The sequence below is a fragment of the Micromonospora humi genome, assembly GCF_900090105.1.
In the GTDB taxonomy this organism is placed as follows: Bacteria; Actinomycetota; Actinomycetes; order Mycobacteriales; family Micromonosporaceae; genus Micromonospora; species Micromonospora humi.
In genome coordinates this window covers 391044-444881 of sequence record NZ_FMDM01000005.1, presented here as the reverse complement: position 1 = coordinate 444881, position 53838 = coordinate 391044, and the positions used below count along the sequence as shown (strand labels likewise).

Sequence of the window (53838 nt, the reverse complement as noted above, 5' to 3'; positions counted from 1 at the left end):
AAGACCAAGAAGGACACGGTCAACGTCGCGCTCCGCGAGGGCGCGGCACGCCTTCGCCGCGCCCGGGCGTTGGCCGAGCTGGCCGGGCGTGGGCGGGCCGGCGACTTCGACGAGCTGCTCGACAAGGGCAACTACCGCTCGTGAAGCTGGCTGACTCTCTGATCGACACCAGCGCTCTCGTCCGGCTTCTCCGCGACCCGGACGTACTGGGCCGTTGGGAGCAGACGGTGACCGCCGGCCTGGTTGCCGTGTGTCCGATCGTCGAACTGGAGTTTCTCTACACCGCCCGGTCCATCGCCGATCGGGCGCAACTTGAGGAACAGCTCCGGACTGTCTTCGGGTGGGTGGCGATGCCCGACCGGATCTACGAGCGTGCCGCCGAGACGCAGCTCGAACTGACCGCGCGTGGCACCCACCGGTCGGCCGGTGCCGTCGACCTGCTCGTCGCCGCCACCGCCGAATACCACGGGCTCTCGTTGCTGCACTACGACCGGGACTTCGATCAGGTCGGCGCGGTCACCGGTCAGCCGATGCGCTGGCTGGCGCCACCCGGCGCGACCAAGTAGGAGGGCGGCGCCCGCTGGCGCGTCGGGCGCCGTCGCGGGCATGCTGGGCCCATGGGGGTACGCGTCGAGCACGCCGGTGCCGTGACCACGGTGATCCTGGACCGACCGGAGGCCCGCAACGCGGTGGACGGGCCGACCGCCCGGGCGCTCGCCGACGCGTTCCGCGCGTTCGACGCCGACCCGGACGCGGCGGTGGCGGTGCTCTGGGGCGCGGGCGGCACGTTCTGCTCCGGCGCCGACCTGAAGGCGATCGGCACGCCACGCGGCAACCGGGTCGAGGCGGAGGGTGACGGCCCGATGGGGCCCACCCGGATGGCGCTGTCCAAGCCGGTGGTCGCCGCGATCTCCGGGTACGCGGTGGCCGGCGGCCTGGAGCTGGCGCTCTGGTGCGACCTGCGGGTCGCCGAGTCGGACGCGACGCTCGGAGTGTTCTGCCGGCGGTGGGGGGTGCCGCTGATCGACGGCGGGACCGTGCGCCTGCCCCGGCTGGTCGGGGAGAGCCGGGCGATGGACCTGATCCTCACCGGGCGGGCGGTGCCGGCCGACGAGGCGTACCGGATGGGGTTGGTGAACCGGCTGGTCGCGCCCGGCGCGGCCCGGGCGGAGGCCGAGCGGCTGGCCGCCGAGATCGCCCGGCACCCGCAGACCTGCCTGCGCAACGACCGGGCGGCGCTGCTGGCCGGCGCCGGCCGCCCGGAGCCGGAGGCGCTCGCGGTGGAGCTGGCCTACGGCCTGGAGTCGCTGACGGCGGACGGGGTGCGCGGCGCCGGCCGGTTCGCCGCCGGTGCCGGCCGGCACGGCGCGCCGGCCGGCTGAGGCGTCACTTCAGGCTGCGCAGCGCGTCGGAGATGGCCCGGTGGAACGTCGGGTACGTGTAGATCATGTGCCGGAGCTGGCTGATCGGCACCGCCGCGTGCACGGCCACCAGCAGCGCGGAGAGCACCTCGCCGCCGGCCGGTCCGGCCGAGGTGGCGCCCACCAGCACGCCCTGGTCGGCGTCGGCGATCAGCTTGATGAAGCCGGCGTTGCCGGTCTTGTGGATCCAACCCCGGGTCGACGAGGTCAGGTCGGTGTGGCCGACCTGGACGTTGATGCCCCGGTCCCGGGCCTGCTGCTCGGTCAGGCCGACCGCGCCCACCTCGGGGTCGGTGAACGTGACCCGGGGGAGCGCCCGGTAGTCGGCGACCGGGACGCTGCCCGGCGCGACCGTCGAGCCGCCCGCGCTCATCGCGCCGCCGACGGCGCTGACCACCCCGGCCGCGCCGCCGACCACGCTCGCGGTGCCGCTGGCGTCCGGGCCGCCCTTGGCGCGTCGCATGTGGTCGAGCACGTCGGCCACCACGATGCCGGCCTGGTACATGGCGATGTGGGTGAACGCGCCCTCGCCGGTGAGGTCACCGACCGCCCAGATGCCGTCGGTGACGTGCATCCGGTCGTTCACCGCCAGGTAGCGCTGGCCGGCGTCCACGCCGACCGTGTCCAGCCCCAGCTCCTCCAGGTGCGCCCGGCGGCCGGTCACCACCAGCAGCTTCTCGCCGGTGAACGCGGCACCGTCGGCGTGGACGGTGAACCCGGTGCCGTCGTGGCTGACCCGGCCGACCCTGACCCCGGTGCGGATCTCCACCCCGTCGGCGCGCAGCGCTTCCGCGGCGAGCGCCGAGGCCTCCGGCTCCTCGACCGCGAGCACCCGGTCGGCCGCCTCGACGACGGTGACCCGGACGCCGAAGCGGGCGAACACCTGGGCCAGTTCCAGCCCGATCGCGCCGCCACCGAGCACCAGCAGCGTGTCGGGCAGCTCCTCGACCTCGATGGCCTGGTGGTTGGTCCAGTAGGGCGTGTCGGCCAGCCCGTCGATGGGCGGGATCGAGGGTCGGGTGCCGGTGCCGAGGACCACCCCGAAGCGGGCCTCGAAGACCTGGTCGCCGACGCGTACCCGGTTGGGGCCGTCGAGCCGGCCGCTGCCGCGGACGAACCGGCCGCCCTTGCCGGTGAACCGGTCCACCGCGACCTTGTCGTCCCAGGTGTCGGTGGCCTCCTCGCGGATCCGCTTCGCCACCGGCGCCCAGTCGGGCCGCACCTGCGCGGAGCCGGCCAGCTCGTTGACCCGGTGCGCCTCGGCGAGCGCGTTCGCCGCCCGGATCATCATCTTGCTCGGCACGCACCCCCAGTAGGGGCACTCGCCGCCGACCAGGTCCCGTTCGATGCCGACCACGACGAGGCCGGCTTCGGCGAGCCGCTCGGCCACCTCCTCGCCGCCGACGCCGAGCCCGACCACCACCACGTCCACCACTTCCGGCTCTGCCATCCCGCCAGCATTCCGCACCGCCGGGGCGTCCGACCACCGGACCCGGCCGGAATTCCCCCGCCGGTAATGCGTACGACGGCCTACCGTGACCCGATGCACGCGCGCTTCGCCCCGGTCCGGGACGCCTTCCACGACCTGTTCGCCACCGGCCGGGAGACCGGCGCGGCGCTGTCCGTCCGGCTCGACGGCGTCCCGGTGGTGGAGCTGGTGGGCGGCACCCGGACGGCGGTCCCACCCGGCGCGGTGGTGCCTGTCGCCGGAGCGGACCGGCCATGGCGGCCGGACACGCTCGTCGACGTCTACTCGGTGGGCAAGCCGGTGGTGGCGCTCTGCCTGCTGCTCCTCGTCGACCGGGGTCGGGTGGAGCTGGACGCGCCGGTGGCCGGGTACTGGCCGGGGTTCCGCGCCCCGGCCACCGTGCGGCAGGTGCTCGCCCACACCGCCGGGCTGCCCGCGTTCCCGGTTCCCCGACCGGTCGAGGCGATCACCGACTGGGGGTTGCTCTGCGCCGACCTGGCCGCGGCCGAGCCGGAGTGGGCGCCGGGCACCGTCGCGGGCGAGCACGCCTGGACGTACGGGCACCTGGTGGGCGAGCTGGTCCGTCGGGTGGACGGGCGGTCGGTGGGGCGTTTCCTGGCCGAGGAGATCGCCGGTCCGTGGCGCCTGGACCTGGCGTTCGGGCTCGGGTCGGCGGACCGGCGGCGGTGCGCCGACCTGTCGTACGCCGATCCGGTCTGGCCGGACCGCACGCGCGGGGAGCCCGGCTCGCTGCGGGCGCGGGCGCTGGACAACCCGCCGGGTGGGCGGGACGTGGCGGTGGTGAACGGCGACGCCTGGCGGGCCGCCGAGATCCCGGCGGTGAACCTGCACGCCACCGCGTCGGCGCTGGCCCGGCTCTACGCGGGTCTGCTCGCCGGCGGCACGCTGGACGGCGTACGTCTGTTCGGCCCGGAGCTGGTCGCCGAGGCGACCCGGGTGCAGTACGCCGGTGAGGACCTGGTGCTGGGCCGGACGGCGCACTGGACGCTCGGCATGCAGTGGGAGCCGGACGGGACCTGGGGCATGGGCGGGATCGGCGGCAGCAGCGCCTGGGCCGACCCGGAGCGCGGCTACACCCTGGCGTACGTGACGGCCCGGCTGGCCGAGCACGACCGGGTGGACGAGCTGGCCGAGGCGCTGCACTCCTGCCTGTGACCGGGTGCGGTCAGCGCATCCAGACCGGGTCGGCGCCGGGCACGTCCAGCGGCGGCGGGTAGTCGAGGGTGCGACGCGTCTCGTCGGGCAGCCGCCACGGCTGGTGCACCGCCTTGCCCGCGACCGACTCCAGCTCGGGCACCCACCGTCGCACGTACGCGCCGTCCGGGTCGTAGCGTTCGGCCTGCCGCACCGGGTTGAAGCCCCGGTAGGGGCGGCTGTCGTTGCCGGTGCCGGCCACCCACTGCCAGTTGCCCGAGTTGTTGACCCGGTCGCCGTCGAGCAGCCACCGGAAGAAGACCTCCAGCCCGGGCCGCCAGTCCAGCCCGAGGTGCTTGGTGAGGTAGCCGGCGGTGATCAGCCGGGCCCGGTTGTGCATCCAGCCCTCGGCGCGCAGCTGTCGCATGCCGGCGTCCACGATCGGCATGCCGGTGCGCCCCTCGGTCCAGGCCGCCAGCGCGTGCGGATCGTCCCGCCAGTCCTCCCGGGCGCCTCGGCGGTAGGCGGTCGTGGTCAGGTCGGGGAAGCCGGCGACGACCTGGTGGTAGAAGTCGCGCCAGCAGAGCTGCCGGACGAACGGCCCGTCCCGGTCGCCGGCCCGGTTCGCCACCGCGAGCGGGGAGACGCAACCCCACCTGAGGTACGGGCTGAGCCGGGAGGTGTCGTCGCCGGCCATGTCGTCGTGGATGTCGTCGTAGCGGTCGAGCGTGGGCAGCCACGCCTTGAGGCGGCGCTGGGCGGCGCTCTCCCCGCCCTCGGCGGCGTCCGGGCTGTCGCCCTTCGGCGGTTCCGGCAGTCGGCCCGGGTCGACGCCGTCGGGCAGCCGGATCCGTTTCGGCGCGGCCAGCTCCGCCCGCAGCTCGACGCCCTGCCAGGCGCGGAAGTAGGGGCTGAACACCCGGTAGTGGTCGCCACCGGCCGGCCGCAGCGCGCCCGGCTCGACGATGGTCAGCCCGGGGAAGAGCCGCAGGAACATCCGGTGCCGCTCGCACTCGGCGCGCAGGCGGCGTTCCCGCCGGTGGGCGTAGCGGGTCACGTCGGCGGAGAGCCCGACGCCCTCGGCGCCCACCTTGCGGGCCAGCTTGACCGTCTCGGTCACCGGGTCGCCGCGCCGGACCACCAGGTCACCGCCGCGCCGGCGGAGCGCCTCGCGCAGCTCGGCCAGGCTCTGGTGCAGGAAGCGGGTGCGGTTCGGGGAGAGCTTCTGCAACGTCGGGTCGAGCACGTAGAGCGGCACCACCCGGTCGAACGCCGAGGCGGCGGCGGCCAGCGCCGGGTGGTCGTGCACCCGCAGGTCGCGGGTGAACAGCACGACCGCCGTACGCTCGGTCATCCGGCCAGGGCCGGGGTGAGCGCCGGGCCGGGCACCTGGACCGGCGTGCCGGTCGGGGTGAGCAGCGCCCGCGCGGCCACCGCCATCCGCCGCCGCTGCGGCACCAGGGCCCGGCGGACGAAGACGTCGAAGCCCTGCCCGGCCACCTCGTCGAGGATGCCGCCGTAGAGCGCGTACGCGGTGCGCATGCAGGCCTGCGAGGCGGGGTTGAGCAGCGGGATGCCGGGCGCGGCGGCGAGGTAGTGGGCCTGGGCGCGGGTCACCTCGTACTCGATCAGCTCGCGGATCGCCGGCGTGGTGCGCCCGGCGGCCTGGGCGGCGAGCAGGTCGTCGCGGGTGACGCCGAACTTGGCCAGGTCCTCGTCGGGCAGGTAGGTGCGGCCCCGGTCGAGGTCCTCGGCGACGTCCCGGATGAAGTTGGTGAGCTGGAACGCGAACCCGAGCTGGCGGGCGGGCTCGCGGGCGGCGGCCGGATCGGAGCTGCCCAGGATCGGCAGCATCATGGTGCCGATGACGGCGGCCGAGCCCTCCATGTAGTCGAGCAGGTCGTCGTAGGTCGGGTACGACATGACCGTGAGGTCCATCGCCATGCTGCGCAGGAACGACGCGAAGTCGTCGCGGTCCAGGTCGAACACGGCGATGGTGTGCAGCACGGCGGGGAGCAGCGGGTCGTCGACCGACGCACCGTGCAGGCCGGCGACGAAGCGGTCGGACCACTCGCGCAGCCGGGCGGCGCGCTCGGCGGGCGGCAGGTCCTCGGTGCGGTCGACGATCTCGTCCGCGTACCGGGTGAACCCGTAGAGGGCGTGCACATGCCGCCGTTTCCAAGCGGGGAGCAGCCGGGTGGCGAGATAGTAGGTACGGCCGTGACGCCGGTGCAGCTCGCGGCAACGGTCATAGGCAGCGGTGAGATCCGTGTCCACCGGCCCTCCTCGGTTTTCGACGCAGCAATCGACGCAACTCGTAACCCTAGGGTACGCTCCCCCTCATGGCCAACGACGCAGTTGCGGGTAATGCGCTCCGCGTCGCGCCGGCGCAGCCGGAAGCGACGGACGATCCGGTCAACGGCGTGCTGGCCGCGTTCACGAAGGACCTGATCACCGGCGTCGACGACACGCTCGCCGCGTTCCTGGCCGCCGAAGTCGACTCACTCACCGAGATCGACGCAGCGATGGGTGGTTTCGCCGCGACAGCGCGCGACGCCGTGCTGGCCGGCGGCAAGCGGGTGCGCCCCACCTTCGCCTACTGGGGCTGGCGCGGCGTGGTCGGCGGCGACGGCCCGCTGCCCTCGGTGCTGCCCGCCCTCGCCGCGCTGGAGCTGCTGCACACGTTCGCGCTGGTGCACGACGACGTCATGGACGCCTCCGACACCCGGCGCGGCCGGCCCACCGCACACCGCGCCGCCGCCGCGCGACACCGGTCGGCCGGGCACACCGGTGACCCCGACCGCTACGGCGAGGCGATCGCCGTGCTCATCGGCGACCTCTGCATGGTCTGGGCCGACCGGCTGATGGCACACGCCGCCGTGCCGGCCGACCGGCTGCTCGACGTGCGCCGCTGCTACGACCAGATGCGGGTGGAGACGGTCGCCGGGCAGTTCCTGGACGTACTCGGCGAGAACGACGCGGCGAACTGGTCGGTCGACCGGGCGCTGCGGGTGGCCCGCTACAAGACCGCCAGCTACACCGTCCAGCGACCGCTGCTCTTCGGCGCCTGCCTGGCCGGCGTCGACGCGGACGGCCCGCTGATCGCCGCGTACACCCGCTACGGGCTGGCCGTCGGCGAGGCGTTCCAGCTCCGCGACGACCTGCTCGGCGTCTACGGCGACCCGGCTACCACCGGCAAGCCGGCCGGCGACGACCTGCGCACCGGCAAGCCGACCGCGCTGCTGATGCTGGCCCGGCAGCTCGCCGACCCGGCCCAGCGCCACGCGTTGGACCGGGCCGGCTCGGTCACCGGCGCGGGCGAGGTGGCCCGGCTGGCCGACCTGGTCCGGGAGACCGGGGCCACCGCCCAGGTCGAGCGGATGATCTCCGAACGGGTGACCGACGCGCTGGCCGCGCTCGACACCGCACCGATCGACGAGACGGCGCGCACCGCGCTGACCGGCCTCGCCACCGCCGCCACCGCGCGGCGGTCCTGATGAGCAATCTGAACAAGGGAGCCGGAATGCGCACCGTCAACGGACGGACCGACCGGGTGGTCGTGGTCGGCGCCGGGCTGGGTGGGCTGGCCTGCGCGCTGCACCTGGCGGGCAGCGGCCGGCAGGTGACAGTGCTGGAGCGCGAGCCGGTGCCGGGCGGGCGCGCCGGCCGACTCAGCGTCGACGGGTACGAGTTCGACACCGGTCCGACCGTCCTCACCATGCCCGACCTGATCGCCGAGGCGCTCGGCGCGGTCGGCGAGGAGCTGACCGACTGGCTCGACCTGACCCCGCTCGACCCGGCCTACCGGGCCTACTACCCGGACGGGTCGACGCTGGACGTCATCACCGACACCACCCGGATGGCCGCCGAGATCGCCCGCGTCTGCGGCCCCCGCGAGGCGGACGGCTACCTGCGCTTCGTCGACTACGCCCGAAACCTGTGGAAGTGGGAGCGGGCCGACTTCATCGACCGCAACCTGGACGCGCCGACCGACCTGCTCACCGGCAACCTGCTGAAGCTGTTCGCCAACGGTGCCTTCCGGCGACTCCAGACGAAGATCAACCAGTTCTTCCGCGACCCGCGTACCCAGCGGATCTTCTCCTTCCAGGCGATGTACGCGGGCCTGTCGCCGCACGACGCGCTGGCCATCTACACCGTCATCGCGTACCTCGACTCGGTGGCCGGGGTGAGCTTCCCGCGCGGCGGCATCCACGCGGTCTCCCGCGGCATGGCCGGCGCGGCCGAGAAGCACGGCGTGCAGATCCGCTACGGCACCACGGTGAGCCGGGTGGAGACCGCGCACGGGCGCGCCACCGGTGTGGTCACCGCCGACGGCGAGTTCGTCCCGGCCGACGTGGTGGTGCTCAACCCGGATCTGCCGGTCGCCTACCAGGAGCTGCTGCCGGAGAGCCGGCAGCGCAAGCTCACCTACTCGCCGTCCTGCGTGGTGCTGCACGTCGGCTCGAAGCAGGGCTATGGCAAGATCGCCCACCACAACATCCACTTCGGACGGGCCTGGAAGGGCACGTTCGACGAGGTGATCCGGCGAGGCGAGCTGATGACCGACCCGTCGCTGCTGGTGACGAACCCGAGCCGCACCGACCCGTCGGTGGCCCCGGCCGGGAAGCACACCTACTACGTGCTGGCTCCGGTGCCGAACCTGGACCGGGCGCCGTTCGACTGGTCCGGCGACCTCACCGAGCGCTATACCCAGCAACTCGTCGGCACCCTGGAGGAGCGCGGCTACGTCGGCTTCGGCGAGGGCATCGAGGTGCTGCGCACGGTCACCCCGGCCGACTGGGCGGCGCAGGGCATGGCCGCCGGCACCCCGTTCGCCGCCGCGCACAGCCTCTTCCAGACCGGCCCGTTCCGCCCGTCGAACCTGCACCGGACGCTGGGCAACGTGGTCTTCGTCGGCTCCGGCACCCAGCCCGGCGTGGGCGTACCGATGGTGCTGATCAGCGGCAAGCTGGCCGCCTCCCGGATCACCGGGCACATCTCGTGACGGCACGGGAGGACCACCTGGTCGAGCTGGTGGACGACGGCGGCCGGGTGGTCGGCGAGACCACCGTGGCCACCGCGCACCAGCCGCCCGGCCGGCTGCACCGGGCCTTCTCGGTGCTCCTGGTCGACCCCGCCGGTCGGGTCCTGCTCCAGCAGCGGGCCGCGGTCAAGACCCGATTCCCGCTGCGTTGGGCCAACTCCTGCTGCGGGCACCCGCTGCCCGGCCAGTCGCTGACCGAGGCGGCCAACCGTCGGCTCGCCGAGGAGCTCGGCCTCGACCCGGTCGACCTGGCCGAGGTGGGGGTCTACCTCTACTACGCCGAGGACCCGGCCACCGGCCGGGTCGAGTTCGAGTACGACCACGTGCTGCGTGCCGACGTCCCCGCCGACGTGGCCCTCCGGCCCGACCCGGACGAGGTGGCCGAGCTGCGCTGGGTCGACCCGGGCGCGGTGTCGGCCGACCTCGACGCCGACCCCCGCGCATACGCACCCTGGCTGGGGGGCGTGGTGAACCGGCTGCTGCATCCGGCCCAGCCGTCCCGGTCGGGCACGCCGGCCGGGCCGACCCGGTCCGGCGCGCCGGCCACCGAGGCACCGGAGCGGTCGGGTGGCCGATGAGGCGCTGAGCGCGGGGGCCGTCGCGCGCCGACTGGGTGTGGCGGTCACCACGCTGCGAACCTGGCACCAGCGCTACGGCCTCGGTCCCAGCGAACACGTGCCGGGTCACCACCGGCGCTACACGCCGGCCGACCTCGCCCGCCTGGAGATCATGCGACGGCTCACCGCCGAGGGGATCGCGCCCGCCGAGGCGGCGCGCTGGGCCCGGCAGGCGCCGGCCGTGCTGCCGCCCGAGCGGCTCGGGCTGAAGGCCGGTGTGCCCACGGTCCGGGACGGCGGCGGCACCACCATTCCGGTCGGCCGGGCCGGGCCGGTCGCCCGCGGCCTGGCCCGGGCCGCCATGCGACTGGACTCGGTGACGATCGGTCGCACCATCGCCGACGCGCTGGCCACGGACGGCGTGGTGGCGACCTGGGAGGGGCTGCTCCGGCCGGTGCTCGCCGGCATCGGGGAACGGCACGCCGCCACCGCCGGGCTGATCGAGGTGGAACACCTCATGTCGCGGTGCGTGTCCGAGGCGTTCGCCTCGGTGGCCCGGGCGCATCCCAGCGTCGGACCGCCCCGGATCCTGCTCTCCTGCGCCGACGAGGAGCAGCACTCGCTGCCGCTCGAGGCGCTGGCCGCCGCGCTGGCCGAGGCCGGGGTGAGCTACCGGATGCTCGGTGCCCGGGTGCCGGTGGCCGCCCTCGTCGAGGCGGTCAACCGGACCGGGCCGGCGGCCGTGGTGCTCTGGTCCCACACCCGCGCCACGGCCGACCCGCACCAGCTCGCCGCGCTGCTGGCCGTTCCACGCCGGCCACTGCTGGCGCTCGCCGCCGGGCCGGGCTGGCGGGCCGACTCCCTGCCGGCCGGAGTGGTCCGACCGGTCGACCTGGCCGAGGCGCTCTCGCTGGCCGTCGCGGTCCGGGATTCGCTGGATCAGTCGACGGCGGGCTGAGGGGGGCCTCCCGCTCGGAGGGTGTCGTCCACTACGGTCGGAAAGTCCGTCTGACCCGACCCCTCCGGGAGCGACAGATGCGTCCACGCACCGTTGTGGTGTTCGCGCTCGGCCTGGTGCTCCTCGTCACCGGCTGCGGCGGCCCGGGCAAGACCCCGCAGAAGGTCGCCGCCCCGCCGTCGGCCTCGGCCGTGCCGAAACCGACCCCCAGCCCGAAACCGAAGCCCACCCGCACCACCCCGCCGGCCAAGCCGAAGCTGCGGCCGCTGCCCAAGAAGCTCCCGGCCGGGCTGCACCGGCGCAGCGGGAGCCCCGGGGTAGCGCTCACCTTCGACGACGGGCCGGACCCGCGCTACACGCCGCAGATTCTGGCCCAGCTCCGGGCGGCCCACGTCACCGCGACGTTCTGTGTGGTCGGCCGGCAGGCCAAGCGCCACCCGGAGCTGGTGGCCCAGATCGTCCGCGAGGGTCACCAGCTCTGCAACCACAGCTGGCGGCACGACGTGGACCTCGGCCGGCGCCCGCTCGCCGAGATCCGGGCCGACCTGGAACGCACGAACCGGGCCATCCACGCCGCCGCGCCGAACGCGCCGATCACCTGGTTCCGGCAGCCCGGCGGCCGGTGGACGGCCGAGGAACTCACCGTCGCCCGGCAGCTGGGGCTGCGTCCGCTGCACTGGAGCGTGGACCCGCAGGACTGGGACCACCCGCCGGCCAAGAAGATCATCAAGCGGGTGGAGTCGGCCAGCCACCACGGATCGGTCGTGCTGATGCACGACGCAGGCGGCGACCGGACCCAGACGATGGCCGCCTGCCGGCACCTGATCCCGGATCTCAAGCGGCGGTACGGCATCGTCCGGCTGCGGTGAAACCGCCACTGAGCTGGAGCTTCTCCCGACGATGCGCCTGCTGCCATACCGGTTTGGTCGTCCGAGGAGGCATGGCATATGCTTCTCATGCCTCCGGCGGGGCCGGATGGGAGCAAGTCCGCTTGAAGTTGCGAGTGTGCAATGATGGCGGGGCCGCCCTCATCGTCTAGCGGCCCAGGACGCCGCCCTTTCAAGGCGGTAGCACGGGTTCGAATCCCGTTGGGGGCACGATCCGGCTCACGCCGGTTGCAACACCAGCCAGGTCCTGTGGAGCAGTTGGAGTGCTCGCCGCCCTGTCAAGGCGGAGGTCGCGGGTTCAAGTCCCGTCAGGACCGCAAGCGCAGAACGCCGCGCACATCATGCGCGGCGTTCTGCGTATCGGCCCGTGCGGTAGCATGTGCCGAGCACCACGGCCAGGTAGCTCAGTTGGTACGAGCGTCCGACTGAAAATCGGAAGGTCGGCGGTTCGACCCCGCCCCTGGCCACATAGCCTTTCGCCGGGCTACAGAGATCCCCACCAGCCGAAACGCCGGTGGGGATCTTGCTGTATCCGCTCAGGAGCAGCAGGCGCCTTCCGCCGCCTTCTCCCGCTGCGGCGAGTCGGCCTTCACCGTGTAGACCTCCCACGGCTCGTCGCCCGGCCCGCGCACCCAGACCTTGTCCTGGAGCGCGTAGCAGCACTCGGTGTCGTTCTCCTCGAGCGTGATCAGACCGGCGCCGGTGAGGCGGCCGGTGGCGGCGGTCACCTCGTCGGTGCTGGCGACCTCGACGCCGAGGTGGTCCATGACGGTGGGCCGGCCGGCCTCGCCTTCGAGGAGCACGAGCTTCAGCGGCGGGTTCTCGACGGCGAAGTTGGCGTAGCCGGGGCGGCGCTTCGCCGGCTCGACGCCGAACAGCTTGCTGTAGAAGGCCACGGAGCCCTCGAGGTCGGACACGCGCAGGGCGAGCTGGACGCGGGACATGACGTCTCCTTGTCTAGATGGTTTTCGAAGCAGCCCCCACGTTGCACCCTGTTTTGAAATCTGTCAACCTAGAGGCATGTCGAAACAAGCGCTGCCGGTCGTGGATCTCCACGCGGTCGCCTGCTGCCCGCCGATCGCCGCCCGGCCGCTGGACGCCGACCAGGCCGCAGTGGTGGCGCCGATGTTCAAGGCCCTCGGCGACCCGGTCCGGTTGCGGTTGATGTCGATGATCGCCTCGGTGCCGGAGATCTGCGTGTGCGACCTGACCCCGGCGTTCGACCTGTCCGGGCCGACCGTCTCGCACCATCTCAAGGTGCTGCGGGACGCCGGCCTGGTCGACTCGGAGCGGCGCGGAACCTGGGTCTGGTACCGGGTACGGCCCGAGGCGTTCCGCCGGCTCGGTGCGCTGTTGGAGATCGGCCACTCGTGACCCTCACCCTGCCTCGGCGGGCCACCGCGGAGTTCACCGGCACCGCGCTGCTCGTCGCCGCCGTCGTCGGTTCCGGCATCGCCGCCACCACGCTCTCCCCGACCGACGTGGGGCTCCAACTCCTGGAGAACGCGATCGCCACCGCGCTGGCGCTGGGCGCGCTGATCCTGACCTTCGGCCCGGTGTCCGGCGCGCACTTCAACCCGGTCGTCTCCGCGGTCGACTGGTGGCTCGGCCGCCGGGCCGGCACGGGACTCGACACGCGGGAGCTGGCCGCGTACGTCGTCGCCCAGCTCGCCGGCGCGATCACCGGCACGGTCCTGGCCCACCTGATGTTCGGCCTGCCCGCCGCGGCGTGGTCCCGCACCGGGCGCGGCGGCGGCCACCTGTGGTTGGCCGAGGTGGTTGCCACCGCCGGCCTGGTCCTGCTGGTCTTCGCCCTCGCCCGCTCCGGCCGGGCCTCCGCCGCGCCGGCCGCGGTGGGCGCCTGGATCGGGGCCGCCTACTGGTTCACCTCGTCGACCTCGTTCGCCAACCCCGCGGTCACGGTCGGCCGGGCGTTCACCGACACGTTCGCGGGCATCGCCCCGGCCTCGGTGCCCGGCTTCGTCGCCGCTCAACTCGCCGGCGGCCTGGTCGCCGTCGCCGCCCTCGCCGCCTGGTACCCACGCGCCGCCGACACCGCCGACGACGTGGTGATGCCGCACCTCACCCGGGAGACCGAACTCCGATGAAGAAGCCCAGCGTGCTGTTCGTCTGCGTCCACAACGCCGGCCGCTCCCAGATGGCCGCCGCGTGGCTCCGCCACCTCGCCGGCGACCGCGTCGAGGTCCGCTCGGCCGGCAGCGAGCCGGCCGAGGGCATCAACCCGGTCGCGGTCGAGGCCATGCGTGAGGTCGGCATCGACATCACCGGCCAGACGCCCGCGCGTCTCACCTGGGACGCGGCCGAGGCCAGCGACGTGATCGTCACCATGGGCTGCGGCGACGCCTGCCCGGTCTTCCCGGGAAAACGGTACGAGGACTGGCAGCTCACCGATCCTGCCGGCCAGCCCCTGGACGTGGTCCGGCAGGTGCGCGACGAGATCCGGCAGCGCGTCGTCGAGCTGCTCGCCGGGCAGCGGGACGGCTGACGCGGAACGCTCAGCTGTACGGCGAGTTCTGGCCGTTCCGCCACACCTCGCCCTGGGCGCCGTGTCGCTCCGCCGCGTGCCGCCCCTGGTCGGCTCGCGCCGCCTGGGCCGCGGCCGCGTCCTCCGGGGAGGACAGCCGTCGCCGATCCCGCCGGCCCACGACGACGAACGGGCCGATCATCGTCCGCGATTCTCTCGCCCTGCACCTCTTGCGATCCTTAGCTTTGCAATGCAAACCTGTTTGCATACAGTAGCCAGCTTCCAGGAGGAGCCATGTCGTCCGAATCCCTGTCACCCGGCGAGGACAGCCCGCAGGAACTGCTCGCCTCGGTGACCGCCCTCCGACGACGGGCGCGCGCCGCGCGCCAGGCCTACTGGTTCCCGCTCCTGCTGTTCGGCCTGCTGACCGTCACGGCCGGACCGCTCTACGTCGAGTCGACGGAGCCCGCCGCGCTGCGCGCCGGCCCGGGCACTCCCGCCCTGACCGGCCTCGGCGGCCACTTCCTGGAGCAGTCCGCCGCGTTGGGCTGGTACTGGCTGGCCGCGCTCGTCGGCGGCTACCTGCTCAGCCTCGCCTGGTACCGGCGACACGGCCGGCGGGCCGGCGTGCAGACCCCGACCCGGGCGTACGTCATCGCCGGCATCGCCGGCACCCTGGTCGGCGTCGCGCTCCCCGTCGTACTGGAATTTCTGCTCTTCAACACGGCTGTGGGAAGCTCGGGCGCCACCCGATGGCTGGTCGGACCGCTGCTCGGCACCGCGAATCGCGGGATGTTGCCGCACCTCGTGATCGCCCTCGGCCTGGCGGTCCTCGCCCACCTGGAACGCAGCGGGCGTCTGTGGATCGTGGTCGGTCTCTACACCGCTGCGCTGGTCGCGGTGAACGCCTGGTTCCAGGTCGCCGACCTGCAACCGGGAGACCTTCACCGGTTCAGCTTCATGCTGGCGGCCCTGCTCCCGGCACCCGTCCTGCTGATCGGCGGGGGTGTCGCGCTCGCCACCACGAAGCAGCAGCACAATGGGTACGCGTGAGCACCGAGGACGGCCCCCGCACCGCGCCGGCGTACCCGACGAACGGACTCGACGACACCGTCCACCAGCGGCACCGGCTCGGGATCCTCACCATCGCCGCGGAGAGCGAACGCGTGGAGGTCGCCTATCTCCGGGGGGCTCTCGAACTCACCGCGGGCAACCTGTCCCGGCACCTCACCGTGCTGGAGGAGGCGAACCTGATCCAGGTGGAGAAGGGCTACCACGGTCGCCGCCCGAGAACCTGGATCCGGATCACCCAGGAGGGACGCCGAGCCCTACTCGCCGAGATCACCGCTCTCCAGGAACTGCTTCGTCGCCATGGGCGGACGGCTCCCGACGCGGAGACGGGTTGACAGACCCAAGGGGTCGGGTGGAACGGCAGGAGCCGGGGTCAGCGCCCCGGGCGCTGTTGGCGGTGCTGACTCATGCCACCCTGAATCGCCTCCCACACGCTCCGGCCCGCCTGCCGCAGGGTCTGCCCTGCCTGCCCGGCCAGCTGCGCCGCCCCGGCACCGGACTCGACCTCATCCGCGGACCGAGCACCTCCACCGGACTCGGCGGCGCCGCCCGATGCCTCACCGTCAGGCGCACCACCGCCACCCGTTCCGGAACCGACGCCGTCGGCGGACCCGGGACCACGCTCCCCCTCGGCCGCCCGCACCGTCCCGGGAGGCTCTCCCGCGGAGGTTGCGCCCGGATCCGCCCCGGCGGGTGCGCGCCGCTCGACCTCACCGCCGGCCACCTCCGGCACGACCCGGTCGACCACCTCACCGGCGTCGGCGGTGCGGTGGACGGCCGGCCCGGCGACCTGCCCGGCCACCCGGTGCACGTCGTCGACCGTGGCCCCGACCGACCGGGCCAGCGCGTCGATCAGCTCGGGATTGCGGTCGATGGTGGTCAACGCCCGATCCAGGATCTGCACCAGCTTCTCCAGGCGTACCTTCAGCAGGGCCTCGGCCCGGACGCCGGTGATGTCCAGCTCGACGCCCTCCAGGTGCACCCGGACGCCGGCGTCGAGCTGGAGCAGGTTGGCCAGCCGGGCGCGCAGCGAGAGGTCCGCGTCCAACCCGTCGACCGCCAGCCGGATCTCGTCGACCGACAGTTCCGGCACGTCGAGCAGGACGTCCGGCTCCGTCTCGGCCGCGCCTGCGGCGGCGAGTCGCCGCTCCTCGGTCGGCTCCCGCGCCCGTTCGGTGGCTCCGTTGTCGCTCATGCTCCCGCTCCCCCGTCGGCCGGTCCGGATCAGCGGCGGTTACCCGCTTTCCGGTGGGGCATCCGCCGGCCCTCGGCACCCGCCGGTGAGGGCAGGTGGGACTGTCGGGAACCGGGGTTCCCGGTGTCCGGAAGCGGGCGAAACCAAAGCTGCACAGCGAGACATCAGCCGGTATGGTCCGGGCTTATGGGACAGGAGATGGCCGATCAGGAAGAGGTCCGGCAGGAGTTCGACCGATTCTCCCTCCGCAGCAGCCTCCTCGTCCCGGCGTCCGGCGAGCGGGCGTACGCGGTCTTCACCGGCGCGCTCGCCGACTGGTGGGTCCGCGAATACACCTGGTCCGGGCCGGAGGCGCTGGCCGGGCTCGGCATGGAACCGCGGGCCGGCGGCATGCTCTACGAGATCGGCCCGTACGGCTTCCGCAACGACTGGGGTCGCGTGCTGACCTGGGATCCGCCCCGGCGGCTGGTCTTCACCTGGCAGATCGGGCCGGACCGGGTCCCGGTGCCGGATCCGGCGCGGGCCAGCGAGGTGGAGGTGCTCTTCCACCCCGAGGGCGCCGAGGCGACCCGGGTGGACGTCGAACACCGCTACTTCGACCGGCACGGCACGGCCGCCGAGGGCTACCGCGAGGCGCTCACCGCCGGCTGGCACGAACTGCTCTGCCGTTATCTGGCGACGGTCACCCGCACCACCGACTGACCCCGCCACCGGAGCGGGCACGGGCGCGCCGGCTCAGCCGGAGATGCCCCGGCTCGACGCCGTACCGGTCAGACCGGGGTCGCCCAGGTCGGCGCGCCGGCCGGCGGCGGCGCCCGGGCCGAATCCTCCGCCGGCGAGCCGGCGACGCGGGGCGGTACGCAGTCGCGGGTACACCTCGGCGAGCCGGCGCTGGACGCGGTCGGAGCGGTCGGCCAGCACCAGCGCCACCGAGGGCGCGCCGGCTTCGGCGACCGCGCCGGCCTCGGCCGCGCGCAGCCGCTCGGCGACCACCTGGGCGAAGCCGGCCAGCCAGGTGCGCCGGAACGCGGCCGGGTGCTCGCCGACCGGCACGGCCGCCCCGGCCAGCCCGTGCGCGGCCTGCACCAGCAGCGAGGTGAACAGCACCTCGACGCGTTCCAGGTCGCTGGCGAAGCCGAACAGGTGCATCGCGAAACCGGTGCCCTCCCGGCGGCGTACGCAGCGGCAGCGCAGCGGGTCGGCGACGGCGGCGAGCAGGCCGGCCTTGTCCCGGGCGTACGGGGCGATCACCTCGACCACCCGGTCGCCGACCGGGTCGGCGGTCGGTTCGCGGGCGGCGAGCAGCGCCCGGTCGACGCCGTAGCGGGCGATCAGCTCGGTGGCCTTGGCCATGAAGGTCGCCGACTCGGCGGGGGTGCAGGCCGGGTCCTCGGCCTGGGCGAGCAGCTTGCGTACCTTGCTGAGCATCGCCTCGGACATCCGTCAGGGGTATCACAACGCGGCGCGCGGGCTGTCAGCCCTCCCGGCTGCGCAGCGTGGCGATGGTCGAGCCGGCGAGCGTGAGCAGGCAGTCGGGCAACAGCCCGTCGGCGGCCGCCGCGCCGAACAGCGCCTCGCCGGTGTCGGCGTCGTCGTTGGCGTACGCGCTGACGAAGCGGGCCACCCAGCGGGTGTCGTAGTCGGCCTGGTCGATGCCGGGGAAGTCGAGCGCGGCGGCGCCCGCGGGGGCGTCGTCGCCGAGCATGGTGGCGGCCAGACACCAGGCCACCCCGTACGCCCCGGCCAGCCCGGACCGGTCGACGACCGCGTCGAAGGCGCCGACGACGCCGGCACCGTCGCCGGCCAACGCCGAACGGAGCACGGCGGTCGCGTCGTCGAGCGTCTGCTCTGCGTCGTCGGTCACCTGCGGAACAGTAGCGGCGAGGGTCAAGCGGTGACCCGTAACCGGGCCGACGATCACCCAGGGTGATACCCGCAGTCGGCGTCCCGACGGAGCCAGGTCCACAGTCCCACGTGCCGCGCGGGCACGCTAATGTGCGCAGCGGACCTTCGCCGGAGGAAGGACGACCATGCTTGGAAATCGCACGTCGCGCGCGGCCCTGTCCACGGCCTGCGCGGTGCTCCTGCTCGCTACCAGCGCCTGCGGGAGCGACGAGCCGAAGGACGCGGGCACCACCCAGGTCCGCCTCTACGGCACCGACGGCAACATGCAGAACTCCTTCGCCGCGGAACTCAAGGACCGGGCGAGTCTCGTCAACGGCATGAAGGGCACCACCCCGCTCACGCCGCTGCCGGAGAGCTTCAAGGAACGGCTACGCAACGTAGATCCGAAGCTGAACGACTTCCTCTACGCCGCCGAGTCGTACGACGCCGTGGTGATCAGCGCACTGGCGACCCAGCTCGCCGGCACCACCGCGCCGCGCGAGATCGCCCAGCAGATCGTCGGGGTGACCGCCGGCGGCCAGCGCTGCGACGAGGTGGCGGCCTGCCTCCAGCTCGCCCGCGCCGGTCAGGACCTGGAATACCGGGGCGTGTCGCTGACCCGGGCCGGTTTCACCGACACCGGCGAGCCGGCCACCGCGAGCTACGGCACGTTGCACTTCGACAACCAGCAGCTCGACGACGGGAAGACCGAGTTCGTCGGCGCCGGCGAGGAGTCGGGCGCGAGCAGCAAGGCCCCGCCGCGCGGCCGCAAGGCCCGCGGGAAGGCGAAGGACGCGCCGCTGGTGATGGGCGGCCTGCTGCCGAAGACCGGTGACCTGGCGTTGGCGTACCCGCCGATGGCCGCCGCGGTCACGCTCGCGCTCAACGAGATCAACGCCGCCGGTGGGGTGCTCGGCGAGCCGGTGAAGTTCATCGAGGGCGACGACGGCACCAACCCGGCGGTGGCCAAGGCGACGGTGGCCGCGCACGTCGGCCAGGGTGTCTCGATCATCATCGGTGCCGGCGCGTCCGGCATCTCCCGGGCCGTGCTGCCGGACGTGGTGGCCGCCGGACGGATTCTCTTCTCGCCGTCGAACACCGACGCCGGGCTGAGCGCCGTCGACGACAAGGGCCTCTACTTCCGCACCGCGCCGCCGGACAGCCTCCAGGGCCGCGCGCTGGCGGACGTGATGCTGCGGGACGGGCCGCGCAAGATCGTGCTGCTGGCGCGCAAGGACTCCTACGGCGAGGGCCTCCAGGAGAACGTCCGCGCCGAGCTGGAGAAGGCGGGGGTCGGTGCGGACCGGCTCAAGCTGCTCACCTACACGCCGCCGGCCGACCCGAAGACGCCCGTCGACTTCACCGGCATCGCCCAGGAGATCAAGAGCTTCGGCCCGGAGGCGGTGCTGGTGATCGGCTTCGGTGAGTCGGCGCGGGCGATCACCGCGCTGGCCGACGCCGGGGTGCAGATCCGGAGCTGAGCCGCCAGGCATCGAGGGCCGCACCGGGGGATCCGGTGCGGCCCTCGCCGTGGTGGTTCAGCGCGGCCGGCGGCGCTCCAGGAACTCGGTCATCCGCCGGTGCTTCTCCTCGTCCTCGAAGAGCACCGCCTGGCTCAGCAGGTCGAGCTGCGGGTGCGCGGCCGGTGGCGCGTCCACCGCCAGCTTGGTCAGGCGCAGCGCCAGCGACGAGCCCTTGGCCATCTCGTCGAGCAGGCCGTGGGCGGTGGGCAGCAGCTCCGCCGGCTCGGCCACCACCCGGTTCACCAGGCCGATCCGCAGCGCCTCCTCCGCGTCCACCCGCCGGCCGGTGAAGAGCAGCTCCTTGGCCCGGGCCTCGCCGATCAACGCCGGCAGCCGGTAGGTCGCGCCGGCGCCGGCCAGGATGCCCAACCGCACCTCGGGCTGACCGAAGACCGCCCGGTCCGTGCACACCCGAAGATCGCAGGCGTACGCCAGCTCGGCGCCGCCGCCCAGCGCCGGGCCGTCGACGGCCGCCACGGTGGGCAACGGGAGCGCCCGGATCCGGGCGAACACGCCCTGGTTGATGGCGGCCAGCGCGTCCAGCCGGCCGCGCTCGCGCAGTTGGGCGATGTCCGCGCCGCCGGCGAAGATGCCCGCGGTCCCGCCGGTGAGCAGCATCAGCCGGGGCCGCGCCTCCAGCTCGGCGCAGACGGCGTGCAGCTCGCCGACCAGGTCGGCGTCGATCGCGTTGCGCTTCTCCGGCCGGTCCAGCGTGACCACGAGCCGGTCCGGCAACTCCTCGATCCGCAGCCCGCTCACTTCTTCGTGCCGCCTTCCCAGGTGTAGAAGCCCTGCCCGGACTTCTTGCCGAGCTGTCCGGCGGCGACCATCTCCACCAGCAGCGGCGGCGGCGCGAACCGGTCCCCGTACGCGGCTTGGAGGGTGCGCGCGATGTCGAGCCGGACGTCCAGTCCGACCAGGTCGGTCAGCTCCAGCGGGCCGACCGGGTGCCGGTAGCCGAGCACCATCGCCTTGTCGATGTCGGCCGGCGCGGCCACCCCGTCGGCCACCATCCGGATCGCCTCCAGGCCGAGCGTGACGCCGAGCCGGGAGGTGGCGAAGCCGGGCATGTCGCGTACCACGACGGGGTCCTTGCCCAGCCGCGCGGCGAGCGCGACGGCCGCCTCGGTGGTGGCCGGCGCGGTGGCCGGGCCGACCACGACCTCGAGCAGCGTCATCGCCCAGACCGGGTTGAAGAAGTGCAGCCCGAGGAAGTCCGCCGGGCGCGCCAGCCCGTCGGCCAGCTCGGCGATCGGGATGCTCGACGTGTTGCTGCCCAGCAGCGCCGGCCGCCGGCCCTCGGCCTGCCGCAGCACGGCCCGCTTGAGGTCGAGGCGCTCGGGCACCGCCTCCACGAGCACGTCCGGCCCCTCGGCCACCTCGGCCAGGCCGGTCCGCAGGGTCACCCGGACCCGGTTGGCGGTGGCCGCCTCCGCGGTCAGCTTGCCCCGCCCCACGGCGCGGTCCCACAGCTCGCCGAGGCGCCGGACGGCGTCGGCGCCCCGGTCGGGGTCGACCTCGACCAGCTCGACCGCGTACCCGGCGCCGGCCGCCACGTACGCGATGCCGAGGCCCATGGTGCCGGCCCCGACGACCACAAAACGACCACTCATCGCTGCCCTCTCGTCGCTACCGGTGGCGCGCGGGGTCTCCGCCGTGCCGGGCCGGCCGCTCGCTCGATCCTGGATGCGACCCTATGCAGGGCGGGACCGCCGGGCATGCGTGGGGGCCGGCCGGACGGGGTAAAGACCGCCGTCAACGCCGAAGGAAGGAACGAGATGAGCCAGGCACCGGAGAGCGCGCAGGGCACCGAGACGGTCGAGACGCGCGGTGACGAGCGGGTGGACCTGCTTCGGGCGGACACCAACAACGACGGCAAGACCGACGTGTGGGTGGTGGACACCGACGGCGACGGCAAGGCCGACCTGTTCCAGTTCGACACCGACGGCGACGGCAAGGTGGACATCACCATGGTCGACATCGACGAGGACGGCACGCCGGACGAGGTGGTCGACGGCGACGGCGGCCTCCCGCCCGAGGAGACCGCGCCCACCGTCCAGGTCTGAGATGTAAGGCGGGGGCCCTTCTTATCGCCTACGCGATAGGAGGGGCCCCTTCCTAACGCCTGAGCGCGAGCGTGGCGAGATAGTAGGGGTGGTCGGTGGTGTCCACGTCGGTGAGTCGCCACGGCGAGCCGTGGACCAGCTCGGCGAACTCGTCGGGCGAGCACACCAGGTAGTCGAACCACTCGGTGCCGAGCAGCCGGTAGCGCAGCCGCAGCCGCAACTGCCCGCCCAGCCGGCCCCGCCGCCGGTTCGCCTCGTGATAGGCGGTGTGCACCGGGTCGGTGGTGCCGTACGGGTCGGTGCCGTGCGCGATCACCCGCGCGCCGGGCCGGGCCAGCGCGGCGAGCGCGGCCAGCAGCGCGGGGGCGCGCTCGCGTCCCTCGAACAGGCCCAGGTTGTTGCCGAGCAGCAGGAACGTGTCGTAGCGCCGGCCGTCGGCGACGTGCTCGTCGACCGTCGCGTGCACCAGTTCGCGTACGCCCCGGTGACGGCTGACCCGCAGCGCGCCGAGCGAGGTGTCCAGGCCGGTGACCGGCACGCCGCGCTCCTGCAGGCGCAACGCGATCCGGCCGGCGCCGACCCCGACGTCGAGCACGTGCCCGTGCACCCGGTCCACCGCCCGGTGGTCGTGCGGCTGCCACCGCTCGGGCGGATCCAGGTAGTGACCGGCCGGCGCGCCGTTGACCAGCCCGTCGTCCCGTTCGATGATCTCGATGACCGGGCGCGGCAGCCGCCCGCCGGCCATCGGTCGGGGTCCGACGCCGGTGGCCACCGCGTACGCGTCGCGGATCATCTCGCCGAAGACGTCGCCGATCGTGGGCTCGGAGGTCATGGGAGCACGCTATCCGGGCTCGCGGGCGCGGTCGCGGCCGTATCCTGGGCGGCGTGACCGACCTGGATCGCCTCGCGGCGGAGAAGTACGTCCTGCTCACCACGTTCCGCAAGGACGGTCGGGCGGTGCCGACGCCGGTGTGGGCGGTGCGCGACGGCGACGCGCTGGCGGTGTGGACGGTGTCCGACTCCGGCAAGGTGAAGCGGATCCGGCGCGACGGCCGGGTCACGGTGGCCCCGTGCGACGTGCGCGGCCGGCCGCACGGGGAGGCGGTGCCCGGACACGCCACCATCGACGATCCGGAGAGCACCCGCCGGGTGCGGGGGTTGCTGAAGCACAAGTACCGGCTGATCGGCCGGTTGAGCCTGCTGGGCAGTCGACTGCGTCGGGGGGAGAGCGGCACGGTGGGGCTGCGGATCGTGTTGGACGGAGCAACCCCCGGGCATGATTAAGGGCGGTGGCCCGTCGGCCGACCGCCCCTGATCGAAAAGCTGGAAAACTCCGGTCCGTCAGTCTCCCTGACGCTGCTGGGGGATCTGCCCCTGCAGCAGGGCCCGTACCTCCGACTCGCGGTAACGGCGGTGGCCGCCCAGGGTCCGGATGGCGCTGAGCTTGCCAGCCTTGGCCCACCGGGTCACCGTCTTCGGGTCGACTCGGAACATCGACGCCACCTCGGCCGGTGTGAGTAGCGGCTCTGGTTCGTGCGTTCGCGATGCCATCGGGGTCACTCCTCCACATGTATAGACATCGGCCGGGGTCCCGCCGGCCGACGCGTCTCCCATGGTCCGGCTAGTCCCCGATGTCCGACATGGGCCGAACGGCTGAAGGTCCCTAGACGGACGGATGAACCATGCCCGATTTTTACGACTTTTATGCCGCAGAATCTACCTTATTCGGACTCATGATCACGGTTCGTGATGCGTCAACTACAAGACAGTCTCGTATCCCCTGCCCCGAACAGGAACAAAACGGGCGTCAGTTGCAGCGTTCCAGAAGTTGCACCGCGCGCCAGCGGGCCACCAGCTTGTCGTACGCCGCGGAGGCCTCCTCCGCCTCGCCCCGGGCCAGACCGGCCAGACCGGTCGCGACCAACTCGGTCGAGTCGTCCTCGGTGAGCGTCTCGTCCGGCAGCAGCCGCACCAGGCCGCCGTAGTCCAGCTCCACCACCGAGCGCGGGTGGAACTCCTCCAGCCAGCGGGCGGCCTCCTCGACCGCCTCGGTGATCGGCGCCTCGCCGACCGACTTGCGCAGCACCGACAGTGCCCGGGAGGAGCGTCGACGCGCCTTCGAGATCTCGGTGCGGTAGCGCAGCGCCCGCCGCTCCGGGTCGGTGACCAGGTGCCGCTCCCCGGCCTCGAAGAGCACGAACCAGCGCAGCGGCACCCCCCAGGTGGCGACCTGCTCGTGCACCCGCGGCACCCCGTGCTCCAGCACCCGCGCCCCGCTGCGCCAGTCCTCCACGACGGCCTTCGCCTGCCCGGCCAGGACCGGCGGCACGAACGCGTCGGCCAGCACCGGGGGCACGCCGTCGCGGGCGCTCAGCGCCGCCTCGGCGACCCGGATCCGCAGGTTCCACGGGCAGACCAGCAGCGTGTCGTCGGCCTCCAGGACGTACGCCTCGTCGGGCAGGTCGGGCAGCCGGGTCCACCCCGCGCCCAGCGCCTCGATCACCGAGGTCCGTTGCCGGCCCGGCCCCTCCAGCGGGGCGATCGCCCGGCCCTCGCTGACGTACCGGCGCCAGTACGACTGCCGGTCCCGGTCGAAGGCGGTCAGCGGCTCGTACACGCGCAGGTATGAAGCGAAGAGCGACGGCACGGCGCGATCCTCCCACGAGACGGGACCGTCCGTCGCCGCCGTCACACCGGCGGCGTGACGGGGGCGACAGTACGGTTCCGGCCGATATTAGGCTCAACGACACCGGCAGCATCCCGCCGGCGTGCCACCGAGGGTTCCGCGCCCCACAAGGGCGCACACCGACACAGGAGTCAGCCATGGGCGTATTCGCCAGCACCGACGACCCGGGATCCACGGGTCACGAACAGGTCGTGTTCTGCCAGGACAAGCAGTCCGGCCTGAAGGCGATCATCGGGATCTACTCCACCGCGCTGGGCCCCGCGCTCGGCGGCACCCGGTTCTACCCGTACGCCAGCGAGGCCGACGCCCTCGCCGACGTGCTCGACCTCTCCCGCGGCATGGCATACAAGAACGCCCTGGCCAACCTCGACCTCGGTGGCGGCAAGGCGGTCATCTGGGGCGACCCCGAGCAGCTCAAGAGCGAGGCCCTGCTGCGCGCGTACGGCCGCTTCGTGGAGTCGCTCAACGGCCGCTACTACACGGCCTGCGACGTCGGCACCTACGTCGCCGACATGGACGTGATCGCCCGCGAGACCCGCTACGTGACCGGCCGCAGCGTGGAGCACGGCGGCGCCGGCGACTCGTCGATCCTCACCGCCTGGGGCGTGTTCCAGGGCATGCGGGCCGCCGCCGAGCACGTGTGGGGCAGCCCGACGCTGTCCGGCCGGCGGGTCGGCGTGGCCGGCCTGGGCAAGGTCGGCAAGTACCTGACCACGCATCTGGTCGAGGATGGGGCCGAGGTGGTGGCGACCGACGTCAACCCGCGCGCCCAGGAGTGGGTGCGCGCCACCCACCCGCAGGTCACCCTGGTCGACGACACCGCGGCGCTCGTCGCGTCCGACATCGACGTGTACGCCCCGTGCGCGCTGGGCGGCGCGCTGAACGACGACACCGTGCCGGTGCTGCGGGCCAAGGTGGTCACCGGTGCGGCGAACAACCAGCTCGCCCACGCGGGCATCGAGAAGGTCCTCGCCGACCGGGGCATCCTCTACACCCCGGACTACGTGGTGAACGCCGGCGGCGTGATCCAGGTGGCCGACGAGATCGAGGGCTTCAACTTCGACCGGGCCAAGCTGCGCGCGACTCGGATCTTCGACACCACCCGGGAGATCCTGCGGCTCGCCGACGACGAGGGCGTCCCGCCGGCGGTCGCGGCGGACCGGCTCGCCGAGCGACGGATGGCCGAGGTCGGCCGGCTGCGCGCCATCCACCTGCGCTGACGGCTCCCGGGGGCGGGCCGCCGGCTCCGCCCCCGGGCCGCGCGACTCTCGCTGGGGCGTTAAGCTGGACATCGGTTGCTTCGTGCCGGTTTGCCGGCTGTCACGGCCGGTCTCGGTCAACACCCCTTACCGGGTACACTGGGTGACAGCCGGAACACTGCGACGCGCAAGGCCGGTCGACGGTGACCCGAGGTGCCGAACGGCGGCATCCCCATGTACCGTAAGAGCCACGAGAGATGCCTGACGTCATCGGGGCCCGCCTTCGGGCTGCCCCGCATTCTGTGCGAGGGGGTCGAGCCATGGGGCGCGGCCGTGCTAAGGCCAAGCAGACGAAGGTGGCCCGGGAGTTGAAGTACCACTCCCCGAACACCGACCTAACCGCCTTGCAGCGTGAACTGGCGGGTAGTGGAAAGTCTGAGCACAACTTCGACGACGACAAGAACTTTGTCGACGACGATGACGAGGACCACGCGGACGACGACCCGGACCCCTGGGCCCGTCCGACCCGCTGACCTCCGGTCACATCTGAGCACGCGGGAACACCCGCGTGCTCACGCATGTGCTCACCCCGGAGCCGGCGCACATCCGACGATCAGGGACCTGCCGCACCGGGTGCCTCCCCGGCCGCGCCGGCAGGTCCCTGATCCCGGGACCGTCGCCTCAGCGTGGCCGGTTGTTCCAGTTGTAGAACGTCGGGATGTTCTCGAAGTGGTTCCACGCGCACACCGCGTGGGCACCGTCGGAACCCGACACCTCCGCCCGTAGCAGGCGGGCCGCCTCGGCCTCGTGGAGCAGCGCGGACAGCCCCGCGGCGGCCTCCCGCACCCGGTCGGCGACCACGTCCCGGTCGGTGTCACTGGTGATCTCGGGCATGCTCCAACACTCCCTCCAATAGGCGGATCTTGCTGTTGCGACAGTGCTCGGTCTCCGTACCGTCGAACCGCCCCTGCTCGAAGTAGCGGTTCGCGGCATGCCCGCCGCCGCAGAAGCCGAAGTAGGCGCAGGACGCCCGGCACGCCTCCACGCCGGCGAGGAACTCACCCACCCAGGGCGTGCGCCCGGCGCCGACGAGGATCTCCCGCAGCGGGGTGGTGAGCACGTTCCCGCTGCCGAAGTCGCCGTAGTGAGGGTCGGTGAAGCCGGCCAGCTCGGGCGAGAGCACCACCACCGAGCCGTCGTGGCCGACCGTCGGGATCGGGTCGAGCCGGCGGGGCAGCAGGTCGTCGGCGGCGCCCGCCAGCACCGCGCCGGCGTACCGCAACGACCACTCCACCTCGCGGAGGTGGATCCGGGGATCCCGACGCCACGCCGCGACCAGTTCGGACCAGAACCCGGTCACCGCGGCCTCGTCCCGCGCGTTCGTCCGGGTGTTGACCCCCTCGGTCTCCTCGATGTTGACGCCCAGCACCTCGCAACCCAGGTCGAGGAAGTAGCCGTACAACTCGGCCGCCAATCCCGGCTCCGGCCGGGAGACGACCGCGAGGGCCGAGAAGGGCAGCCCGTGGCGGCGCAGCGCCGCCACCCCGGCCACGATCCGGTCGTACGCGGGACGGCCGCCCCGGGTGACCCGCTCGGCGTTGCGCGCCCGCGGGCCGTCCACGCTCACGCTGACCCGCACCCGGTGCTCCGCGAAGAACGCGCACCAGGCGTCGTCGATCAGCGTGGCGTTGGTCTGCACGTGGTGCTCGACCTCCGGCCCGAACGGGGCCAGCAGGGCGGCCAGGTGCTCCCGGCCGGCCGCCAGCGGCTCACCACCGTGCCAGACCACCGAGCACCGGCCCTGGGCCGCCCAGGGGTTCACCGACGCCGCGACCGCCTCGGCCACCGCCACCGGCATCCGCCGATCCGCCGCGCGCAGCGGCAGGTAGCAGTAGGCGCAGTCGAGGTTGCACAGCGTGGTCGGCTGCATCACCACGTAGGAGGGAACGGAGGCGATGCCTCGCATTCCCCCGGGCGCGCGCGCAGCCATCGACCCTCCCCCGCCTGAAAAAACCGAACCTTCAGGCTAGGCGGAGGCGACCACTCGGGTGAACCCCCGATCAGGTGCCCGGATGATCAACGCAGGGTGATCATCAGCCCCGGGTGTGCTGCCCGACCATCTGCACGTTGCCGGAACCCTCGATGATCTCGCCGGCCTGCCAGGCGTCGACGCCCCGGCCGGTCAGCGTGGCCAGCGCGCGGTCGGCGTCCTCCGCGGAGACGATGGCGAACATGCCGACGCCCATGTTGAACGTCGCCTCCATCTCCGGGTCCTCGATCCGGCCCTTGGACTGGATCAGGTCGAAGATCGGCTGCGGCTTCCAGGTGGACCGGTTGACCACCGCGTCGACGTTCTCGGGCAGGACCCGGACCAGGTTGCCCGGGATGCCGCCGCCGGTCACGTGGGCCAGCGCCCGGACCTCGGCCTCGGCGATCAGCTTGAGACAGTCCTGCGCGTAGATCTTGGTCGGGGTGAGCAGCTCCTCGCCCAGCGTGCGCTGGCGACCGAAGTCCTCGATCACGACGTCCAGCCGCATCCGGCCGGCGCCCAGCAGCACGTGCCGGACCAGGGAGTAGCCGTTGGAGTGCAGACCGGAGGAGCGCATCGCGATCACCACGTCGCCCACCTCCACCCGCTCCGGGCGGAGGATGTCGCTCTCCTCCACCACGCCGACGCCGGTCGCGGAGATGTCGTACTCGTCCGGGCGCAGCACGCCGGGGTGCTCGGCGGTCTCGCCGCCCAGCAGCGCGCAACCGGCATAGCGGCAGCCGTCGGCGATGCCCGCGCCGATCTCGGCGACCTTGTCCGGCACGACCTCGCCGGTGGCGATGTAGTCGAGCAGGAACAGCGGCTCGGCACCGCAGGCGACCAGATCGTCGACGACCATGGCGACCAGGTCGATGCCGACCGTGTCGTGGATGTCGAGCTGCTGGGCGATCACCAGCTTGGTGCCCACGCCGTCGGTGGAGGAGGCCAGGATCGGGCTCTTGTACTTCTTGGTGTCCAGCCGGAACAGGCCGGCGAAGCCGCCCAGGTCACCCATGACCTCCGGGCGCCGGGTCTCCCTGACCTTGGACTTGAGCAGCTCGACCGCGCGGTCGCCCGCCTCGATCGACACCCCGGCGTCGGCGTACGAGACCGAGCGTTTGCGCTGCGTCCGGCCGGACCCCGCCGACCAGGGCTGGCGGTCGCCGCCGGCGCCCGTCGGGCTGGATCCTGCGCCGCTGCGCTCGGACACGTGCGTCACGGTTCTCCCCTTTGTGGTCCCGCGGGGCCGGAGCGGCCGGACCCGCGTCGGTGGTGCTACGGGTGGTGGGTCGGTGTGGCGACGAGCGGGCTGGTGGGCTCGGCCGCCTCGGCGACGACCCGGCGACCCACGCCCTCGAGCACGTGCTTGCCGATCAGGTTCCCGGCCGGCAGTTCGATCGGGTACTCCCCATCGAAACACGCCCGGCAGAGCCGGGTCTTCGGCTGCTCGGTCGCCGCGATGAGACCGGGCAGGGATACGTAGCCCAGCGTGTCGGCGCCGATCGACCGCCGGATGCCTTCGTTGTCCAGCCCGTTGGCCAGCAGTTCGGCCCGGGTGGCGAAGTCGATGCCGTAGAAACAGGGCCAGCTGACCGGCGGCGAGGAGATCCGGACGTGGACCTCCAGCGCGCCCGCCTCCCGCAGCAGCCGGACGATGGCCCGCTGGGTGGTGCCCCGGACGATCGAGTCGTCCACCACCACCAGCCGCTTGCCGCGGACGTTCTGCCGCAGCGGGTTCAGCTTGAGCCGCACCCCGAGCGCGCGCAGCGTCTGCGAGGGCTGGATGAACGTGCGCCCGACGTACGGGTTCTTCATCAGGCCCTGGCCGTAGGTGATGCCGGACTCCTCGGCGTAGCCGATGGCCGCCGGTGTGCCCGACTCCGGCACCGGGATCACCAGGTCGGCCTCGACCGGGTGCTCCTTGGCGAGCTGGCGACCGATCTGCACCCGCGCGGCGTGCACGTTCCGGCCGGCGATCGTGGCGTCCGGCCGGGCGATGTAGACGTACTCGAAGAGGCAGCCCTTGGGCTCGGGGGCGGCGAACCGGCTGGACCGCAACCCACCCTCGTCGATCGCGATCAGCTCGCCCGGCTCGACCTCGCGGACCACGCTCGCGCCGACGATGTCCAGCGCGGCGGTCTCGCTCGCCACCACCCAGCCGCGCTCCAGCCGGCCGAGGACCAGCGGCCGCACGCCGTGCGGGTCGCGCGCCGCGTAGAGCGTCGACTCGTCCATGAAGACGAAGCTGAACGCGCCGCGCAGCTGCGGCAGCACCTCCAGCGCGGCGGCCTCGACCGAGAGGTCGGGCCGGCTCGCCAGCAGCATGGTGACGAGCGACGTGTCGTTGCTCGACCCGTCGGAGTCCATGCCCCGGGCGGACACCTCGCGCTGGAGGTCGGCGGTGTTGACCAGGTTGCCGTTGTGGGCCAGCGCGATCGTCGTACCGGCGCTGGTGGCCCGGATCGTCGGCTGGGCGTTCTCCCAGGTCGAGCCCCCGGTGGTGGAGTAGCGCGCGTGCCCGATCGCGACGTGCCCGCGCAGGCTGGCCAGTGTCGGCTCGTCGAACACCTGGGCGACCAGGCCGAGATCCTTGTAGACCACCACCCCGGAGCCGTCGCTGACCGCGATGCCCGCGGCCTCCTGGCCGCGGTGCTGCAGGGCGTAGAGCCCGAAGTAGGTCAGATTGGCGACTTCTTCCCCGGGCGCCCAGACACCGAAGACGCCGCACGCGTCCTGGGGGCCGGGTCGTTGGGGGTCAAGGTCGTGGCTCAGCCGGCCATCGCCTCGGGGCACCTGCCGCTCCCTCGTGCTGGGGGGTCTGGACTGGCCTGGCGGAGTCGGGGGGCAGCTCCGCACCGTGGGCCGGGACCGTCGTCGGGGACCAGTGTACGCGAACAGGCGTCGCCACCGACAGTCACGACATGTCCGCCGAGGGTGATGCTCCGGCCGGCTAAATCGGGAGGTACGCGGAGAGGTCGGCCCGGTTCCCGGAGACCCGTACGCGACCCTCGGTGACCGCCTCCATCCACCCGAGACGCCCGGTGGCAACCGCCAGCCAGGTGGCCGGATCCATCTCCACCACGTTCGGCGGGGTGCCGCGGGTGTGTCGCGGGCCCGGCACGCACTGCACCGCGCCGTATGGTGGGACGCGCACCTCCACCGATCGGCCGGGGGCGCGCTCCGTGAGGGCGGCCAAGAGCGTCCGGACCGCCTCCCGAAGCACCGGCCGTTCGGGCGTACGCCCCTCGTCGAGCGCGGTGAGCGCGGCGAGCACCGAGTCGGAATAAGCGTGCGGAGAGGACACGACGGGACGATACGACCCGGCAGAAGGCCGCCCGACGCCGGCCCTGGGTAGAGATGATCCGGTCAGACAAGGCATAGTTGCCGACGGCGTAATTCGTACCGTGAGTGATCAACCCGGCCGGACCGGCCGGCGGGGAGATCAGACCCGGAAGGCGGTGGACGTGTCAACACACCGACGTGCCTGGAAGCATCGGGCCGGTGTGGTCGTGGCGCTGGTGTTCGGCGCGCTGCTCACCGTCCCCGCCACACCCGCCCTCGCGGCCAGCATCGTCACCGCAACCAACTCCGTGACGATCGATGCGGGCAAGAGCAGCACCGTCGTGGCCAAGGTCCGCCTGGGCAACGGTGAGACGTCTGCCGACATCGACGTGACCGACCTGCCCGACGGCGTCAACTGCGGCGGCTGCGGTCCGGTGGACTTCGGCGGGGCGCAGGAGAAGGACGTCACGCTGACGCTCTCGGCCGCCGGTGACGCGCCGTCCGGTAACGCGCTCGCGAAGATCACGGTGAGCGGTGGGGGCGTACGCCCGCTCCGCGTCACCGTCAAGGCGGCTGCTCCGCCGCCGCCGCAGCAGCCGCAGACCGTCAAGACGGTCTCCGGCAAGGTGGTCAACTCCGACGGCGAGCCGATCTCCGGCGCGATCGTCATGCTGCGCGACAGCGCCGGCAAGGAGCGCCGCACGAACGCGAACGGTAGCGGCAACTTCAGCTTCAGCGGCTCCGCCGACAACCCCATCGCGCCGGGCCGGCTCGATCTCGGCGCCACCACCCAGGGCGCCGAGCCCGGCACCAAGTCGATCAACGCCAACGCCGGCCAGTCCGTCACCGGGCTGCGGATCAGCGTGGCGGTCAAGGCGTCGGAGAGCCCGAGCGCGACCCCGTCGGCCAGCGAGTCCGCCCCGCCGTCCGAGGAAGTGACCGAGGACGAGGCGACCGACGCGGCCACCTCCGACGCGCCGGCCGCCCAGCAGCCGGCTGCTGCCGGCGAGGACTCCGGCGGCTTCGGCTCCTGGCTGCTCATCCTGCTCGGCGGCCTCTTCGTCGCCGTGGGCGTGGGCACCATCGTGCTGCTCTACATGCGCCGCAAGAACGAGGACGGCGACGCCGACGGCGACGGCCCGGGTGGGCCGGTCGGTCCGGGTGGCCCGGGCGGGGCCGCCGCGGCCGGCGCGATCCCCGCGGCGCGCGGCGCCTACCGGGGCGCGGACGACCAGACCCGGGTGGTCAACGGCATGGGTGCCGGACCGGCGCCGACCATGGTCGGCGGCGCCGCGCTCAGCGAGGCACCGACCATGCTCCAACGCCCGGTCGTGGACGACGTCCCGCCGGACCCGTACGGCGCGCCGCCCGGCACCGGGTACGGCGTCGGGGCGGGCCAGGCCGGTTACGGCTACGGCGAGGACGCGCCCGGTCAGGGCGGCTACGGCGGCAACAACGGCTACGGCAACGCGCCCTCCTCGGGCGGCGGCTACGGCAACGGCCCGTCCTCCGGCGCCGGCTACGGCAGCCCCGACTACCCGGCCGGGGCGGCGGGAGCGGCCGGTTATCCGCCGGCCCAGGGCGGTGGCTACGGCAACGAGCGCTTCGACGAGCCCACCGGCCGCTACACCGGTGACAGCACCCAGTACGCGCCCGCGGCCGACCCGTACCCGACCAGCACCTACCAGCCCGAGCAGGGCCAGGGCTACGACCAGGCCGCCCCGGGGCAGTACGGCCGTGGCGCGGAGCAGGGCGACGGTTACGGTGCCGGCGGTGGCTACGGCACCGCGCCGGCCGGCTACGGCACCGCGCCGGCCGGCTACGACAACGCCCCCGCCGGCTACGACGGCGGCCGGCAGTCCGGCGGCTACGGCGACGCGCCGACCGGCGGCTACGACGCCAACCCGGCCGGCGGCTACGACGCCGCCCGAGGCGCCGGTTACGGCGACGCCCCGGCCGGCGGTTACGGCGACGCCCCGGCCGGCGGTTACGGCGATGCCCCGGGCTACGGCGGCACCCGGCCCGGCGGCGGGTACGACAACGCCCCGGCGGGGGGCTACGACAACGCCGCTGCCGGCTACGACAGCGCCCGGCAGTCCGGCGGCTACGGCGACGCGCCGACCGGCGGCTACGACGCCAACCCGACCGGCGGCTACGACGCCAACCCGGCCGGCGGCTACGACGGGCGGCAGCAGGGCGGATACGACGGGTCCTACGGCAACGCGCCCGCCGGCGGCTACGACGGTGGCCAGCAGGGCGGATACGACCAGCGCGGCGGCTACGGCCAGTCACCGCAGGGTGGCTACGGCCAGGGCGGCTACGGCGAGCAGGGCGGATACGGCCAGGAGCCGCCGCAGCAGCGCAGTGGCGGCTACGACAACCAGGGCGGATACCACAACGACGATCCGGCCCAGGCCGGTCGCGCCCGCCCGGACGGCCAGCCCGACCGGGGCGGACGGCGTCTGGACTGGTTGGACGACTGACCCACTCCTGCACCGCGATGGCCGCCCGCGATCCGCGGGCGGCCATCGTCGTCAGGTAACTGGTTTCGCGGAAGAAGGCCGCCTGACCAGGACCATGAGAATCATCGTGCGTGCGTCATCCCTGGTTGACGTGCCGCCGTCCCAGGAGTCGTAGGCGCGCCGCGCATACCGCGACGCCCCGCTGCCATCGATCTTGGAGTTGTGGCGCGGGCGAATGTCGGTCTCGTGCTGTTATCGGAGGCGCCACAAGTCCACGATCGACGCTGAGGGGGACGGGCGGGCGCTCAGGCGGCGGTGAAGTAGCCCTGGCGGAGCACCGGCACCACGCCGGAGACACCGACCTCGGTGGCGATCGCGACGTCCTCGGCGAAGCCGCCCTCGGCCAGTTCCCGGCCGGACACACAGCCCCGGACCGCCGCCGGCACGTCCGGTGTGCTGGCGAGCGCGGCCAGCGCCATGGCCGCCTCCACCGAGAGACCGCCGGGCACCCCGGCCAGCGCGTCCAGCACGCATGCCGCCCCGAGCTGGTCCTCCACGCAGGGGCGCAGCGACCCGTCGGGCCAGCGCTCCCCGGCGGCCACCACGCCCACCGGGGCGTCGTTCGTGCCGTACCCCTGGTTGCGGAGCCAGCGCCCGACGGCGCGCGCGTTGCGCAGGCAGGCGGCGACCACCGGCATCCCGGTGGCGCTCGCCGCAGCGCTGATCGCCGAGCCGTTGGGAGACGGCAGCACCAGGTCGGCGAGCACCGGCGCGGTCCGCAGCGCCGCCGGGGAGAGCGACCACGGGTGCTCCGGGGTGGTCTGCCGGCGGCCCACGGCGGCGACGGCGCCCATCCGGCGGGCGTATTCGGCGGCCTGTTCGTCCCACGGGAACGGGTGCACCCGGGAACCCCGGCTGACCGCGACCTCCACGGCGGTGGTGAACGACAGCACGTCCACCACCACCAGGGCGGCGCAGACCCGGCCGAGTTCCGCCGCCCCGGTCAGCCCCCAGTCGAACCGGACACCCGCTCCGGGCTGCGCGAAGACCGCCAAGGTCAGGGCCTCAGCGCTGGTCCGACGCCGGGCGCTGGTCGGGCTCACCGGAAGCCGGGTGGGCGCCGGTCGAGCCGGTCGTCGCATCGGTCGTCCCGCTCGGGCTGTCGGTGGGTGTCGCCGCCTCGGCCGGAGTGCCCGGGGCCTCGGCCGGGGCCTCGGCCGGGGTGCCCGCAGCCGGGGCCGGGGCGCCCGGGGCCGCCTCGGCCCGCGCCGAGGTGTGCCGGCCCGGCGTGCCTGCCGGCGCGGACCCGGAGGGCGTCGCCTCGGGCGCGACGGGAGCCGGACCGGCGGACTCGGCCTCGGGGTCGGTCTCGGCCCGGCCCCGAGCCACGTCCGTGGTCTCGGCCCCGGGCGCTGCCGGCGCCGGCTCGGCGGACGTGTCGTCGGTCGCCGGGACGGACCGGGCCGGAGCGGTAGCGGCGTCCGGTCGGGTCCGGTCGCCCGGAGCCTCGGCCTCCGCGGCCCGGCCGGTCCTGGCGATCGGCTCCGCGTCGACCTGTGCCGGCTCCACGCCGACCGGCTGCTCCGCGGTGGCCGGAAGCACCGTGGTGGTGCCGGTGCGGGTCGCCGCCACCTCGACCTGCGGCGCCTCGGCCGGGCCGAAGAGACGCGGCAGGGTCGCGCCGTGCGCCTCACGAAGCTCGTCCAGGCCGATCCGGAACTGGCCGCGCACCTCCAGCGCGCCGCCGGCCGGGTCGGTGACGCCGATGAACTCCCACGGCACGCCGTGCTCGCCGCAGAGGGCGGTGAACGCCTTCTCGTGCCCGCGCGGCACCGACACCAGCACCCGGCCGGCGGATTCGCTGAACAGGAAGACGAACGGCATCGAGCCCTCGGCGAAGTGCTCCGGCAGCGCGATCTGCACGCCGACGCCACGACGCAGGCTGGACTCGATCAGGCTCTGCGCCAGGCCACCGTCGGAGAGGTCGTGCGCCGAGCTGACGTGCCCGACCCGGGCCGCCTCGGCCAGCAGCTCGCCCAGCTGCCGCTCGCGGGCCAGGTCGACCTGCGGCGGGATGCCGCCGAGGTGCTCGTGGGTCACCCAGGCCCACTCGGAGCCGGAAAGCTCGACGTGCGTCTCGCCCAGCAGGAAGAGCTGGTCGTGGTCGCCGCCCGGCCGCGGCTCGAAGCCCATCGGCACCCGCTGGGCGACGTCGTCGAGCACGCCCAGCACGCCGACCACCGGGGTCGGGTGGATGGCCGCGGCACCGGTCTGGTTGTAGAAGCTGACGTTCCCGCCGGTGACCGGAATGCCCAGCTCCAGGCAGCCGTCGGCCAGGCCGCGCACGGCCTCGGCGAACTGCCACATCACGCCCGGGTCCTCCGGCGAGCCGAAGTTGAGGCAGTTGGTCACCGCGATCGGCTTCGCGCCGGTCACGGCCACGTTCCGGTACGCCTCGGCGAGCGCCAGCTTCGTCCCCTGGTAGGGGTCGAGGCGGGCGTACCGGCCGTTGCCGTCGACGGAGAGGGCGACGCCGAGGCCGCTCCGCTCGTCGATCCGGATCACGCCGGAGTCCTCCGGCTGGGCGAGCACGGTGTTGCCCAGCACGTACCTGTCGTACTGCTCGGTCACCCAGGTCTTGTCGGCCAGGTTCGGCGACGCGATCATCCGGAGCACGGTCTCCCGGAGCGTCTCCGGGGTGCTCGGCCGGGGCAGCGTCTCGGCCCGGTCGGCCTGGAGCAGGATCAGGTCGGCCGGCTCCCGCATCGGGCGGGCGTAGACCGGACCGTCGTCGACCAGCGAGCCCGGCGGCACGTCGACCACGAGCTGGTCGCGCCAGGTGATGACCAGCCGGCCCGGCCGGCCGTCCGGCGCCGGCGCGGTGACCTCACCGATGGCGGTCGCCCACACGCCCCACTTCTCGGCGGTCTTGAGCACCGCCTCCAGCTTCTCCGGTGTGACGACCAGCAGCATCCGCTCCTGGGACTCGCTGGCGAGGATCTCGTGCGGCTCCATCGAGGGCTCGCGCAGCGGCACCCGCTCCAGCCAGACCCGCATCCCGGTGCCGGCGGAGGCGGCGGTCTCGGTCAGCGCGCAGGTGAGCCCGGCGCCGCCGAGGTCCTGGATGCCGACGACCAGCTCGGCGTCGTACAGCTCCAGGCACGCCTCGATGAGCAGCTTCTCCATGAACGGGTCGCCCACCTGCACGGACGGGCGACGCTGCTCGCTGCCCTCGTCGAAGGTGGCGCTGGCCAGCACCGACACGCCGCCGATGCCGTCGCGACCGGTCCGGGCGCCCATCAGCACCACGACGTTGCCGGGGCCGGCGGCGTCCTTCTTCTGCAGCCGGTCGACCGGCAGCACGCCGAGGCAGAGCGCGTTGACCAGCGGGTTGCCCTGGTAGCAGGGGTCGAAGACGACCTCGCCGCCGATGTTCGGCAGGCCCAGGCAGTTGCCGTAGCCGCCGACGCCGGCAACCACGCCGGGCAGCACGCGCGCGGTGTCCGGGTGGTCGGCCGCGCCGAAGCGCAGCGGGTCCATCACGGCCACCGGGCGGGCGCCCATGGCGAGGATGTCGCGGACGATGCCGCCGACACCGGTCGCCGCGCCCTGGTACGGCTCGACGAAGCTGGGGTGGTTGTGCGACTCGACCTTGAAGGTCACCGCCAGCTCGTCGGAGACCCGGACCACGCCGGCGTTCTCCCCGATGCCGGCGAGCAGCCGGTCGCTCGGCGGAGCCTTCTCACCGAACTGGCGCAGGTGCACCTTGCTCGACTTGTAGGAGCAGTGCTCGCTCCACATGATCGAATACATGGCCAGCTCGGCCTGGGTGGGCCGGCGGCCGAGGATGTGCCGGATCCGGTCGTACTCGTCGTCGCGGAGCCCCAGCTCGGCGTACGGCTGAAGCTCTTCCGGCGTGCCACCGGCGCGCTGCACGGTGTCCACGCCCGGCGCCCAGTCGTCTGTCGGGCCGGTCTGCGGCCCCACGCCCTGCGCCTGGCGCAGGCTCTGCTCCGGATGGGTGGTCATGACGTCTCCTTGCTGCGCTCGCCGCCGGCGCGGCGGGTGAGCCGACCGATGGTCCCGGCCATGATCACGCCGGCGCTCCCACCAGGTGCTTGAGCACCGAGGTGAAGAAGCCGAGGCCGTCCAGGGAGGGGCCGGTGAGCGCCTCCACCGCGTGCTCGGGGTGCGGCATGATGCCGACGACGTTGCCGGCCTCATTGGTGATCGCGGCGATGTCACGCTGCGACCCGTTGGGGTTGCCGCCCAGGTAGCGGGCGACGACGCGCCCCTCGGCCTCCAGCCGGTCGAGCGTGGCCGGGTCGGCGACGTAGCAGCCCTCGCCGTTCTTCACCGGGACCAGCACCTCCTGGCCGGGCTGGAACGCGTTGGTCCACGCGGTGCCGGCGGCCTCGATGCGCAGGACCTGGTCACGGTTGCGGAAGTGCAGGTGCTGGTTACGGGTGAGCGCCCCAGGCAACAGGTGCGCCTCGCAGAGGATCTGGAAGCCGTTGCAGATGCCCAGCACGGGCAGGCCACCGCGGGCGGCCTGCACGACCGTCTCCATCACCGGGGCGAAGCGGGCGATGGCGCCGCAACGCAGGTAGTCGCCGTAGGAGAAACCGCCGGGCAGGACGACGGCGTCCACCCCGTGCAGGTCCGGGTCGCCGTGCCAGAGCCGAACCGGCTCGGCGCCCGCGATCCGGACGGCCCGGGCCGCGTCCCCGTCGTCGAGCGAGCCGGGGAAGGTCACCACACCGACCCGGGCGGTCACGAGTGCGCGCCCGCGTTCTCGTCGGCGGTGACGACGTGGACGGTGAAGTCCTCGATCACCGGGTTGGCGAGCAGCTTGTCGGCGATCTCGCGGGCCCGGTCAAGGTCCGGTTCGCCGGTGAACTCGATCTCGATCCGCCTGCCGATCCGGACCGAGGCGACGTCGCTGACGCCGAGCCGGGGCAGCGCGTTTGCGACGGCCTGGCCCTGCGGATCGAGGATCTCGGGCTTGAGCATGACGTCGACGACGACGCGAGGCACTGGGCACTCCTGACTGTGTACGCAGTTGGGTGCCGGCCCACAAACGGCCGAGCGCAGCCAGCCTACCTGGCAGATACCGTCCTGCCCGCACCGGCCGGGCCAGTTCCGGCGACGATCGGCGGGAGCTGCGACACGGGTCGGAGACCGTTGCGCGTTCGTTGCGGCGTCGATACGTAAACGTTGCGCAGCACGCCGCGCACCGACCGGGCGCAACCGCTCTCACCAGGCATTTTGCCCTTCACCGGCGGCGGGTGGGACCGGTTTCCGACATCACCCGGCCACCCCGCGCGGCGCACCTCACATGATCGATCTTCTTCGATTCACATCTTGTGACGCGGCCCGGGCCACCCGTAGCATGCATCGTCAGATATCGATGCCATTGATCGATGCCCCCCGTCGGTCCACCCCGCCCGACGGTCCCGATCCGCACCCGGTGACCCCGGGTGTCCCGCAGAAGGAGCCCGACCATGCGCCTCCGTCCCCTGCTCGCCGTGCTGACCACCGCCCTGGCCGGCGTGCTGGCCACCGCGTCCGGCGCCGGCGCCGCACCGGCCGGCCCGCAGCCGATCATCGGCGGCGGCACCGTCTCGTCCGCCCCGTGGGCCGCGGCCGTCTTCAGCAACGGCTCGTTCACCTGCTCCGGCAGCGTGATCGCCTCCCAGCGGGTGCTCACCGCCCGACACTGCGTCAGCGGCACGATGTCGGTCCGGGTCGGCAGCGTCTACTACGCCTCCGGCGGCGTCACCCGCACCGTGAGCGCCTCCTACACCCGCAACGACCTGGCCCTGCTCCGCCTCTCCAGCACGGTCAGCACCTCGACCGTGTCGCTGGCCAGCAGCAACCCGCCGGTCGGCTCCACCAACTCGATCTACGGCTGGGGCATGACCTGCTACAGCGGCTGCGGCGCGTCGCCCCAGCTCAAGACCGCCAGCGTCCGGGTGACCAGCACCAGCGCCACCGACGCGTACGGCGGCCAGGCGATCCGGAGCACCCGGGTCAACGGCAACGCCTGGCGCGGCGACTCGGGCGGCCCGGAGTTCTACAACGGCCAGCAGGTGGGTGTGGCCTCCACCGCCGACGGCTCCAGCATCCAGAACTACGGCAGCGTCGCGTACAACCGGGCCTGGATCACCTCGGTGGCCGGTGTCTGACGCTTTCCACCCCATGCGGCGCGGATGGGTCGGGAGCCGCCCGGCCGTCCGCGCCGCGCCGTTTCGCAGCATCCGATCAGCTGCACACGGCACCCGAACCACCTCCGCCGAGGCTGACAGCATCGGAACCGTGCTGGTCGTGACGACGGATCAACTGCCCGGCTACGAGATCCGCCAGATCCTCGGCGAAGTGGTCTCCTCGATGGCGAGGACCCGCAACCCGTACCGCGAGGGGGTCAAGAACCTGCGCGGTGGCGCGTACGACCCGATGGCGCCGGACAACCTCACCCGGTGGCGGACCGACTCGGTGGCCCGCCTGGGCGAGGAGGCGCAGCGGCTCGGCGCGAACGCGGTGATCGGCATGCGCTTCGACAGCCGCGACTGCGGCGAGATGTGGATGGAGATCTGCGCGTACGGCACCGCCGTGATCGTCGCGCCGAAGACCCCCGACGTCATGCCGCCCGACCAGCCGATGATCGCGGCCGAGACGGCCCACGAGCCGGAGATCGCCACCGCCCCCGGCGGCATCGCCGAACCCGCCAGCGCCCCCAACCTGAGTTCGGCCGCCGAAACCCCCACCGGCCCCTGACCCGCCCTCCCCCCGCACACCGTTGATCATGAAGTTAGCGGTGCGAATAGAGATCCACATCGCCGCTAACTTCATGATCGACTGGGAGGGGGCCGGAGGCCGGGGTGCGGGGGGTGCGGGGGTGGGGCTAGAGGATGGGGGGTGGGGAGTAGGCGGCGGCCTCGGGGTGGGCCTGGACGATCCTGGTGATTCTCACGTTGACCCGGGTCACCTGGTCGTCGGCGGCGCCGGTGAAGGTGCTGCGGTCGGCCACCAGGGTGTCGATCTCGGAGCGGGTCAGGTTCAGGCGGCCGTCGGCCGCGAGGCGGTCGAACAGGTCGTTCTCGGCCGCGCCCTTCTCCCGCATGGCCAGCGCCACGGCGACCGCGTGCTCCTTGATCACCTCGTGCGCGACCTCCCGGCCCACGCCCCGGCGTACGGCGGCGACCAGGATCTTCGTGGTGGCCAGGAACGGCAGGAAGCGCTCCAGCTCCCGGTTGATCACCGCCGGGTACGGGCCGAACTCGTCCAGCACGGTGAGGAACGTCTGGAACAGGCCGTCGGCGGCGAAGAACGCGTCCGGCAGCGCCACCCGGCGCACCACCGAGCAGGAGACGTCACCCTCGTTCCACTGGTCGCCGGCCAGCTCGCCGACCATCGACAGGTAACCCCGGATGATCACGGCGAAGCCGTTCACCCGCTCCGACGAGCGGGTGTTCATCTTGTGCGGCATCGCGCTGGACCCGACCTGCCCCGGCTTGAAGCCCTCGGTGACCAGCTCCTGACCCACCATCAACCGGATCGTGGTGGCCAGCGACGACGGCGCGGCGGCCACCTGGGCCAGCGCGGCGAGCACGTCGAAGTCGAGCGAGCGCGGGTAGACCTGGCCGACGCTGTCCAGCACCCGGCCGAACCCGAGGTGCCCGGCCACCCGGCGCTCCAGCTCGGCGACCTTGCCGGGATCGCCGTCGAAGAGGTCGAGCTGGTCGGCTGCGGTGCCCACCGGGCCCTTGATCCCGCGCAGCGGGTAGCGGCCGATCAGGTCCTCCAACCGCTCGTACGCGATCAGCAGCTCCTCGGCGGCCGACGCGAAGCGCTTGCCCAGCGTGGTGGCCTGCGCCGCCACGTTGTGCGACCGGCCGGTCATCACCAGCGGCGAGTATTCGCCCGCGTGCCAGGCCAGCCGGGCCAGCGTGGCGACCACCCGGTCCCGGATCAGCTCCAGCGACGCCCGGATCTGGAGCTGCTCCACGTTCTCGGTCAGGTCCCGCGAGGTCATGCCCTTGTGTACGTGCTCGTGCCCGGCGAGCGCGCTGAACTCCTCGATCCGGGCCTTCACGTCGTGCCGGGTGACCCGCTCGCGCGCGGCGATCGAGGCCAGGTCGACGTCGTCGACCACCCGCTCGTACGCCTCGACCACCCCGTCCGGCACCGGCACGCCGAGGTCACGCTGGGCCCGGAGCACCGCCAGCCAGAGCCGGCGCTCCATCCGGACCTTCTCCTCCGGCGACCAGAGGGCGGCCAGTTCGGGTGAGGCGTAACGGTTGGCGAGCACGTTCGGGATCGTCGTCACGGGGCCCATTCTCCCGTACCTGTCGGGGCGCTCAGGGCGCCGGGTGCTCGGCGAGGATGTGGAACAGCGCGGCGGTCGCCTCCGCCTCGGTGGCGTACCACCGCCACCGCCGGTACCGGCCGCGTTCGTAGGGGCCGATCTCCCAACCGCCGTCACCGGGCCTCAGGAACCAGAAGTCGGGCGGGACCGGCTGGTACTCGTGCGCGTCCGCCAGCTGGAAGGCGTCGGGTGACACCCCCGCCGCCAGCAGCGCGGCACGCAACTCGTACCGGTCCACGCCCGACCTCCGATCGGATCAGCAGATCTGCGACGACTGCGCCCAGCCGGTCGGGTCGGTGCAGAGGCCGTCCAGGTATTCCTCGACCAGGAAACCGTGGTCGAGCAGCCACTGCACGTTCACCGGATCCGAGGCCTGCGGGAAGTAGGCCTGGTTCAGCTCGAACTGGGTGCCCAGGCCGGGCTGGGCGAACCACGGCGCGATCGGCCCGGAGTCCACCGGGAACGGCTTGACCACGCAGTACGTGTGGTAGTTGGCCAGCGGGGCGGGTGGCGTGGTGGCCGGCGGCGTGGGCGGGGTGTTCAAGCTCTGCGGCGCCAGGGAGCGCGCGCTGAACGGGGTGCCGAGCGGCGCCAGGAAGGCACCGGTCGGGTTGCCGAAGCGGTCCAACCGGTAGCCGGGCAGCATGACCTGCCGGCTCTTGATCGGCGCGCCGTGCGGGTCCAGGACGAAGCCGTCCTCCGGCGGGAAGAGCAGGGTGGTCGGTCCACTGGTCCAGTTCTTCAGCCACTCGGTCTCGGTCTGCGCGCCGAGCCGCTGGTAGCCGGCGAGCAGCGGCCCGACCGGCGAGGCGGTGGGCAGGGCGAGCGGGCCCAGCAGCCGGTTGTTGTCGTAGAACTGGGTGGTCTGCGGCGCGTTCGGTGGCAGCCCGGGCGCGCAGAGGCTCGGGCTGACCGGGCCGGGCTGCGGACCGGCCGGCGTGAGACCGGCCGCCCGCTCGTCGACCACCGTGGCGCCCTGGGCGAGCGCGGCCGAGGGCCCGAGGGCCGACAGCGCCGGCCCGGGCGCCAGCGTCAGGGCCGCGCCGGAGAGGGCGGCCAGTAACCAACGACGAGTTTTCACCGTGAACCTCCTGAAATGGGATGAGCGGTAACCTCATCCTCGGAGGCTTTCCGACAAACATGAGCCTTTGTCTGATTAGCTACCTGATCGGGCTATCCTGCCGGCTCGTGCCGTTGACCCCGTCGACGCGGCGACGCCCGGCACCCATCGGGCCGGGCGCCGCCGTGCCGAGGACCTATCCGCCGGGCAGCGTGACCGTCGGGTCCAGGGCGATGCCCAGTTGCCGCGCAGGGCTCATCGGGAACGCACCCTTGACGTTCGAGGCGAGCGTCACCCGGAGCCAGATGCCGTCGCTCCGGCGTACCTCGATCTGCCGCTCCACGGTGGCGCCGTCCCGACGGATCGTGGTGGTGCGGTACCGCTCACCGCGCGGCCCGGCACCCGCCTCGCAGGTCCGGGTCGGATCGGGCTCGCCGCAGCCGAGTTCACCGGCCGGAACCGCGTCACCCCGCCGGATGTCCACCGACATGAGTCCGGCCACCCGCTCGACCATGACCCGGCCGTAGCCCCAGTAGGTGTCCGTGGTGTTCCGGTTCTCCGCGCCCCGGTCGCTCCAGCCCGCGCCCAGGTCGTTCGCGCCGAACACCGGCCCCTTGCCCTCCGCGCCGGTGACACCCGGGGCCTGCCGCTGGATCGCGGCGAGCACCCAACTGTCGATCAACTGCCGGCGGGCGCGCTCGTCACCACGGAGCGGGTCGGCGGCCACCGCGGCGACCGCCGGGTCGAGCGCCAGCGCGACCAACTGCTCCTCGGTGAGCGGCGGTTTCTCGTCCTCGCCCATGAGCCGCACCTCGATCGTCACCCCGTCTCGCCGAGTCACCCGGGCCGAGCGGTCCACGGTGAAACCGGTGGGACTCCGCTTGACCATGAAATCAGGGTTACGCGCTGAACCGGTCCGGATTGTCTCGCCGGCCGGCCCGGTCCGGATGGCGCAAGCGGCCTTCGATGCCTGCTCGGACAGGCACGGGTAGTCCGGCTGCGAATCGAGCGGGATGTCCACCGAGAGGCGGCCGATCAGGTCCCCGACACGCACCCGCCCGTGACCCATGTAGGCGATGGGGGTGTAGCCGCGGGTGCCCGTTCCCGAACTCCACACTGCCTCGCCCTCCCAGCCGCCGCTGCCCTGCCGGATCCACTCCAGGTCCGGTGCCACCCGGCTCATCGCCTCGAAGATCGCGTGGTCGGTGGGGGTGAACGTCTGGCCCTGGCCGGGCGGTGGGACACGGACCGTCGGGCTCGGCGCCACCGGCGGCGCCGTCCGCTGGTGGCCGCCGGTCACCGCCGCCCCGATGGCGATGGCCCCGACCGCGACGGCCGCCGCGCCGGCCACGGTGAGCCGGCGGAGCCGGAGGCGACGGCGCTGCCGGGCGATCACCCGGTCCAGGTCGATCGCGCTGGGCGGGACCTCGCCGACGGCCTCGTCGAAGATCACTCGGTAGCTCATGCGCCCTCCCCGCTCACGTCGATCGAGGCCAGTGCGCGCAGGCTCGCCAGCCCTCGGGCCGCCTGGCTCTTCACGGTGCCCGTGCTGACGCCCAGCGCCCGGGCGGTCTCCTCCACGGACAGGTCGCAGTAGAAGCGCAGCACCACCACCGCCCGCCGGCGCGGCGGCAGTTGCGCCAACAACTCCAGGAGCTGGTCGCGATCCGCCAGGGCCGCCTCCGGCAGGTACGCCTCGGCGTGGTCGGGCAGCTCGTCGGTGGACCTTTCGCGGCGCCACGGGCGGCGCCGCTCGTCCAGCCAGGCGTTGGTGAGCATGCCGCGCACGTACGCGTCGACGTGCTCCACCCGGCGCACCCGACGCCAGTGCCGGTAGAGCTTGCCGACGGTGATGGCGACCAGGTCGTCGGCCGTGTGCCAGTCCCGGCACAGCAGGAAGGCGGTGACCCGCAGCGGCTCCAGCCGGGCGCTCACGAACTGCCGGTACTCGTCCTCGTCGGCCTGGTTCACCGCAGCGGACCTTGCGTGCGTCTCATGTCTGGGGAACGGGGCGACCCGCCACGCGGGTTGCCCCGGCCCGCGAAATCTCCGGGTCAGCGCTCCAGGATCGCGGTCACGCCCTGCCCGCCGGCCGCGCAGATGGAGATCAGGCCGCGCCCGCCGCCCTTGGCGTCGAGCAGCTTGGCGAGCGTGGCGACGATCCGGCCCCCGGTGGCCGCGAACGGGTGCCCGGCGGCCAGCGACGAGCCGTTGACGTTGAGCTTCTCCCGGTCGATCGACCCGAGTGGCGCATCCAGGCCCAGCCGCTCCTTGCAGAATTCCGGCGACTCCCAGGCCGCCAGCGTCGCCAGCACCTGCGAGGCGAACGCCTCGTGGATCTCGTAGAAGTCGAAGTCCTGGAGCGTGAGCCCGGCCCGGGCCAGCATCCGCGGCACCGCGTAGGCGGGTGCCATCAGCAGCCCCTCGTCGCCGTGCACGAAATCGACGGCCGCCGTCTCGGACCAGGAGAACCAGGCCAGCACCGGCAGGCTGTGCGCTCGGGCCCACTCCTCGGAGGCGAGCAGCACCGTCGACGCGCCGTCGGTGAGCGGCGAGGAGTTGCCGGCGGTCATGGTGGCCCGCTCGGCGTCCGGGCCCCTGGTGCCGAAGACCGGCTTGAGCGAGCCGAGCTTCTCCGGCGAGGTGTCCGGCCGGAGGTTCTGGTCGCGGGTCAGCCCCAGGTAGGGGGTCATCAGGTCGTCGAAGAACCCCTTCTCGTACGCGGCGGCGAGCCGCTGGTGCGAGCGGAGCGCCAGGTCGTCCTGGGCGGCCCGGTCGACGTTCCAGCGCAGCGCGGTGACCGCCGCGTGGTCGCCCATCGACAGGCCGGTGCGCGGCTCGGCGTTGCGCGGGATCTCCGGCTTGAACGGCTGGAGCGGACGCAGCTTCGCCGCCACCTTGAGCCGCGCGCCGAGGGTCCGGGCGGAGTTGAGCTGGATCAGCGTGCGGCGCATGTCCTCGTTGACGGCCAGCGGCGCGTCGGAGGTGGTGTCCACGCCGCCGGCGATGCCTACCTCGATCTGCCCGAGGGCGATCTTGTTGGCGACCAGGATGGCGGCCTCCAGCCCGGTGCCGCAGGCCTGCTGGACGTCGTAGGCCGGGGTGTGCGGGTCGAGCCGGGAGCCGAGCACCACCTCGCGGGTGAGGTTGAAGTCGCGCGAGTGCTTGAGCACCGCGCCGGCCACCACCTCGCCGACCCGCTCGCCGGCCAGCCCGAAGCGGGCGACCAGCCCGTCGAGCGCCGCGCCGAGCATGTCCGCGTTGGACGCGTGCGCGTAGCGCGAGTTGGACCGGGCGAAGGGGATGCGGTTGCCGCCGATGACCGCGACCCGCCGGACACTCTGCACGATCAGCCTCCTGGTAGCTGTTGCCCGAACCCTACTCGCCAGTAGGCTACGCCTATGACCGACAGGTACGCGAGCTTCGTCCAGACGGGGGCCGGTCGCGCGCTGGTCAAGCGCCTCGGCCTGCCCGACCCGCCCCGACTGCGCCGGCACACGCCGGGCGACCCGCTCGTCCCCGGGCCGGTCCTGCTCGGCGCCGCGACCGGCGGCCGGCTCGCCGAGCCGGCCGGCAAGATCCTGACCGCCGCCGGGGTCGAGCTGGTCGACCCGGCCACCGCGACCGGCGACAACCGCTTCGCGGCCCTGGTGTACGACGCCAGCGGCGTCACCGACTCCAGCGGGCTGCGCCAGCTCTACGACTTCTTCCACCCGCAGGCCCGCTCGCTGCTGCCCAGCGGCCGGGTGATCGTGCTGGGCACGCCGCCGGCCGAGTGCGGCTCGCCCCGCGAGGCGACCGCCCAGCGCGCCCTGGAGGGGCTGACCCGCAGCATCGGCAAGGAGTTCGGCCGGGGCGTCACCGCCCAACTGGTGTACGTCACCCGCGACGGGGACGCCGGCACCCCGGTGAGCCTGGAGTCCACGGTGCGCTTCCTGCTCTCCGGCCGCTCCGCGTACGTCTCGGGCCAGGTCGTCCGGGTCGGCGCCGGCACCGCCGTCGCGCCGGCCGACTGGGACCGCCCGTTGGACGGCCAGGTGGTGCTGGTGACCGGCGCGGCCCGGGGCATCGGCGCGGCGCTGGCCAAGGTGCTGGCCCGCGACGGCGCGCAGGTGGTGGCGCTGGACATCCCGGCGGCCGGGGACGAGCTGGCCGCGGTGGCCAACGAGATCGGCGGCAGCGCGGTGCAGCTCGACCTGACCGCGCCGGACGCGCCGACCCGGCTGGCCGAGCACCTGGCGTCCCGGCACGGCCGGGTCGACGTGGTGGTGCACAACGCCGGCATCACCCGGGACAAGACGCTCGGCCGGATGGACGCCGACCGGTGGGACTCGGTGATCGACGTCAACCTGTCCAGCCAGGAGCGGATCAACGACGTGCTGCTGGAACGCGATCTGATCCCGGCCGGCGGGCGGATCGTCTCGGTCTCCTCGATCGCCGGGATCGCCGGCAACCGGGGGCAGACCAACTACGCGACCAGCAAGGCCGGCGTGATCGGCCTGGTCGACTCGCTGTCGCCGGTGCTGCGCGAGCGCGGGATCAGCCTGAACGCGGTCGCGCCCGGCTTCATCGAGACCCGGCTGACCGCGCGTATCCCGCTGACGCTGCGCGAGGCGGGTCGGCGGATGAACAGCATGGCCCAGGGCGGCCTGCCGGTCGACGTGGCCGAGACGATCGGCTGGCTGTCCTGGCCGGCGTCCGGCGCGGTCAGCGGCAACGTGGTCCGGGTCTGCGGCCAGAGCCTGCTGGGGGCGTGATGGCGCGGCGCAAGCAGCGGCCGGAGGAGCCGGCCGAGGAGCTGTCGTTGCACGACCTGATCGAGGGCCGCACCCAGGACCTCACCTCGGCCCGCGCCGCCGCCCTGACCACCCCGACCCAGGACCTGTCCGCGCTCGCCCCGACCAGCCCCGTCGATCATGAAGTTGACGGCACTTCTGGAGATCGACAAGACCGCCAACTTCATGATCGACGCGGTGAGACGCCGGGGCGGCGGGAGCGTGTGGAGTTGGAGCGGATGCCGGCGGCGGGGGGGCTCTATCGGCGGGCGCTGCTGGGGGCGCTGCCCGGCGGCGGGCGGCGGCGGGGGCGGGAGTTGCCGGCCGTCGAGCTGGGCGTTGCCGGGGTGACTGTCGACCCGGCGCACCTGGCCGACTACGACCGGGTCTGCGGGTTCCGGCTGGCCGACCGGCTGCCGGCGACCTACCTGCACGTGCTCGGGTTCCCGCTGTCGCTGCGGCTGATGACCGCCGCCGACTTCCCCATCCCGCTGACCGGCGTGGTGCACGTGGCCAACCGGATCACCGTGCACCGACCGGTCCGGGTCGGTGAGAGCGTCGACTTCCGCACGTACGCGGAGAACCTGCGCCCGCACGAGCGGGGCCGGCAGCTCGACGTGGTGCTGGTCGGCTCGGTCGGCGGCGAGGAGGTCTGGCGCGGCGTGTCGACGTATCTCGGGAAGGAGCGTGTGGCGGGCGGCGGCCCGCGGCGGGACCGCTCGGAGCGACCCGCGCCGCCGGCCGCGTCGGCCCGGTGGCGGGTGACGCCGCGCGTCGGTACGGACTACGCGCGGGTCTCCGGCGACCACAACCCGATCCACACCTCGAAGCTGGGCGCGCGGCTGTTCGGCTTCCCCCGCCCGATCGCACACGGAATGTGGAGCAAGGCCCGGTGCCTGGCCGCGCTGGATGCCCGGCTGCCGGACGCGTACACCGTGGACGTGGCGTTCAAGCTGCCGGTGCCGTTGCCGTCCACGGTGGCCTTCAGCGCCGTGACCTCGGGCGACGGCTGGGACTTCGCGCTGCACGGCGACCGGGACGGCCGGCCGCATCTGGTGGGCACCGTCCGCTGAGGAAAGAGGGGGCTTGGCGTCCCCTCTTTCGTGCGCTAAGTTGTTCTCAGATTGAGTTGTTCTCAAGCTGAGAGAGTGAGCGCCGTGAACGAGCAGGACTTCCTCGCCGGATACGACCCCCGGGACTACCCGGCGGTCGCGGTCACCGTCGACGTGGTGGCGCTGACCATCCGCGAGGGCGCGCTGCACCTGCTGCTGATCCGGCGCGCCGCGCCGCCCTACGCGGGGCACTGGGCGCTGCCCGGCGGTTTCGTCCGCCCGGACGAGGACCTGCTCGCCGGCGCCCGGCGCGAACTGGCCGAGGAGACCGGGCTCGGCGGCGAGCGGCTGGGCCGGGTGCACCTGGAACAGCTCGGCACCTACGGCGACCCCGACCGGGACCCGCGCATGCGGGTGGTGTCGATCGCGCACCTGGCGTTCGCCCCCGACCTGCCCGACCCGGTCGCCGACACCGACGCCGCCGACGCGATCTGGCTGCCGGTCACCGCGCTGCCCAACCGGCAACTCGCGTTCGACCACGCGCGGATCATCGACGACGGCCTGGAGCGGGCCCGCGCCAAACTGGAGTACACGCCGCTGGCCACCCGGTTCCTCGCCCCCGAGTTCACCGTCACCGAGCTGCGGGCGGTCTACGAGACGGTCTGGGGCGAGCCGCTGCACGCCGGCAACTTCCACCGCAAGGTGCTCTCCGTGCCGGGCTTCGTGGAGAGCACCGGCGCCAGCACCGAACGCGGTGGCGCCCGGGGCGGCCCACGCGCCAAGCTCTACCGCCCCGGCACCGCCCGCCTCCTGCACCCCGCCCTGCTCCGGACCCTCCGATGAGGTGCAAGGAAGGGCCCCCTGTTAACGCCTCCGGTAGAGAAGGTGCCCCTTCTCACCGGCAGATGAAGGCGCCGCGGCACCCGAGCGACAACGACCTGATGAGCCGGGAGGCGCGGGCGCTGCGGCGGATCGCCTTGCACGGAGATCCGCGCCACCTCGCGTACGTGCCGCGGTTGGTCGACTCCCATCCGGTGCGCGACCCGGCGACCGGCGCGCAACTGCTGGTCAACGTGCTGGAGACCGTACCCGGGCTGCACAGCCTGGACGACGTGCGCCGGGCGTACCCGGATGGGGTCGACCCGCGCGACGCGGCCTGGATGTGGCGGCGGCTGCTGGTGGCGCTCGGCCTGGCCCACCGCGCCGGCGTGGTGCACGGCGCGGTCCTGCCCCGCAACGTGCTGATCGAACCGGACGCGCACGGCCTGGTGCTCGTCGACTGGTGCTTCTCCGCCGAACCCGGCGGGCTGGTGCCGGCGCTGGTCACCGACCTGGCCGACTGGTATCCGCCGGAGGTCACCGCGAAGCGGCCCTGCGGCCCGGGCACCGACATCGCGCTGGCGGCCCGCTGCATGACCTGGCTGATGGCCGACCGCGCGCCGCGCGAGCTGCGCGCCTTCGCCGACGGCTGTCGGCAACCCGCGCTGTCCGCCCGGCCCGACGACGCCTGGCGACTGCTCCGCGAACTCGACGAGGTGCTGGAGCGGCTCTACGGGCCGCGCACCTTCCGACCCTTCACCCTCAACCCCTAGGGAGGCTGCCATGGGCAGCGGAATCTGGTCCACCGACGTGTACGACGCCGCCGACCGCTACCGGCGGAAGACCGGCCGGAGCGCGTTCTCCTACAGCGACAGCGGGGCACGCACGGTGCACCCGGCGCTCGACCCGCGCGGCGCGACCCGGGAGAGCCGCGACTCCGCCGAACACCCGCAGTCCACGCCGATCGCGGTGCTCTTCGACGTGACCGGCTCGATGGGCCACGTGCCCCGGGTGTTGCAGAGCAAGCTGCCGCAACTGCTCGGCCTGCTTCAGCGCCAGGGGTACGCCCGCGACCCGCAGGTCATGTTCGGCGCGATCGGCGACGCCACCTGCGACCGGGTGCCGTTGCAGATCGGGCAGTTCGAATCCGACAACCGGATGGACGACGACCTCGGCCGAATCGTGCTGGAAGGCGGCGGGGGCGGGCAGATGATGGAGTCGTACGAGCTGGCGCTGCACTTCATGGCCCGGCACACGGTCACCGACAGCTGGGCGAAGCGGGGTCGGCGCGGCTACCTGTTCGTCATCGGCGACGAGCTGGCGTACCCCCGGTTGAAGGCCCGCGAGGTGACCCGGTGGATCGGCGACGGCCCGGCCGAGGACCTGCCGATCCGGCAGGTCGTGGACGAGGTGACCGCCCGCTGGGACACCTACTACCTGCTCCCCGCCGGCAGCCACTACGCCGGCAACCGCAAGGTGCTCGACTTCTGGCGCGGCCTGCTCGGCCAGAACGCGGTCGAGCTGGACGACCTGGACGCGGTCTGCGAGACCATCGCGCTCACCGTCGGCCTCGGCGAACAGGCCATCGACCTGGACGCCGGCCTGGACGACCTGGCCCGGGCCGGCTCGACCGCCACCCGTACCGTCTCCCGGGCGCTCGCCCGGCTCGGCGGCGACCGGCGGGCGGTGGCGGCGCTGCCGTTCACCCCCACCGACGGTGGGAGCGGGGTCACCCGGCTGTGAACCACGTGATGGTGGTCGACCTCGGCTACGGCGACGCCGGCAAGGGCACCGTCGTCGATGCGCTCTGCGCCACCCGCCCGGTGCACACCGTCGTCCGGTTCAACGGGGGCGCGCAGGCGGCGCACAACGTCGTGCTGCGCGACGGACGACAGCACACGTTCGCGCAGTTCGGCGCCGGGACGTTCCGCCCCGGCGTCCGGACCCACCTGGCGCGGCACGTGGTGGTGGACCCGCTGGCGCTGGCCGCCGAAGCCGACCACCTCACGGCGGTCGGGGTGCCCGACGCGCTCGACCGGCTGACCGTGGACTCCGAGGCGCTGCTGGCCACCCCGTACCACCGGGCCGCCAACCGGGCCCGGGAGACCGCCCGGGGAGCCGACCGGCACGGCTCCTGCGGGCTGGGGGTGGGCGAGGCCGTCGCGTACGGCCTCGCCCACCCCGACGAGGCGCCCCGGGTGGCCGACTGCCGCGAGCCGGCGGTGCTGCGCCGCCGGCTGGCCGCGCTGCGCGACCGGCTCACCGCCGAACTCGGGCCGCTGGACGCGCCGCCGGTCGACGACAGCCTGCCGGCGTACGCCGCCTTCGCCGACCGGGTGGCGATCGTCGACCGGAGCTGGCTGGCCGGGGCGCTGCGCGCCGGCACCTGCGTCTTCGAGGGCGCGCAGGGGGTGCTGCTGGACGAGTGGCACGGCTTCCACCCGTACACCACGTGGAGCACCACGACGTTCGCCAACGCGGAGACGCTGCTCGCCGAGGCGGGGATGGCCGGCACCGCGCAGCGGCTCGGGGTGCTGCGGGTGACCACCACCCGGCACGGCCCCGGGCCGCTGGTCACCGAGGACCCGGCGCTGCCGTTCACCGACCCGCGCAACCCCACCAATCCGTGGCAGGGCCGGTTCCGGTTCGGGCACTTCGACGCGGTGGCCCACCGGTACGCGCTCGCGGTGGCCGGCGGGGTGGACGGGTTGGCGCTCACCCACCTCGACCTGGCCGGTCCTCGACTGCGCATGTGTCGTCGTTACGTCGGCGTCGACCGGCTCGATTCCGGGCCGCCCGGTGACCTGGAGCGGCAGGCGGCGTTGACCGGGCGGCTGATGCGGGCGCGGCCGGTGCTGGAGTCGGCGCCGGGGGACTGGGTGGCGGCGGTCGAGGAAGCGCTGGGCGTGCCCGTGCTGCTCACCTCGCGCGGCCCCACCGCGGAGGAGAAGGAGGGGCCCCTTGTTAACGCCTTTTGTCGAGGAAGGGCCCCCGCTTAACACCCCAGCGTCGAGCATGGGGGCATGGGGGACGTGCTCGACCTGCTGCACCAGACGGTGACCTCACCGTGGGTGTACCTGGTGATCATCGCGGTCACCGCCGTCGACGCGTTCTTCCCGGCCGTGCCCGGCGAGACCGTGGTGATCACCGCCGGGGTCTTCGCGGCCAGCGGGGAGCCGAACCTGGTGGCGGTGATCGTGACCGCCGCGCTCGGCGCGCTGATCGGCGACCACGTCTCGTACGCCATCGGGCGCGGCGGCGGCGCGCACCGGCTGGCCCGGCTGCCCGCCGACAGCCGGCGGCGGGCGAGCTCCGACTGGGCCCGCCGGGCGGTCGACCGGCGGGGCGGGATGATCCTGACCACCGCCCGCTACGTCCCCGGCGGCCGCACCGCGGTCACGCTCACCATGGGCGCGGTCCGCTACCCGCTGCGCTCGTTCCTGGTGTACGACGCGCTGGCCTGCGGCACCTGGGGGATCTACTGCGGGTTGCTCGGCTACTTCGGCGGCCTGGCCTTCGAGCACAATCCGGTCACCGGCCTGCTCGCCGGCGTCGGCATCTCGCTGGCGGTCACCGGGCTGTTCGAGGCCGCCCGCTGGGCCCGGCGCCGGGCGCGATCACGGGCCGCCGCGCGACGGGGGTGTTAAAAGGGGCCCCCGCCTATGCAGAATGCGTTAAGAAGGGGCCCCTCCTTACACCCCCGGGCGCCAGGTGACGCCGCGTAGGAGCTGGTCGGCGCCGAGCCAGGCGACGTTCATCATCCGGGTGGCGGTCTTCTCCGCGTCGGCCTCGGGGTGGTCGGCCAGCCAGTCGGCGAGCGACTCGGTGGCGCCGACCAGCGCGTACGACACCACCTCCAGGTCGGTGGCGCCGACCTCACGCCCGGAGGCGCGGAGCGCATGGTCGAGCATCCCGGCGACCACCTCGACCAGGCGGCCGCGCATGGCGGCCAGTTCGGCGGCGAACGGCTGGGAGCCGCGCGCCTGCCGGTAGAGCACCGCCCAGCCGTCCCGGTGGGCGCCGACGAAGCCGAAGAACGCGCGCAGCCCGCGCCAGAGCCGCTCGTCGGCGGGCAGTTCGGGGGCGGCGGCCCCGGCGATCGCCTCCATCATCCGGGTGCCCTCGCGGTGCAGGCAGGCGACGAAGAGTTCTTCCTTGGTGCCGAGGTAGGCGTAGACCATCGGCTTGGAGATGCCGGCGTCGTCGGCGATCTCGTCCATGCTGGCCGCGTGGAAGCCGCGCCGGGAGAAGACCTTGACCGCCGCGTCGAGCATCTGCTGCTCGCGTACGGCCCGGGGCAGGCGCTTGAAGGTCGGTGTGCTGGACACTCTTGCGAGCATACCTACTCGTGCGTAGGGTTACGCCAGAGTAACCAAGTCGAGAGGTGCATCC

58 protein-coding genes, 3 tRNA genes and 1 pseudogene (1 of these 62 cut by a window edge) are annotated in these 53838 nt (G+C 73.3%); 33 read left to right on the top strand and 29 right to left on the bottom strand.

The window, feature by feature from the left end:
- The 3 genes in view from GA0070213_RS12875 to GA0070213_RS12865 are tightly spaced (at most 51 nt apart) and all read left to right on the top strand, a layout consistent with a single transcriptional unit that may run on beyond the window.
- Window positions 1–144 carry the 3' portion of a type II toxin-antitoxin system VapB family antitoxin gene (locus GA0070213_RS12875; RefSeq protein WP_091062277.1) on the top strand. Its footprint begins 66 nt before the window's first position, so 144 of the gene's 210 nt are visible here — the last part of the coding sequence; its start codon lies beyond the left edge, outside the window; it ends in the stop codon at window positions 142–144.
- Entirely contained in the window at window positions 141–566 is a 426-nt protein-coding gene (locus GA0070213_RS12870; protein ID WP_091062275.1) for a PIN domain nuclease, read from the top strand. Before GA0070213_RS12875 ends, GA0070213_RS12870 begins: the two co-directional genes overlap by 4 nt.
- Window positions 567–617: 51 nt before the next feature.
- Window positions 618–1382 (top strand): crotonase/enoyl-CoA hydratase family protein, encoded by a 765-nt coding sequence (locus GA0070213_RS12865; protein WP_091062274.1) that lies wholly within the window; start codon window positions 618–620, stop codon window positions 1380–1382.
- 4 nt (window positions 1383–1386) lie between these two features.
- Here GA0070213_RS12865 and GA0070213_RS12860 read toward each other — a convergent pair whose 3' ends face one another.
- Complete coding sequence (locus GA0070213_RS12860; RefSeq protein WP_091062271.1) at window positions 1387–2871, bottom strand: dihydrolipoyl dehydrogenase family protein; 1485 nt, start codon at window positions 2869–2871, stop codon at window positions 1387–1389.
- Window positions 2872–2964: 93 nt separating this feature from the next.
- Here GA0070213_RS12860 and GA0070213_RS12855 point away from each other — a divergent pair, with 93 nt between their 5' ends.
- The gene (locus GA0070213_RS12855) at window positions 2965–4065 is read left to right on the top strand and encodes a serine hydrolase domain-containing protein (RefSeq protein WP_091062446.1); all 1101 of its coding nucleotides are present in this window, start codon (window positions 2965–2967) and stop codon (window positions 4063–4065) included.
- Between the two features lie 10 nt (window positions 4066–4075).
- Here the strand turns inward: GA0070213_RS12855 and GA0070213_RS12850 are convergent, their stop codons facing one another.
- Window positions 4076–5398: a cryptochrome/photolyase family protein gene (locus tag GA0070213_RS12850; RefSeq protein ID WP_091062269.1), complete on the bottom strand. Its 1323-nt coding sequence runs from the start codon at window positions 5396–5398 to the stop codon at window positions 4076–4078.
- Entirely contained in the window at window positions 5395–6321 is a 927-nt protein-coding gene (locus GA0070213_RS12845) for a phytoene/squalene synthase family protein (protein WP_091062268.1), read from the bottom strand. The genes GA0070213_RS12850 and GA0070213_RS12845 overlap by 4 nt, the downstream gene beginning before the upstream one ends.
- 65 nt (window positions 6322–6386) lie before the next feature.
- Here GA0070213_RS12845 and GA0070213_RS12840 point away from each other — a divergent pair, with 65 nt between their 5' ends.
- The 8 genes from GA0070213_RS12840 to GA0070213_RS12805 all read left to right on the top strand — a co-directional run bounded on the left by GA0070213_RS12840 (window position 6387) and on the right by GA0070213_RS12805 (window position 11957).
- On the top strand, window positions 6387–7541 hold the full coding sequence (locus GA0070213_RS12840) for a polyprenyl synthetase family protein (protein ID WP_091062265.1): 1155 nt from the start codon (window positions 6387–6389) through the stop codon (window positions 7539–7541).
- A 26-nt stretch (window positions 7542–7567) separates the two neighbouring features.
- The gene (gene crtI / locus GA0070213_RS12835) at window positions 7568–9049 is read left to right on the top strand and encodes a phytoene desaturase family protein (protein ID WP_091062263.1); all 1482 of its coding nucleotides are present in this window, start codon (window positions 7568–7570) and stop codon (window positions 9047–9049) included.
- Window positions 9046–9666, top strand: coding sequence for an isopentenyl-diphosphate Delta-isomerase (gene idi, locus GA0070213_RS12830; protein ID WP_091062261.1), 621 nt, complete (start codon window positions 9046–9048; stop codon window positions 9664–9666). The genes crtI and idi overlap by 4 nt, the downstream gene beginning before the upstream one ends.
- Window positions 9656–10603 carry a MerR family transcriptional regulator gene (locus GA0070213_RS12825; protein WP_091062259.1) on the top strand — a complete coding sequence of 316 codons (948 nt, stop codon included), beginning with the start codon at window positions 9656–9658 and terminating at the stop codon, window positions 10601–10603. Before idi ends, GA0070213_RS12825 begins: the two co-directional genes overlap by 11 nt.
- A 77-nt stretch (window positions 10604–10680) precedes the next feature.
- Window positions 10681–11472, top strand: coding sequence for a polysaccharide deacetylase family protein (locus GA0070213_RS12820; protein ID WP_091062257.1), 792 nt, complete (start codon window positions 10681–10683; stop codon window positions 11470–11472).
- 155 nt (window positions 11473–11627) lie between these two features.
- Window positions 11628–11700, top strand: a tRNA-Glu gene (locus GA0070213_RS12815).
- 33 nt (window positions 11701–11733) lie between these two features.
- Window positions 11734–11807, top strand: a tRNA-Asp gene (locus tag GA0070213_RS12810).
- A 76-nt stretch (window positions 11808–11883) separates the two neighbouring features.
- Window positions 11884–11957, top strand: a tRNA-Phe gene (locus GA0070213_RS12805).
- Window positions 11958–12026: 69 nt separating this feature from the next.
- On the opposite strand, the gene GA0070213_RS12800 is transcribed toward GA0070213_RS12805, so the two are convergent.
- Entirely contained in the window at window positions 12027–12434 is a 408-nt protein-coding gene (locus tag GA0070213_RS12800) for an ArsI/CadI family heavy metal resistance metalloenzyme (protein ID WP_091062255.1), read from the bottom strand.
- Between the two features lie 76 nt (window positions 12435–12510).
- On the opposite strand from GA0070213_RS12800, the gene GA0070213_RS12795 reads away from it, so the two are divergent.
- From GA0070213_RS12795 to GA0070213_RS12785, 3 genes are read left to right on the top strand one after another with little or no spacing between them, the layout of a single operon-like run.
- Entirely contained in the window at window positions 12511–12864 is a 354-nt protein-coding gene (locus GA0070213_RS12795; RefSeq protein ID WP_091062253.1) for an ArsR/SmtB family transcription factor, read from the top strand.
- The gene (locus tag GA0070213_RS12790; RefSeq protein ID WP_091062250.1) at window positions 12861–13598 is read left to right on the top strand and encodes an aquaporin; all 738 of its coding nucleotides are present in this window, start codon (window positions 12861–12863) and stop codon (window positions 13596–13598) included. Before GA0070213_RS12795 ends, GA0070213_RS12790 begins: the two co-directional genes overlap by 4 nt.
- Window positions 13595–13996 carry an arsenate reductase ArsC gene (locus GA0070213_RS12785; protein WP_091062248.1) on the top strand — a complete coding sequence of 134 codons (402 nt, stop codon included), beginning with the start codon at window positions 13595–13597 and terminating at the stop codon, window positions 13994–13996. The genes GA0070213_RS12790 and GA0070213_RS12785 overlap by 4 nt, the downstream gene beginning before the upstream one ends.
- A gap of 10 nt (window positions 13997–14006) precedes the next feature.
- On the opposite strand, the gene GA0070213_RS31505 is transcribed toward GA0070213_RS12785, so the two are convergent.
- Window positions 14007–14177, bottom strand: coding sequence for a hypothetical protein (locus tag GA0070213_RS31505; RefSeq protein ID WP_175441313.1), 171 nt, complete (start codon window positions 14175–14177; stop codon window positions 14007–14009).
- A 92-nt stretch (window positions 14178–14269) separates the two neighbouring features.
- On the opposite strand from GA0070213_RS31505, the gene GA0070213_RS12780 reads away from it, so the two are divergent.
- Both GA0070213_RS12780 and GA0070213_RS12775 read left to right on the top strand, forming a co-directional pair.
- Window positions 14270–15028 carry a hypothetical protein gene (locus GA0070213_RS12780; RefSeq protein ID WP_091062246.1) on the top strand — a complete coding sequence of 253 codons (759 nt, stop codon included), beginning with the start codon at window positions 14270–14272 and terminating at the stop codon, window positions 15026–15028.
- Window positions 15025–15381, top strand: a complete 357-nt coding sequence (locus GA0070213_RS12775) for a winged helix-turn-helix domain-containing protein (RefSeq protein ID WP_091062245.1) — start codon at window positions 15025–15027, stop codon at window positions 15379–15381. Before GA0070213_RS12780 ends, GA0070213_RS12775 begins: the two co-directional genes overlap by 4 nt.
- A 38-nt stretch (window positions 15382–15419) precedes the next feature.
- On the opposite strand, the gene GA0070213_RS12770 is transcribed toward GA0070213_RS12775, so the two are convergent.
- Entirely contained in the window at window positions 15420–16241 is an 822-nt protein-coding gene (locus GA0070213_RS12770; protein WP_091062243.1) for a hypothetical protein, read from the bottom strand.
- A 186-nt stretch (window positions 16242–16427) separates the two neighbouring features.
- Between GA0070213_RS12770 and GA0070213_RS12765 the strand changes: the two genes are divergently transcribed.
- Window positions 16428–16943, top strand: coding sequence for an SRPBCC family protein (locus GA0070213_RS12765; RefSeq protein ID WP_091062242.1), 516 nt, complete (start codon window positions 16428–16430; stop codon window positions 16941–16943).
- 33 nt (window positions 16944–16976) lie between these two features.
- Here GA0070213_RS12765 and GA0070213_RS12760 read toward each other — a convergent pair whose 3' ends face one another.
- Complete coding sequence (locus GA0070213_RS12760) at window positions 16977–17681, bottom strand: DUF2786 domain-containing protein (protein WP_091062240.1); 705 nt, start codon at window positions 17679–17681, stop codon at window positions 16977–16979.
- 34 nt (window positions 17682–17715) lie between these two features.
- Complete coding sequence (locus tag GA0070213_RS12755; protein ID WP_091062238.1) at window positions 17716–18105, bottom strand: hypothetical protein; 390 nt, start codon at window positions 18103–18105, stop codon at window positions 17716–17718.
- Between the two features lie 166 nt (window positions 18106–18271).
- On the opposite strand from GA0070213_RS12755, the gene GA0070213_RS12750 reads away from it, so the two are divergent.
- The gene (locus GA0070213_RS12750; RefSeq protein ID WP_091062236.1) at window positions 18272–19606 is read left to right on the top strand and encodes an ABC transporter substrate-binding protein; all 1335 of its coding nucleotides are present in this window, start codon (window positions 18272–18274) and stop codon (window positions 19604–19606) included.
- Window positions 19607–19663: 57 nt separating this feature from the next.
- Here the strand turns inward: GA0070213_RS12750 and GA0070213_RS12745 are convergent, their stop codons facing one another.
- Together GA0070213_RS12745 and GA0070213_RS12740 are read right to left on the bottom strand one after the other, a co-directional pair.
- Entirely contained in the window at window positions 19664–20407 is a 744-nt protein-coding gene (locus GA0070213_RS12745) for an enoyl-CoA hydratase/isomerase family protein (protein WP_091062235.1), read from the bottom strand.
- The gene (locus tag GA0070213_RS12740; protein ID WP_091062233.1) at window positions 20404–21261 is read right to left on the bottom strand and encodes a 3-hydroxyacyl-CoA dehydrogenase family protein; all 858 of its coding nucleotides are present in this window, start codon (window positions 21259–21261) and stop codon (window positions 20404–20406) included. Before GA0070213_RS12740 ends, GA0070213_RS12745 begins: the two co-directional genes overlap by 4 nt.
- A gap of 165 nt (window positions 21262–21426) precedes the next feature.
- Here GA0070213_RS12740 and GA0070213_RS12735 point away from each other — a divergent pair, with 165 nt between their 5' ends.
- Entirely contained in the window at window positions 21427–21714 is a 288-nt protein-coding gene (locus tag GA0070213_RS12735) for a hypothetical protein (RefSeq protein WP_091062231.1), read from the top strand.
- A gap of 52 nt (window positions 21715–21766) precedes the next feature.
- On the opposite strand, the gene GA0070213_RS12730 is transcribed toward GA0070213_RS12735, so the two are convergent.
- On the bottom strand, window positions 21767–22546 hold the full coding sequence (locus tag GA0070213_RS12730) for a class I SAM-dependent methyltransferase (protein ID WP_091062229.1): 780 nt from the start codon (window positions 22544–22546) through the stop codon (window positions 21767–21769).
- Between the two features lie 53 nt (window positions 22547–22599).
- Here GA0070213_RS12730 and GA0070213_RS12725 point away from each other — a divergent pair, with 53 nt between their 5' ends.
- Window positions 22600–22998, top strand: coding sequence for a PPOX class F420-dependent oxidoreductase (locus tag GA0070213_RS12725; RefSeq protein ID WP_091062227.1), 399 nt, complete (start codon window positions 22600–22602; stop codon window positions 22996–22998).
- Window positions 22999–23055: 57 nt separating this feature from the next.
- Here GA0070213_RS12725 and GA0070213_RS12720 read toward each other — a convergent pair whose 3' ends face one another.
- Window positions 23056–23265: a BldC family transcriptional regulator gene (locus GA0070213_RS12720; protein WP_007073996.1), complete on the bottom strand. Its 210-nt coding sequence runs from the start codon at window positions 23263–23265 to the stop codon at window positions 23056–23058.
- 256 nt (window positions 23266–23521) lie between these two features.
- Entirely contained in the window at window positions 23522–24361 is an 840-nt protein-coding gene (locus GA0070213_RS12715; protein WP_091062444.1) for a DUF8083 family protein, read from the bottom strand.
- A 176-nt stretch (window positions 24362–24537) separates the two neighbouring features.
- Between GA0070213_RS12715 and GA0070213_RS12710 the strand changes: the two genes are divergently transcribed.
- Entirely contained in the window at window positions 24538–25620 is a 1083-nt protein-coding gene (locus GA0070213_RS12710; RefSeq protein ID WP_091062225.1) for a Glu/Leu/Phe/Val family dehydrogenase, read from the top strand.
- Between the two features lie 299 nt (window positions 25621–25919).
- Window positions 25920–26132, top strand: a complete 213-nt coding sequence (locus GA0070213_RS12705) for a DUF3073 domain-containing protein (RefSeq protein ID WP_091062223.1) — start codon at window positions 25920–25922, stop codon at window positions 26130–26132.
- A gap of 148 nt (window positions 26133–26280) precedes the next feature.
- Here GA0070213_RS12705 and amcA read toward each other — a convergent pair whose 3' ends face one another.
- From amcA to GA0070213_RS12680, 5 genes are all read right to left on the bottom strand, one after another.
- Window positions 26281–26493, bottom strand: coding sequence for a multiple cyclophane-containing RiPP AmcA (amcA, locus tag GA0070213_RS12700; protein WP_091062220.1), 213 nt, complete (start codon window positions 26491–26493; stop codon window positions 26281–26283).
- Window positions 26474–27565, bottom strand: a complete 1092-nt coding sequence (gene amcB / locus GA0070213_RS12695) for a cyclophane-forming radical SAM peptide maturase AmcB (protein ID WP_175441328.1) — start codon at window positions 27563–27565, stop codon at window positions 26474–26476. Before amcB ends, amcA begins: the two co-directional genes overlap by 20 nt.
- A 127-nt stretch (window positions 27566–27692) precedes the next feature.
- Window positions 27693–28847 carry a phosphoribosylformylglycinamidine cyclo-ligase gene (gene purM, locus GA0070213_RS12690; RefSeq protein WP_091062216.1) on the bottom strand — a complete coding sequence of 385 codons (1155 nt, stop codon included), beginning with the start codon at window positions 28845–28847 and terminating at the stop codon, window positions 27693–27695.
- A gap of 56 nt (window positions 28848–28903) precedes the next feature.
- Entirely contained in the window at window positions 28904–30421 is a 1518-nt protein-coding gene (gene purF, locus GA0070213_RS12685; protein WP_091062214.1) for an amidophosphoribosyltransferase, read from the bottom strand.
- 157 nt (window positions 30422–30578) lie between these two features.
- On the bottom strand, window positions 30579–30902 hold the full coding sequence (locus GA0070213_RS12680; protein ID WP_091062213.1) for a sterol carrier family protein: 324 nt from the start codon (window positions 30900–30902) through the stop codon (window positions 30579–30581).
- Between the two features lie 235 nt (window positions 30903–31137).
- Here GA0070213_RS12680 and GA0070213_RS12675 point away from each other — a divergent pair, with 235 nt between their 5' ends.
- Window positions 31138–33393, top strand: coding sequence for a carboxypeptidase-like regulatory domain-containing protein (locus GA0070213_RS12675; RefSeq protein WP_425412817.1), 2256 nt, complete (start codon window positions 31138–31140; stop codon window positions 33391–33393).
- 284 nt (window positions 33394–33677) lie between these two features.
- Here the strand turns inward: GA0070213_RS12675 and GA0070213_RS12670 are convergent, their stop codons facing one another.
- From GA0070213_RS12670 to purS, 4 genes and pseudogenes are all read right to left on the bottom strand, one after another.
- Window positions 33678–34427, bottom strand: coding sequence for a 2-phosphosulfolactate phosphatase (locus GA0070213_RS12670; RefSeq protein WP_091062440.1), 750 nt, complete (start codon window positions 34425–34427; stop codon window positions 33678–33680).
- 592 nt (window positions 34428–35019) lie between these two features.
- A pseudogene (gene purL / locus GA0070213_RS12665) lies at window positions 35020–37401 on the bottom strand (phosphoribosylformylglycinamidine synthase subunit PurL); the annotation flags it as partial.
- Between the two features lie 64 nt (window positions 37402–37465).
- On the bottom strand, window positions 37466–38149 hold the full coding sequence (gene purQ, locus GA0070213_RS12660) for a phosphoribosylformylglycinamidine synthase subunit PurQ (RefSeq protein WP_091062211.1): 684 nt from the start codon (window positions 38147–38149) through the stop codon (window positions 37466–37468).
- A complete protein-coding gene (gene purS / locus GA0070213_RS12655) occupies window positions 38146–38409 on the bottom strand; it encodes a phosphoribosylformylglycinamidine synthase subunit PurS (RefSeq protein ID WP_091062209.1) in 264 nt (87 codons plus the stop codon). The genes purQ and purS overlap by 4 nt, the downstream gene beginning before the upstream one ends.
- A 467-nt stretch (window positions 38410–38876) precedes the next feature.
- Between purS and GA0070213_RS12650 the strand changes: the two genes are divergently transcribed.
- On the top strand, window positions 38877–39560 hold the full coding sequence (locus GA0070213_RS12650) for a S1 family peptidase (protein WP_091062207.1): 684 nt from the start codon (window positions 38877–38879) through the stop codon (window positions 39558–39560).
- 13 nt (window positions 39561–39573) lie between these two features.
- Window positions 39574–40149 carry a YbjQ family protein gene (locus GA0070213_RS12645; protein ID WP_175441312.1) on the top strand — a complete coding sequence of 192 codons (576 nt, stop codon included), beginning with the start codon at window positions 39574–39576 and terminating at the stop codon, window positions 40147–40149.
- A 127-nt stretch (window positions 40150–40276) separates the two neighbouring features.
- On the opposite strand, the gene purB is transcribed toward GA0070213_RS12645, so the two are convergent.
- From purB to GA0070213_RS12615, 6 genes are all read right to left on the bottom strand, one after another.
- Window positions 40277–41701 (bottom strand): adenylosuccinate lyase, encoded by a 1425-nt coding sequence (purB, locus tag GA0070213_RS12640; RefSeq protein WP_091062436.1) that lies wholly within the window; start codon window positions 41699–41701, stop codon window positions 40277–40279.
- Window positions 41702–41732: 31 nt separating this feature from the next.
- Window positions 41733–41978 carry a hypothetical protein gene (locus tag GA0070213_RS12635; protein ID WP_091062205.1) on the bottom strand — a complete coding sequence of 82 codons (246 nt, stop codon included), beginning with the start codon at window positions 41976–41978 and terminating at the stop codon, window positions 41733–41735.
- Between the two features lie 18 nt (window positions 41979–41996).
- Complete coding sequence (locus GA0070213_RS12630) at window positions 41997–42821, bottom strand: TNT domain-containing protein (RefSeq protein WP_091062202.1); 825 nt, start codon at window positions 42819–42821, stop codon at window positions 41997–41999.
- A gap of 175 nt (window positions 42822–42996) precedes the next feature.
- Window positions 42997–44265, bottom strand: coding sequence for a hypothetical protein (locus GA0070213_RS12625; RefSeq protein ID WP_091062200.1), 1269 nt, complete (start codon window positions 44263–44265; stop codon window positions 42997–42999).
- Window positions 44262–44771, bottom strand: coding sequence for a SigE family RNA polymerase sigma factor (locus tag GA0070213_RS12620; RefSeq protein WP_091062198.1), 510 nt, complete (start codon window positions 44769–44771; stop codon window positions 44262–44264). Before GA0070213_RS12620 ends, GA0070213_RS12625 begins: the two co-directional genes overlap by 4 nt.
- An 83-nt stretch (window positions 44772–44854) precedes the next feature.
- The gene (locus GA0070213_RS12615; protein WP_091062196.1) at window positions 44855–46147 is read right to left on the bottom strand and encodes an acetyl-CoA C-acetyltransferase; all 1293 of its coding nucleotides are present in this window, start codon (window positions 46145–46147) and stop codon (window positions 44855–44857) included.
- Window positions 46148–46201: 54 nt separating this feature from the next.
- Here GA0070213_RS12615 and GA0070213_RS12610 point away from each other — a divergent pair, with 54 nt between their 5' ends.
- The 7 genes from GA0070213_RS12610 (at window position 46202) to GA0070213_RS12580 (ending at window position 53093) form a co-directional block, all read left to right on the top strand.
- Window positions 46202–47557 carry a 3-oxoacyl-ACP reductase gene (locus GA0070213_RS12610; protein ID WP_091062194.1) on the top strand — a complete coding sequence of 452 codons (1356 nt, stop codon included), beginning with the start codon at window positions 46202–46204 and terminating at the stop codon, window positions 47555–47557.
- A 257-nt stretch (window positions 47558–47814) separates the two neighbouring features.
- The gene (locus tag GA0070213_RS12605) at window positions 47815–48648 is read left to right on the top strand and encodes a MaoC/PaaZ C-terminal domain-containing protein (protein WP_091062433.1); all 834 of its coding nucleotides are present in this window, start codon (window positions 47815–47817) and stop codon (window positions 48646–48648) included.
- A gap of 84 nt (window positions 48649–48732) precedes the next feature.
- Window positions 48733–49470, top strand: a complete 738-nt coding sequence (locus GA0070213_RS12600; protein WP_091062431.1) for an NUDIX hydrolase — start codon at window positions 48733–48735, stop codon at window positions 49468–49470.
- A gap of 62 nt (window positions 49471–49532) precedes the next feature.
- Window positions 49533–50219 carry a BUD32 family EKC/KEOPS complex subunit gene (locus GA0070213_RS12595; protein WP_245716366.1) on the top strand — a complete coding sequence of 229 codons (687 nt, stop codon included), beginning with the start codon at window positions 49533–49535 and terminating at the stop codon, window positions 50217–50219.
- Window positions 50220–50229: 10 nt separating this feature from the next.
- On the top strand, window positions 50230–51189 hold the full coding sequence (locus tag GA0070213_RS12590; protein WP_091062192.1) for a hypothetical protein: 960 nt from the start codon (window positions 50230–50232) through the stop codon (window positions 51187–51189).
- Entirely contained in the window at window positions 51186–52445 is a 1260-nt protein-coding gene (locus tag GA0070213_RS12585) for an adenylosuccinate synthetase (RefSeq protein ID WP_091062191.1), read from the top strand. Before GA0070213_RS12590 ends, GA0070213_RS12585 begins: the two co-directional genes overlap by 4 nt.
- Window positions 52446–52469: 24 nt before the next feature.
- Entirely contained in the window at window positions 52470–53093 is a 624-nt protein-coding gene (locus GA0070213_RS12580) for a DedA family protein (protein WP_091062189.1), read from the top strand.
- Window positions 53094–53138: 45 nt separating this feature from the next.
- On the opposite strand, the gene GA0070213_RS12575 is transcribed toward GA0070213_RS12580, so the two are convergent.
- Window positions 53139–53774 (bottom strand): TetR/AcrR family transcriptional regulator, encoded by a 636-nt coding sequence (locus GA0070213_RS12575; RefSeq protein ID WP_175441311.1) that lies wholly within the window; start codon window positions 53772–53774, stop codon window positions 53139–53141.
- Window positions 53775–53838: the final 64 nt, after the last annotated feature.

Bases quoted from the DNA above. Each gene is read 5' to 3' on its own strand.
- GA0070213_RS12865 (WP_091062274.1), top strand. From the start codon at position 618: ATGGGGGTACGCGTCGAGCACGCCGGTGCCGTGACCACGGTGATCCTG.
- GA0070213_RS12860 (WP_091062271.1), bottom strand. From the start codon at position 2,871: ATGGCAGAGCCGGAAGTGGTGGACGTGGTGGTGGTCGGGCTCGGCGTC.
- GA0070213_RS12855 (WP_091062446.1), top strand. From the start codon at position 2,965: ATGCACGCGCGCTTCGCCCCGGTCCGGGACGCCTTCCACGACCTGTTC.
- GA0070213_RS12850 (WP_091062269.1), bottom strand. From the start codon at position 5,398: ATGACCGAGCGTACGGCGGTCGTGCTGTTCACCCGCGACCTGCGGGTG.
- GA0070213_RS12840 (WP_091062265.1), top strand. From the start codon at position 6,387: ATGGCCAACGACGCAGTTGCGGGTAATGCGCTCCGCGTCGCGCCGGCG.
- crtI (WP_091062263.1), top strand. From the start codon at position 7,568: ATGCGCACCGTCAACGGACGGACCGACCGGGTGGTCGTGGTCGGCGCC.
- GA0070213_RS12820 (WP_091062257.1), top strand. From the start codon at position 10,681: ATGCGTCCACGCACCGTTGTGGTGTTCGCGCTCGGCCTGGTGCTCCTC.
- GA0070213_RS12800 (WP_091062255.1), bottom strand. From the start codon at position 12,434: ATGTCCCGCGTCCAGCTCGCCCTGCGCGTGTCCGACCTCGAGGGCTCC.
- GA0070213_RS12795 (WP_091062253.1), top strand. From the start codon at position 12,511: ATGTCGAAACAAGCGCTGCCGGTCGTGGATCTCCACGCGGTCGCCTGC.
- GA0070213_RS12785 (WP_091062248.1), top strand. From the start codon at position 13,595: ATGAAGAAGCCCAGCGTGCTGTTCGTCTGCGTCCACAACGCCGGCCGC.
- GA0070213_RS31505 (WP_175441313.1), bottom strand. From the start codon at position 14,177: ATGATCGGCCCGTTCGTCGTCGTGGGCCGGCGGGATCGGCGACGGCTG.
- GA0070213_RS12780 (WP_091062246.1), top strand. From the start codon at position 14,270: ATGTCGTCCGAATCCCTGTCACCCGGCGAGGACAGCCCGCAGGAACTG.
- GA0070213_RS12770 (WP_091062243.1), bottom strand. From the start codon at position 16,241: ATGAGCGACAACGGAGCCACCGAACGGGCGCGGGAGCCGACCGAGGAG.
- GA0070213_RS12765 (WP_091062242.1), top strand. From the start codon at position 16,428: ATGGGACAGGAGATGGCCGATCAGGAAGAGGTCCGGCAGGAGTTCGAC.
- GA0070213_RS12760 (WP_091062240.1), bottom strand. From the start codon at position 17,681: ATGTCCGAGGCGATGCTCAGCAAGGTACGCAAGCTGCTCGCCCAGGCC.
- GA0070213_RS12750 (WP_091062236.1), top strand. From the start codon at position 18,272: ATGCTTGGAAATCGCACGTCGCGCGCGGCCCTGTCCACGGCCTGCGCG.
- GA0070213_RS12740 (WP_091062233.1), bottom strand. From the start codon at position 21,261: ATGAGTGGTCGTTTTGTGGTCGTCGGGGCCGGCACCATGGGCCTCGGC.
- GA0070213_RS12735 (WP_091062231.1), top strand. From the start codon at position 21,427: ATGAGCCAGGCACCGGAGAGCGCGCAGGGCACCGAGACGGTCGAGACG.
- GA0070213_RS12730 (WP_091062229.1), bottom strand. From the start codon at position 22,546: ATGACCTCCGAGCCCACGATCGGCGACGTCTTCGGCGAGATGATCCGC.
- GA0070213_RS12720 (WP_007073996.1), bottom strand. From the start codon at position 23,265: ATGGCATCGCGAACGCACGAACCAGAGCCGCTACTCACACCGGCCGAG.
- GA0070213_RS12710 (WP_091062225.1), top strand. From the start codon at position 24,538: ATGGGCGTATTCGCCAGCACCGACGACCCGGGATCCACGGGTCACGAA.
- GA0070213_RS12705 (WP_091062223.1), top strand. From the start codon at position 25,920: ATGGGGCGCGGCCGTGCTAAGGCCAAGCAGACGAAGGTGGCCCGGGAG.
- amcA (WP_091062220.1), bottom strand. From the start codon at position 26,493: ATGCCCGAGATCACCAGTGACACCGACCGGGACGTGGTCGCCGACCGG.
- amcB (WP_175441328.1), bottom strand. From the start codon at position 27,565: ATGCGAGGCATCGCCTCCGTTCCCTCCTACGTGGTGATGCAGCCGACC.
- GA0070213_RS12650 (WP_091062207.1), top strand. From the start codon at position 38,877: ATGCGCCTCCGTCCCCTGCTCGCCGTGCTGACCACCGCCCTGGCCGGC.
- GA0070213_RS12645 (WP_175441312.1), top strand. From the start codon at position 39,574: ATGCGGCGCGGATGGGTCGGGAGCCGCCCGGCCGTCCGCGCCGCGCCG.
- GA0070213_RS12625 (WP_091062200.1), bottom strand. From the start codon at position 44,265: ATGAGCTACCGAGTGATCTTCGACGAGGCCGTCGGCGAGGTCCCGCCC.
- GA0070213_RS12610 (WP_091062194.1), top strand. From the start codon at position 46,202: ATGACCGACAGGTACGCGAGCTTCGTCCAGACGGGGGCCGGTCGCGCG.
- GA0070213_RS12605 (WP_091062433.1), top strand. From the start codon at position 47,815: ATGCCGGCGGCGGGGGGGCTCTATCGGCGGGCGCTGCTGGGGGCGCTG.
- GA0070213_RS12595 (WP_245716366.1), top strand. From the start codon at position 49,533: ATGAAGGCGCCGCGGCACCCGAGCGACAACGACCTGATGAGCCGGGAG.
- GA0070213_RS12590 (WP_091062192.1), top strand. From the start codon at position 50,230: ATGGGCAGCGGAATCTGGTCCACCGACGTGTACGACGCCGCCGACCGC.
- GA0070213_RS12580 (WP_091062189.1), top strand. From the start codon at position 52,470: ATGGGGGACGTGCTCGACCTGCTGCACCAGACGGTGACCTCACCGTGG.